59 protein-coding genes (2 of these 59 only partly in view) are annotated in these 55697 nt (G+C 63.6%); 34 read left to right on the top strand and 25 right to left on the bottom strand.

The genetic code is table 11. The features are described from left to right. Window positions 1–256: the 3' end of a trans-sulfuration enzyme family protein gene (locus I3253_RS07695; protein ID WP_197917078.1), read on the top strand. The gene continues 887 nt to the left of window position 1, outside the view; the window shows 256 of its 1143 coding nt (coding positions 888–1143); its start codon lies beyond the left edge, outside the window; the stop codon is at window positions 254–256. Window positions 257–594: 338 nt separating this feature from the next. Here the strand turns inward: I3253_RS07695 and I3253_RS07690 are convergent, their stop codons facing one another. Beyond that, window positions 595–1617, bottom strand: a complete 1023-nt coding sequence (locus tag I3253_RS07690; protein WP_197917077.1) for a hypothetical protein — start codon at window positions 1615–1617, stop codon at window positions 595–597. 29 nt (window positions 1618–1646) lie between these two features. Continuing rightward, on the bottom strand, window positions 1647–2117 hold the full coding sequence (greA, locus tag I3253_RS07685) for a transcription elongation factor GreA (protein WP_197917076.1): 471 nt from the start codon (window positions 2115–2117) through the stop codon (window positions 1647–1649). 254 nt (window positions 2118–2371) lie between these two features. Between greA and I3253_RS07680 the strand changes: the two genes are divergently transcribed. The 3 genes from I3253_RS07680 to I3253_RS07670 all read left to right on the top strand — a co-directional run bounded on the left by I3253_RS07680 (window position 2372) and on the right by I3253_RS07670 (window position 6691). Continuing rightward, window positions 2372–4021, top strand: a complete 1650-nt coding sequence (locus I3253_RS07680; protein ID WP_197917075.1) for an electron transfer flavoprotein-ubiquinone oxidoreductase — start codon at window positions 2372–2374, stop codon at window positions 4019–4021. A gap of 146 nt (window positions 4022–4167) precedes the next feature. Then, window positions 4168–5877, top strand: a complete 1710-nt coding sequence (locus I3253_RS07675; protein WP_197917074.1) for a tetratricopeptide repeat protein — start codon at window positions 4168–4170, stop codon at window positions 5875–5877. After that, window positions 5867–6691: a 4-(cytidine 5'-diphospho)-2-C-methyl-D-erythritol kinase gene (locus tag I3253_RS07670; protein WP_197917073.1), complete on the top strand. Its 825-nt coding sequence runs from the start codon at window positions 5867–5869 to the stop codon at window positions 6689–6691. Before I3253_RS07675 ends, I3253_RS07670 begins: the two co-directional genes overlap by 11 nt. Before the next feature lie 13 nt (window positions 6692–6704). Here I3253_RS07670 and I3253_RS07665 read toward each other — a convergent pair whose 3' ends face one another. Further along, window positions 6705–7706, bottom strand: a complete 1002-nt coding sequence (locus I3253_RS07665; RefSeq protein ID WP_197917072.1) for a polyprenyl synthetase family protein — start codon at window positions 7704–7706, stop codon at window positions 6705–6707. A 58-nt stretch (window positions 7707–7764) separates the two neighbouring features. Here I3253_RS07665 and I3253_RS07660 point away from each other — a divergent pair, with 58 nt between their 5' ends. The 3 genes from I3253_RS07660 to I3253_RS07650 all read left to right on the top strand — a co-directional run bounded on the left by I3253_RS07660 (window position 7765) and on the right by I3253_RS07650 (window position 9108). Continuing rightward, a complete protein-coding gene (locus I3253_RS07660; RefSeq protein WP_197917071.1) occupies window positions 7765–7986 on the top strand; it encodes a putative signal transducing protein in 222 nt (73 codons plus the stop codon). Continuing rightward, window positions 7983–8762, top strand: a complete 780-nt coding sequence (locus tag I3253_RS07655; protein ID WP_197917070.1) for a tRNA1(Val) (adenine(37)-N6)-methyltransferase — start codon at window positions 7983–7985, stop codon at window positions 8760–8762. The genes I3253_RS07660 and I3253_RS07655 overlap by 4 nt, the downstream gene beginning before the upstream one ends. Window positions 8763–8943: 181 nt before the next feature. Beyond that, entirely contained in the window at window positions 8944–9108 is a 165-nt protein-coding gene (locus I3253_RS07650; protein WP_197917069.1) for a YdcH family protein, read from the top strand. Here I3253_RS07650 and yddG read toward each other — a convergent pair whose 3' ends face one another. Both yddG and I3253_RS07640 read right to left on the bottom strand, forming a co-directional pair. After that, the gene (gene yddG, locus I3253_RS07645; protein ID WP_197917068.1) at window positions 9109–9975 is read right to left on the bottom strand and encodes an aromatic amino acid exporter YddG; all 867 of its coding nucleotides are present in this window, start codon (window positions 9973–9975) and stop codon (window positions 9109–9111) included. Continuing rightward, a complete protein-coding gene (locus I3253_RS07640) occupies window positions 9972–10919 on the bottom strand; it encodes a transcriptional regulator GcvA (RefSeq protein ID WP_197917067.1) in 948 nt (315 codons plus the stop codon). Before I3253_RS07640 ends, yddG begins: the two co-directional genes overlap by 4 nt. 109 nt (window positions 10920–11028) lie before the next feature. Here I3253_RS07640 and I3253_RS07635 point away from each other — a divergent pair, with 109 nt between their 5' ends. Continuing rightward, a complete protein-coding gene (locus I3253_RS07635) occupies window positions 11029–11187 on the top strand; it encodes a hypothetical protein (protein ID WP_197917066.1) in 159 nt (52 codons plus the stop codon). A 560-nt stretch (window positions 11188–11747) separates the two neighbouring features. Here I3253_RS07635 and phbB read toward each other — a convergent pair. From phbB to I3253_RS07620, 3 genes are all read right to left on the bottom strand, one after another. Then, window positions 11748–12473 carry an acetoacetyl-CoA reductase gene (phbB, locus tag I3253_RS07630; RefSeq protein ID WP_197917065.1) on the bottom strand — a complete coding sequence of 242 codons (726 nt, stop codon included), beginning with the start codon at window positions 12471–12473 and terminating at the stop codon, window positions 11748–11750. Window positions 12474–12672: 199 nt separating this feature from the next. Further along, window positions 12673–13848, bottom strand: a complete 1176-nt coding sequence (locus tag I3253_RS07625; RefSeq protein ID WP_197917064.1) for an acetyl-CoA C-acetyltransferase — start codon at window positions 13846–13848, stop codon at window positions 12673–12675. 148 nt (window positions 13849–13996) lie between these two features. Further along, window positions 13997–14845 (bottom strand): EAL domain-containing protein, encoded by an 849-nt coding sequence (locus I3253_RS07620; RefSeq protein WP_197917063.1) that lies wholly within the window; start codon window positions 14843–14845, stop codon window positions 13997–13999. A 113-nt stretch (window positions 14846–14958) separates the two neighbouring features. Here I3253_RS07620 and I3253_RS07615 point away from each other — a divergent pair, with 113 nt between their 5' ends. Continuing rightward, on the top strand, window positions 14959–15555 hold the full coding sequence (locus tag I3253_RS07615) for a DNA-3-methyladenine glycosylase I (RefSeq protein WP_197917062.1): 597 nt from the start codon (window positions 14959–14961) through the stop codon (window positions 15553–15555). A gap of 140 nt (window positions 15556–15695) precedes the next feature. On the opposite strand, the gene I3253_RS07610 is transcribed toward I3253_RS07615, so the two are convergent. The 4 genes from I3253_RS07610 to I3253_RS07595 all read right to left on the bottom strand — a co-directional run bounded on the left by I3253_RS07610 (window position 15696) and on the right by I3253_RS07595 (window position 18341). After that, window positions 15696–16622: a sterol desaturase family protein gene (locus I3253_RS07610; protein ID WP_197917061.1), complete on the bottom strand. Its 927-nt coding sequence runs from the start codon at window positions 16620–16622 to the stop codon at window positions 15696–15698. After that, on the bottom strand, window positions 16619–17008 hold the full coding sequence (locus tag I3253_RS07605) for a hypothetical protein (protein WP_197917060.1): 390 nt from the start codon (window positions 17006–17008) through the stop codon (window positions 16619–16621). Before I3253_RS07605 ends, I3253_RS07610 begins: the two co-directional genes overlap by 4 nt. Before the next feature lie 66 nt (window positions 17009–17074). Beyond that, window positions 17075–17701 carry a hypothetical protein gene (locus tag I3253_RS07600; protein WP_197917059.1) on the bottom strand — a complete coding sequence of 209 codons (627 nt, stop codon included), beginning with the start codon at window positions 17699–17701 and terminating at the stop codon, window positions 17075–17077. Between the two features lie 31 nt (window positions 17702–17732). After that, window positions 17733–18341 carry a TlpA family protein disulfide reductase gene (locus I3253_RS07595; protein WP_197917058.1) on the bottom strand — a complete coding sequence of 203 codons (609 nt, stop codon included), beginning with the start codon at window positions 18339–18341 and terminating at the stop codon, window positions 17733–17735. A gap of 21 nt (window positions 18342–18362) precedes the next feature. On the opposite strand from I3253_RS07595, the gene argH reads away from it, so the two are divergent. The 6 genes from argH to I3253_RS07565 all read left to right on the top strand — a co-directional run bounded on the left by argH (window position 18363) and on the right by I3253_RS07565 (window position 24498). After that, window positions 18363–19754 (top strand): argininosuccinate lyase, encoded by a 1392-nt coding sequence (gene argH / locus I3253_RS07590; protein ID WP_197917057.1) that lies wholly within the window; start codon window positions 18363–18365, stop codon window positions 19752–19754. Beyond that, a complete protein-coding gene (locus tag I3253_RS07585; RefSeq protein WP_197917056.1) occupies window positions 19751–19909 on the top strand; it encodes a hypothetical protein in 159 nt (52 codons plus the stop codon). Before argH ends, I3253_RS07585 begins: the two co-directional genes overlap by 4 nt. Before the next feature lie 44 nt (window positions 19910–19953). Continuing rightward, a complete protein-coding gene (locus tag I3253_RS07580; protein WP_197917055.1) occupies window positions 19954–20133 on the top strand; it encodes a hypothetical protein in 180 nt (59 codons plus the stop codon). A gap of 65 nt (window positions 20134–20198) precedes the next feature. Then, window positions 20199–20516 carry a DUF2834 domain-containing protein gene (locus I3253_RS07575; protein ID WP_197917054.1) on the top strand — a complete coding sequence of 106 codons (318 nt, stop codon included), beginning with the start codon at window positions 20199–20201 and terminating at the stop codon, window positions 20514–20516. A 136-nt stretch (window positions 20517–20652) separates the two neighbouring features. Continuing rightward, window positions 20653–21918: a diaminopimelate decarboxylase gene (lysA, locus tag I3253_RS07570; protein WP_197917053.1), complete on the top strand. Its 1266-nt coding sequence runs from the start codon at window positions 20653–20655 to the stop codon at window positions 21916–21918. 36 nt (window positions 21919–21954) lie between these two features. Continuing rightward, complete coding sequence (locus I3253_RS07565) at window positions 21955–24498, top strand: TIGR02302 family protein (protein WP_197917052.1); 2544 nt, start codon at window positions 21955–21957, stop codon at window positions 24496–24498. Between the two features lie 75 nt (window positions 24499–24573). On the opposite strand, the gene I3253_RS07560 is transcribed toward I3253_RS07565, so the two are convergent. Continuing rightward, complete coding sequence (locus I3253_RS07560) at window positions 24574–25602, bottom strand: zinc-ribbon domain-containing protein (RefSeq protein WP_197917051.1); 1029 nt, start codon at window positions 25600–25602, stop codon at window positions 24574–24576. Between the two features lie 146 nt (window positions 25603–25748). On the opposite strand from I3253_RS07560, the gene I3253_RS07555 reads away from it, so the two are divergent. From I3253_RS07555 to I3253_RS07540, 4 genes are read left to right on the top strand one after another with little or no spacing between them, the layout of a single operon-like run. Continuing rightward, the gene (locus I3253_RS07555; protein WP_197917050.1) at window positions 25749–26426 is read left to right on the top strand and encodes a cell division ATP-binding protein FtsE; all 678 of its coding nucleotides are present in this window, start codon (window positions 25749–25751) and stop codon (window positions 26424–26426) included. Further along, the gene (locus I3253_RS07550) at window positions 26423–27325 is read left to right on the top strand and encodes a cell division protein FtsX (protein WP_197917049.1); all 903 of its coding nucleotides are present in this window, start codon (window positions 26423–26425) and stop codon (window positions 27323–27325) included. The genes I3253_RS07555 and I3253_RS07550 overlap by 4 nt, the downstream gene beginning before the upstream one ends. After that, on the top strand, window positions 27325–28068 hold the full coding sequence (locus tag I3253_RS07545; RefSeq protein WP_197917048.1) for a lysophospholipid acyltransferase family protein: 744 nt from the start codon (window positions 27325–27327) through the stop codon (window positions 28066–28068). Before I3253_RS07550 ends, I3253_RS07545 begins: the two co-directional genes overlap by 1 nt. Continuing rightward, window positions 28052–28657 carry a pyridoxamine 5'-phosphate oxidase family protein gene (locus tag I3253_RS07540; RefSeq protein WP_197917047.1) on the top strand — a complete coding sequence of 202 codons (606 nt, stop codon included), beginning with the start codon at window positions 28052–28054 and terminating at the stop codon, window positions 28655–28657. Before I3253_RS07545 ends, I3253_RS07540 begins: the two co-directional genes overlap by 17 nt. 3 nt (window positions 28658–28660) lie before the next feature. Here the strand turns inward: I3253_RS07540 and I3253_RS07535 are convergent, their stop codons facing one another. From I3253_RS07535 to mdh, 10 genes are all read right to left on the bottom strand, one after another. Next, a complete protein-coding gene (locus I3253_RS07535; protein ID WP_197917046.1) occupies window positions 28661–29548 on the bottom strand; it encodes an NAD-dependent epimerase/dehydratase family protein in 888 nt (295 codons plus the stop codon). Between the two features lie 117 nt (window positions 29549–29665). Then, the gene (lpdA, locus tag I3253_RS07530) at window positions 29666–31063 is read right to left on the bottom strand and encodes a dihydrolipoyl dehydrogenase (RefSeq protein WP_197917045.1); all 1398 of its coding nucleotides are present in this window, start codon (window positions 31061–31063) and stop codon (window positions 29666–29668) included. Window positions 31064–31242: 179 nt separating this feature from the next. After that, on the bottom strand, window positions 31243–32754 hold the full coding sequence (gene odhB / locus I3253_RS07525) for a 2-oxoglutarate dehydrogenase complex dihydrolipoyllysine-residue succinyltransferase (RefSeq protein WP_197917044.1): 1512 nt from the start codon (window positions 32752–32754) through the stop codon (window positions 31243–31245). 3 nt (window positions 32755–32757) lie between these two features. After that, window positions 32758–35715 carry a 2-oxoglutarate dehydrogenase E1 component gene (locus tag I3253_RS07520; protein WP_197917043.1) on the bottom strand — a complete coding sequence of 986 codons (2958 nt, stop codon included), beginning with the start codon at window positions 35713–35715 and terminating at the stop codon, window positions 32758–32760. After that, a complete protein-coding gene (locus I3253_RS07515) occupies window positions 35712–36440 on the bottom strand; it encodes a hypothetical protein (protein WP_197917042.1) in 729 nt (242 codons plus the stop codon). The genes I3253_RS07520 and I3253_RS07515 overlap by 4 nt, the downstream gene beginning before the upstream one ends. A gap of 3 nt (window positions 36441–36443) precedes the next feature. Further along, entirely contained in the window at window positions 36444–37331 is an 888-nt protein-coding gene (gene sucD, locus I3253_RS07510) for a succinate--CoA ligase subunit alpha (RefSeq protein WP_197917041.1), read from the bottom strand. A gap of 190 nt (window positions 37332–37521) precedes the next feature. Next, window positions 37522–37656, bottom strand: a complete 135-nt coding sequence (locus I3253_RS20590) for a hypothetical protein (protein ID WP_269648360.1) — start codon at window positions 37654–37656, stop codon at window positions 37522–37524. A gap of 3 nt (window positions 37657–37659) precedes the next feature. Next, the gene (gene sucC, locus I3253_RS07505) at window positions 37660–38853 is read right to left on the bottom strand and encodes an ADP-forming succinate--CoA ligase subunit beta (protein ID WP_197917040.1); all 1194 of its coding nucleotides are present in this window, start codon (window positions 38851–38853) and stop codon (window positions 37660–37662) included. Between the two features lie 168 nt (window positions 38854–39021). Continuing rightward, on the bottom strand, window positions 39022–39852 hold the full coding sequence (locus I3253_RS07500; protein ID WP_232272123.1) for a hypothetical protein: 831 nt from the start codon (window positions 39850–39852) through the stop codon (window positions 39022–39024). Between the two features lie 133 nt (window positions 39853–39985). Beyond that, window positions 39986–40948 (bottom strand): malate dehydrogenase, encoded by a 963-nt coding sequence (gene mdh / locus I3253_RS07495; RefSeq protein WP_197917038.1) that lies wholly within the window; start codon window positions 40946–40948, stop codon window positions 39986–39988. A 188-nt stretch (window positions 40949–41136) separates the two neighbouring features. Here mdh and I3253_RS07490 point away from each other — a divergent pair, with 188 nt between their 5' ends. Then, window positions 41137–41346: a hypothetical protein gene (locus I3253_RS07490; protein WP_197917037.1), complete on the top strand. Its 210-nt coding sequence runs from the start codon at window positions 41137–41139 to the stop codon at window positions 41344–41346. A 118-nt stretch (window positions 41347–41464) separates the two neighbouring features. Here I3253_RS07490 and I3253_RS07485 read toward each other — a convergent pair whose 3' ends face one another. Then, a complete protein-coding gene (locus I3253_RS07485; RefSeq protein WP_408647798.1) occupies window positions 41465–41755 on the bottom strand; it encodes a hypothetical protein in 291 nt (96 codons plus the stop codon). A 278-nt stretch (window positions 41756–42033) separates the two neighbouring features. On the opposite strand from I3253_RS07485, the gene I3253_RS07480 reads away from it, so the two are divergent. The 14 genes from I3253_RS07480 (at window position 42034) to I3253_RS07415 (ending at window position 54307) form a co-directional block, all read left to right on the top strand. Then, the gene (locus tag I3253_RS07480; protein ID WP_197917036.1) at window positions 42034–42888 is read left to right on the top strand and encodes an HpcH/HpaI aldolase/citrate lyase family protein; all 855 of its coding nucleotides are present in this window, start codon (window positions 42034–42036) and stop codon (window positions 42886–42888) included. Window positions 42889–42921: 33 nt separating this feature from the next. Next, window positions 42922–43470 carry an NnrU family protein gene (locus I3253_RS07475; RefSeq protein ID WP_197917035.1) on the top strand — a complete coding sequence of 183 codons (549 nt, stop codon included), beginning with the start codon at window positions 42922–42924 and terminating at the stop codon, window positions 43468–43470. A 5-nt stretch (window positions 43471–43475) separates the two neighbouring features. Continuing rightward, window positions 43476–43679: a DUF1737 domain-containing protein gene (locus tag I3253_RS07470; RefSeq protein WP_197917034.1), complete on the top strand. Its 204-nt coding sequence runs from the start codon at window positions 43476–43478 to the stop codon at window positions 43677–43679. Then, a complete protein-coding gene (locus I3253_RS07465) occupies window positions 43680–44711 on the top strand; it encodes a MaoC family dehydratase (protein WP_197917033.1) in 1032 nt (343 codons plus the stop codon). A gap of 111 nt (window positions 44712–44822) precedes the next feature. Then, a complete protein-coding gene (locus tag I3253_RS07460) occupies window positions 44823–45488 on the top strand; it encodes a DUF1194 domain-containing protein (RefSeq protein ID WP_197917032.1) in 666 nt (221 codons plus the stop codon). 285 nt (window positions 45489–45773) lie between these two features. Next, window positions 45774–46157 (top strand): succinate dehydrogenase, cytochrome b556 subunit, encoded by a 384-nt coding sequence (gene sdhC, locus I3253_RS07455; RefSeq protein ID WP_197917031.1) that lies wholly within the window; start codon window positions 45774–45776, stop codon window positions 46155–46157. An 11-nt stretch (window positions 46158–46168) separates the two neighbouring features. Continuing rightward, window positions 46169–46540, top strand: coding sequence for a succinate dehydrogenase, hydrophobic membrane anchor protein (gene sdhD / locus I3253_RS07450; RefSeq protein ID WP_197917030.1), 372 nt, complete (start codon window positions 46169–46171; stop codon window positions 46538–46540). Between the two features lie 11 nt (window positions 46541–46551). Then, window positions 46552–48357, top strand: coding sequence for a succinate dehydrogenase flavoprotein subunit (sdhA, locus tag I3253_RS07445; RefSeq protein ID WP_197917029.1), 1806 nt, complete (start codon window positions 46552–46554; stop codon window positions 48355–48357). A 12-nt stretch (window positions 48358–48369) separates the two neighbouring features. Then, window positions 48370–49149, top strand: coding sequence for a succinate dehydrogenase iron-sulfur subunit (locus I3253_RS07440; protein WP_197917028.1), 780 nt, complete (start codon window positions 48370–48372; stop codon window positions 49147–49149). Window positions 49150–49261: 112 nt separating this feature from the next. Beyond that, the gene (locus tag I3253_RS07435; RefSeq protein WP_197917027.1) at window positions 49262–49981 is read left to right on the top strand and encodes a ZIP family metal transporter; all 720 of its coding nucleotides are present in this window, start codon (window positions 49262–49264) and stop codon (window positions 49979–49981) included. 122 nt (window positions 49982–50103) lie between these two features. Continuing rightward, window positions 50104–50265, top strand: a complete 162-nt coding sequence (locus I3253_RS07430; RefSeq protein WP_197917026.1) for a hypothetical protein — start codon at window positions 50104–50106, stop codon at window positions 50263–50265. A 101-nt stretch (window positions 50266–50366) separates the two neighbouring features. Further along, the gene (locus I3253_RS07425; protein ID WP_197917025.1) at window positions 50367–52010 is read left to right on the top strand and encodes an FAD-binding dehydrogenase; all 1644 of its coding nucleotides are present in this window, start codon (window positions 50367–50369) and stop codon (window positions 52008–52010) included. Window positions 52011–52219: 209 nt separating this feature from the next. Next, window positions 52220–53395 carry a type III PLP-dependent enzyme gene (locus I3253_RS07420; RefSeq protein ID WP_197917024.1) on the top strand — a complete coding sequence of 392 codons (1176 nt, stop codon included), beginning with the start codon at window positions 52220–52222 and terminating at the stop codon, window positions 53393–53395. 63 nt (window positions 53396–53458) lie between these two features. Further along, window positions 53459–54307 carry an urea carboxylase-associated family protein gene (locus tag I3253_RS07415; RefSeq protein ID WP_197917023.1) on the top strand — a complete coding sequence of 283 codons (849 nt, stop codon included), beginning with the start codon at window positions 53459–53461 and terminating at the stop codon, window positions 54305–54307. A 281-nt stretch (window positions 54308–54588) separates the two neighbouring features. Here I3253_RS07415 and I3253_RS07410 read toward each other — a convergent pair whose 3' ends face one another. Next, window positions 54589–55697 carry the 3' portion of a serine hydroxymethyltransferase gene (locus tag I3253_RS07410; protein ID WP_197917022.1) on the bottom strand. The gene runs 232 nt beyond the window's last position, so 1109 of the gene's 1341 nt are visible here — the last part of the coding sequence; the start codon falls outside the window, past its right edge; the stop codon is at window positions 54589–54591.

Here is a 55697-nt window from a genome sequence, read left to right as displayed (position 1 = left end):
GGAGCAGATGCCGGGCGGACAGGGGTTTCTGATGTCGTTCCTGCTGCGCGGCACGCGCGAGGAAGCCTTGCAAGTGGCTGGAAAGATGCAGGTTTTTCACCGAGCCACGTCTTTGGGTGGGGTTGAAAGCCTGGTAGAGCATCGCCACACGATCGAGCCGCATACCGGCATTCCCGAGAACCTGTTGCGCCTGTCGGTGGGGATTGAAAACAGCGCCGATCTGATCGCGGATCTGGGGCAGGCGCTGGGGCAATAAACACCGTCGGCAGCGCGTCGGCACGGCGTCGGTATCCCGTCGGTACTGCGGTGCGGAAACTGCGCAACGCCCGCTTAGGGTCAGGACCCATTAATCCTGCACCACTGGCGCCAAATCCACGAAATATCGGGGGTTTGGCGCGCGCCGGACATAGTGGCTCTATTTCCAAGCGTGCCAAGCCGCTGGGATGAAGTGGATTTGGCGTCCTACGGATTTGACGGATTTGCCGCCTGACGTCCTTTCAATGCCTTGAAATAGAACCACTATTCCTGCGGCATTGTACGTAGTCAGACAGCAAATCTGTTAAACCAGTGGTGCAGGATTAATGGGTCCTGACCCTAGTCGAAGATTCCCGCAACACGTCCGAGCAGCATGAAGGCGCGCGCGGTGCGGGTATCGGCCAGCGCCGCAATCTCGGCATCGGTGGCGGTTTCCTCGAACTCGACAAAGCTGTTGTCGAAGCGGCGCAGGAAATGGTGGGCCGCGTCCCGGAAGATCGGATCCTGCTTCATGCGCCCGGCGGCCAGCGCCAGCGACGAGCGGTCCCGGATCCCGCCGAGCGCGGCAATGGCGCGGCCACGCTCGCCGGTGGCAAAGCGGCGCCAGATTTCCGGGCGGGCCAGATCGGGACGCAGATCGTCCATGTAGATGCCGTCCTGGCTGAGCAGGGTCAGCACATCCTGTGCGGCCTGGATCAGCGCCGCGGATTGCCGGTCGCGCAGCGCCTTGCGCAGGGCGGCGAAACCTTCCTTGTCCTCGGCGGTTTCGGGAAAATTCAGCGCGCGGATGAAATCGGCGCGCGGCAGGGGCGGCGAAAGCGCTTCGGCCGGGGTGCCAAGCGCCAGCAGACCCTGATCGGCGCCATCTGCCGCCGGAGCGGCGGGCTCGGGCGGTTTGCGAATCGCATCGTCGTGCCCGCGCGTCGTCGAGAAGGTGGCCAGCGCGGTTTCCGTCTTGCGTGTGGCGGCGGCGATCTCGTCCAGTTTTCTGGCGACGGAAGGTTCCAGGGCACCCTTCTGGCCGCTGCCCTGGGCCTGCGCCACATAGGTGCGGCGCATGGCGTCGATCGCGGCTTGCAGGCGCGCGCTTTCCTCGCGCATGACACGCGACGACCGCGCCGCCGTGGCCGCGACCCAGATCATCGCCACCGGCATGAAGATCGCCAGCAGGGTCATGAGGAAGCGCAGGTTGTCGACATCCTGGCTGGTATCGGGTTTGAGCACGAGAAAGAAGATGACGGTGCCCGCCAGCCACACAAAGCTCAGCCCGACCGCGACCACCTCGATCCCGGTGACGCGGGGCTGTTGGGCCCTGTCATAGATGCCCAGCGGGGTGGGCTTGCTGTCGTTGTCGTCTGCCATGTGGTTCGAACCGGCCTGACCCAAAGATGTTACACGAAGGAGATGCTGAGCACCTCGTAGCTTTTTTCGCCGCCCGGTGTGCGTACTTCGACGCTGTCGCCTTCATCCTTGCCGATCAGCGCGCGGGCGATGGGCGATTTGATGTTCAGAAGCCCGGCTTCGACATTGGCCTCGTGCTCGCCCACGATCTGCCAGGTCTTTTCCTCGTCGGTGTCTTCGTCCACCAGCGTCACGGTGGCGCCGAACTTGATGGTCCCGGACAGCGAGGCCGGATCGATCACGTCGGCCAGCCCGATGATGCCTTCAAGTTCCTTGATGCGGCCCTCGATGAAGGACTGTTTTTCGCGCGCCGAATGATATTCGGCGTTTTCGGACAGGTCGCCATGTTCGCGGGCCTCGGCAATCGCGCGGATGATGGCCGGGCGTTCCACGGACTTGAGCTGTTTCAATTCTGCCTCAAGCGCCGCATAGCCGGCGCGGGTCATCGGTATCTTTTCCATGGGTTTTGCCCCGTTGGTCCTTGGCCGCCAGAGCGAAGTGGCGGCGGGTCGTATTTCAATTACTTGGGCAGAGTGCCCCGAGCCTTCTTCCAAAAGCAAGAGACAGGCCGCAATGCAAGCGCAAATATGCATGATGTCAGCGCCAACAGGGGGATTTGTCGGCAAATGTCGTGGGGTTCCGATTGACGTATTGTTCCGGAACGGGCTAGCAGATGCGAAACTTTATGTCGCCAGCCATGCGGGAAGGGAATCCAATGTCGGAAATCGAACGCGAAGCCATGGAATATGATGTGGTCATCGTAGGGGCCGGGCCTGCCGGCCTGAGCGCGGCGATCCGGCTCAAGCAGTTGGACGCGGATCTGAACGTGGTGGTGCTGGAGAAGGGATCGGAAGTGGGGGCGCATATCCTGTCGGGCGCGGTGCTGGATCCGTGCGGGCTTGATGCGCTGATCCCGGACTGGAAGGACAAGGGCGCGCCGCTGAACGTGCCGGTCAGGGAAGACAGGTTCTATATGCTGGGCGAAGCGGGCGAAATCCGCATTCCCAACCTGCCGATGCCGCCGCTGATGAGCAACCATGGCAACTATATCGTGTCGATGGGCAATGTCTGTCGTTGGATGGCCGAGCAGGCCGAGGCGCTGGGCGTGGAGATTTTCCCGGGCATGGCCTGTTCCGAGCTGGTTTACGGCGACAATGGCGAGGTGAAGGGGGTTGTGGCCGGTGTTTTCGGGCTGGAGCCGGACGGATCCTATGGCCCCAATACCGAGCCGGGGATGGAACTGCATGGCAAGTATGTGTTCCTGGGCGAAGGTGTGCGCGGGTCGCTGTCCAAGGAGGTGATCGCCAGATACGAGCTGCAAAAGGGCAAGGAGCCGCAGAAATTCGGCATCGGCATGAAGGAAATCTGGGAGATCGACCCGGACAAGCATCGCGAAGGCTCGGTCACGCACACGATGGGGTGGCCGCTGAACAGCAACGCGGGCGGCGGATCCTTTATCTATCACCTTGAGAACAATCAGGTTTACGTGGGTTTCGTGGTGCATCTGAACTACAGGAACCCGCATCTGTTCCCCTATATGGAATTCCAGCGGTTCAAGCATCACCCGATGGTGGCCGAGTTGTTGAAGGGCGGCAAGCGCGTGGCCTATGGCGCGCGCGCGATCAGCGAAGGCGGGTTTCAGTCGATGCCCGGGATGGTGGCGCCGGGCGTGGCGCTGTTGGGCTGTTCGGTGGGCATGGTCAACGTGCCGCGTATCAAGGGCAACCACAACGCCATGCTGAGCGGCAAGGCGGCCGCCGAAGCGGCGTTTGAGGCGATCCGGGCAGAGCGGTCTGGCGATGCGCTGACCGCCTATGAGGACGAAGTGCGCAACGGCGCGATCGGCAAAGACCTGAAGAAGGTGCGCAACGTCAAGCCGATGTGGTCGAAATGGGGGCTGACGGCATCCATGGTGCTGGGCGGGCTGGACATGTGGACCAACACGGCCGGCTTTTCGCTGTTCGGCACGCTGGGTCATGGCAAGAACGACGCCGACGCCACCGAAACGGCGGACAAGCACAAGCCGATCGATTATCCCAAGCCCGACGGCAAGCTGTCGTTTGACCGGTTGACCAACGTGTCCTTTTCAATGACCAACCACGAGGAAAGCCAGCCCTGCCACCTGCGGCTGGGCGACGAGAGCATCCCGGTGAAGGTGAATCTGCCCAGATACGCGGAACCGGCGCAGCGCTACTGTCCGGCCGGGGTGTACGAGATTGTCGAGGAAGAGGGCAAGGACGCGCGCTTTGTCATCAATTTCCAGAATTGTGTGCACTGCAAGACCTGCGACATCAAGGATCCCAGCCAGAACATCACCTGGGTCACGCCACAGGGCGGGGACGGGCCGAATTATCCCAACATGTGATCGCGCGGCAATTGCCCGCGCGTGCCCGCGCGACGGGCGCAACGGTCACATTTCATCACTTTCATGGGGCGGTCTGCGGGCCGCCCCATTGCGTGTCGGCGGGGGGCAGACTAGGTTTTCGCAATCGTCTATTGCGGGAGCCTTCTGTGGCCAGTCATCTTTTCCGTTCCATCACCTTGTCGGCGCTTCTGGCAACGGCATCCCTTCCGGGTCATGCCGAGGGGCTTTCCGGTTCGTATCTGGCGGCCCGCCAGGCCAGCTATGACAGCGATTTCGAGGCTGCCGCGCAATATTATACCCGGGCGCTGATCCGCGACTCGGGGAACCCGGTGTTGCTGGAGAATGCGGTGCTGGCCTTTCTGTCGCTGGGCAAGCTTGAGAATGCCTTGCCGATTGCGCGGCGGATGGACGACGGCGGGATGCAAAGCCAGCTGGCGAATATGGTGCTGGCAGCCGGGCTGGTGCATGACGGCGCCTTTGACGACCTGCTGGGCCGTCTGGGCGACGAGGGGTTTGTCGGACCGTTGGTGGACGGCTTGCTGACCGCCTGGAGCGAGATCGGGCGGGGCGATATGTCGGCGGGGCTGGCCGCGTTCGACGTGGTGGCCAAACAGCCCGGACTGGGCGGGTTCGCGGCCTTCCACAAGGCGCTGGCGCTGGCATCGGTCGGCGATTTCGAGGGGGCCGAGGCAATCTATGCGACCGGGGATCTGAACGGGGTACAGATGACGCGGCGCGGGATCATGGCACGATTGGAGATCATGAGCCAGCTGGACCGCAACAACGAGGCCCTTGCCATGCTGGATGACCTGTTCGGTGGCGATCTGGACCCCGCGCTTCGCCAGATGCGGGCCGCGCTGGACGCGGGCGAGGTGCTGCCATTCACCCATGTCACAAGTGCCGCCGACGGCGTGGCCGAAGTATTCTATTCACTGGCCAGCGCGCTGCGCAACGAGGCCAATGCCGACTATACGCTGCTGTATTCGCGGGTCGCCGAATTCCTGCGCCCGGGCCTGACCGACGCGCGGCTGCTGACCGCCGAATTGCTGGAAACGCTGGGCCGCTACGAATTGGCGACAGAGGCCTACAGGCAGATCCCGGCGGACAATCCGTCTTTCCATGCCGCCGAGCTTGGCCGGTCCGAGGCGCTGCGCCAGTCGGGCAAGACCGAGGCGGCCATCGAGGTGCTGGAACAACTGGCGCGTACCCATGGCGATCTGCCCGTGGTGCACACCGCGCTGGGCGATCTGTTGCGTCAGGAAAAGGATTTCGCGGGCGCGGTTGCGGCCTATGACCGGGCGTTGAATCTGTATGACGAGGCCGAGGAGCGCCAGTGGTTCATCTATTACGCGCGCGGCATATCGTATGAGCGGATGGGGGACTGGCCCAGGGCCGAGGCGGATTTCCGCGCCGCGCTGGAGCTGAGCCCGGAGCAGCCGCAGGTGTTGAACTATCTTGGCTACACGATGGTTGAGAAAAAGATCAAGCTGGACGAGGCGCTGGACATGATCGAGCGCGCCGTCGCGGCCCGGCCCGACAGCGGCTATATCGTAGATTCGCTGGGCTGGGTCCTGTTTCGGCTGGGGCGGTTCGAGGAAGCTGTGGAACCCATGGAACGGGCGACCGAGCTGATGCCGGTGGACCCGGTGGTGAACGATCATCTGGGCGATGTCTATTGGGCGGTGGGTCGCCAGCTTGAAGCTGAATTCCAGTGGCGGCGGGCGCTGAGCTTTGTCGACGAGGAAACGGCGGAAGAGGCCAAGCCCGACAGGATCCGGCGCAAGCTGGAAGTGGGGCTGGACGTGGTGCTGCAAGAGGAAGGCGCACCGCCGCTCCAGGTGGCCAATGACGGTTGAGGCATTTGCCCCGGCCAAGATCAACCTGACCCTGCATGTGACCGGCCAGCGCGCTGACGGGTATCATCTGTTGCAATCGCTGGTGGTGTTCGCCGATGTCGGGGATCGCGTGACCGCGCGCGCCGCGCGGGTCATGTCGTTGGACGTGCGCGGGCCGATGGCGCGGGGGGTGCCTGCGGACCAAAGCAACCTTGTATGGCGCGCGGCGGAGGCGCTGGGGGTGCAGGCGCATCTTACGTTGGAAAAACACCTGCCCGCCGCTGCCGGTATCGGCGGAGGGTCGTCGGATGCGGCGGCGGCGCTGCGGGCGCTGGTGGCGCTGGCGGGGCGGAATTTGCCCGTGGATCATGGGCTGTCGCTGGGGGCGGATGTGCCGGTGTGCCTGTTGGCACGCGCGGCGGTGATGGAAGGGATCGGCGAGGTCGTGTCGCCGGTTGAGGGCTTGCCCGAGCTTCCGGCGGTGCTGGTCAATCCCGGCGTGGAGGTATCCACGCCGTCGGTGTTCAAATCGCTGGCACGCAAGGACAATCCGCCGATGGCGCCGGTCCCGACGGCGATGTCGGTTGCGGATGTGGCGGGCTGGGCGACGCAACAGCGCAACGATCTGGAGCCACCGGCGATGGCGCAACAGCCGGTGATTGGCGCGGTTCTGGCGGCGCTGGCGGATTTGCCCGGGGCGCTGATGGTGCGCATGTCGGGATCGGGCGCGACCTGTTTCGCGCTGTTTGACACGCAGGACAGCGCCGAGGCTGGCGCGGCGGCGTTGCGCGCGGCCTGTCCGGCCTGGTGGGTACGGGCCTGCCGGTTGCGGTGAGGCGCGTCGCGGCTCAGGCCAGACGGGCGACCACGTAATCGGCGATGTCGCCCAGCAGGGTGCGGATCTCGTGTTCGGGCAGGGTGGCGATGGCGGTCTTGGCCTTGTCGGCCCAGGCCATGGCATCGGCCCGCGTGGCGCGCAGCGTGTCGTATTTGTCCATGATCGCCAGCGCCCGATCCAGATCGCCGTCGGCCTGTTTGCCCTTTTCGATGGTGCGCACCCAGAAGGCGCGCTCGTCCCCGGTGGCCTGTGCGACCGCCTTGATCACCGGCAGCGTCAGCTTGCGTTCGCGGAAATCGTCGCCCACGTTCTTGCCGGTGGTCTTGCTGTCTCCCTGGTAGTCCAGCAGATCGTCGGCAATCTGGAAGGCGATCCCCAGCGCGTCGCCGTAATCGAACAGTGCCTGCACATGCGCCGGATCGGCCCCGGCAATCACTCCGCCCACTTCGGTCGCGGCGGAAAACAGCGCCGCCGTCTTGCCGCGTACCACTTGCAGGTAGATGGATTCGTCGGTGCGCAGATCGGTGGCGGCGGTGAGTTGCAGCACTTCGCCCTCGGCAATCGTGGCCGAGGCATTGGACAGGATGCGCAGCACGTCGATATTGCCGGTTTCCGTCATCAGCTGGAAGCTGCGGGAAAACAGGTAGTCGCCCACCAGAACCGAGGATTTGTTGTCCCACAACAGGTTGGCCGTGGGGCGGCCCCGGCGCTGACGGCTTTCATCCACCACATCGTCATGCAGCAGGGTTGCGGTGTGGATGAATTCCACGGTGGCGGCCAGATGCACGTGATAGGGCCCGTCATAGCCACACAGCCGCGCGGCGGCCAGGGTCAGCATCGGGCGCAGGCGTTTGCCGCCGGCCCCCACAAGATGCGCGGTGACTTCGGGAATGCGGGGGGCGTGTTGCGAGGCCATGCGTTCCTGGATCAGGCCGTTCACCGCCGCCAGTTCCTGTTGCAGCAATCTGGCCAGTGCTTCGTGCGGTTTTGTGGCGGCGTCATCAAGACTCATGGTCAAGTTCCCGTAACAGGGGTCGACTCCGGGCCGTCCCTGATCTTACATCCCCAGTATGAACGAGCTTTTGCGCAGTAATGACCCGACGATCATCGCGTTTGCCTCAGCCCTGCTTCGGGGGGAGGGTATAGACTGCTTTGAAATGGACGTAAATATGAGCGTGCTGGAAGGGTCGATCGGCATTTTGCCGCGCCGCCTGATGGTGCGCAGCACGGAACTGGCCGCCGCCGAAGTGGTGATGCGGGACAATGGGATCGAGCTGGGACGCTCGATGTGAGCGCCACGATCACGGAAAACGGCTATCTTGACGGGCGGGTGCGCATTCGCCAGCCCGCGCGCGGCTATCGCGCGGGGGTGGATCCGGTGCTGCTGGCGGCCTCGGTTCCGGCGCGGGACGGGCAGCGGGTGCTGGAGCTGGGCTGTGGCGTGGGCACGGCGCTGTTTTGTCTGGGCGCGCGGGTGCCGGGGCTGGAGCTGACGGGGGTGGAGCTGCAAGCGGAGTATGCCGCGCTGGCGCAGGACAATGCCGCGGCGAACCGGCAGGCGGCGCGGATCGTGACGGCAGACCTGGCGCGGTTGCCGGGCGATTTGCGGCAGGCCCGGTTTGACCACGTTCTGGCCAATCCGCCCTATTTCGACCGGGGCAGCAGCACCATGGCCGAAGAGCCGGGCCGCGAGATGGCCATGGGCGAGGCGACGCCGCTGAAGAGCTGGGTGGATGTGGCCGCGCGCCGGCTGGCACCCGGAGGATATGCAAGTTTCATTCACCGCACCGAACGGCTGCCCGATCTGTTGGTGGCGATGCTGGGGCGGCTGGGATCTGTCGAGGTGCTGCCGCTGCAAGCGCGCACGGGCCGCGCGCCCGGGCTTGTTCTGGTGCGGGCGCGCAAGGGCGGGCGGGCCGCGTTTTGCCTGCACGCGCCGGTGGTGATGCACGCGGGTGCGGCGCATGACGGGGACCGGGAAAGCTATACAGCGCAGATTCGCGCCGTGCTGCGGGACGGTGCGGCGCTGGAATTTCCGGCGCGCGGGCGCGCGCGTCGCGCTGGCTGAGTGATTTTCTCGGGTTTTGCCGGGGCTTGCGGCGATCTGCCGGTCCTGCCGGGGAAAACGGGCTGCGCGGCAGGTCGGCAAAAATCCACTTCTGTCACAAGTTTGACGCACTCGGCGCGTGACAGTCTGCGGGATTTGTGCTGCACTGACGGTGTTGTCTTAACTTGAGAGGAGATAGAGAATGAGCGTGAGCGCGCACCTGGAAGAACTGAAACGCAAGCACGAAGCCCTCTCGGATCAAGTCGAACAGGAACAGCGATCGCCCGGCTCCAGCGATCTGGAAATCGCGGAGATGAAGAAACAGAAGCTGAAGCTCAAGGAAGAGATTGAGCGCCTGTCGGCGTGATCAGCCCCGCAAGCTGGCGCGCGCGGCAAGGATCGCGCCGCCGGTGATCAGAACGGTCGCAGCGGCCAGCAACCATGTTGGCTCTGCGACACCGACCCCCACAAGGATCAGTGTCGACAAGAGCGGAGCCGCATAGGATGCGGTGCCCAAAAGCTGGATGTCGCCCCTTTTGACCCCGATATCCCAGACATAGAAGGCCAGCCCCACCGGGCCGAGCCCAAGCGCCAGTGCCGACGCCCAGGCCAGCGGCGTGGCGGGCCAGATGGTTTCCTCCAGTACAAGATGCAGCCCGGCGGACAGGATCGCCGTAGCCACGCAGAACACGGCGACGGTGGCGGTGGGGGCCGCGCCCAGGTGGCGCGAGATGACGGAATAGCCCGCCCAGGTGAGCGCGCCGGCCAGCGCCAGCAGGTAGCCGGGCAGAGAGGTGATGTCGAAACCCGCACCGCTGCCCCCGGCGATGATCAGTGCGGCACCGGCAAATCCGCACAGCGCCCCGACAAGGTGGCCGCGCCGCAGCCGTTCGCCGGGCAGGAGGCCGGAAAACAGCACGATCAGCAGCGGCCAGAGATAGGCGATCAGCCCGGCCTCGGCAGCGGGCGCAAGGCGCAGGGCGCTGAAATAGAGCGCGTGATAGCCAAACAGGCCCAGCGTGCCAAAGGCGTAAATCTTCCAGCTGATGGCGCGCAGCCGTGCAAAACCGCCCGTGCGTGCAACCCAGATCATGCCGATCCCGCCGCCGATGGTAAAGCTGATCGCGTTGAGCAGAAGCGGCGGCGTGGGCGCCGTGCCCACGGTGAACAGCGCCAGCAAAGCCCAAAGCAGAACGGCGACAAAGCCGATGGCGGTGGCGCGGGACCGGGTCATGCGGGGGGCACCTCTTCGACCGGAATAATGTCCAGTGTGTCATGCACCGAGGCGGTTTTGTCCACCTCTCGCAGCATCCAGTCGCGGAAGGCGGCGATCTGGGGGCGGTTTTCGGTGCCGGGGCGGCAGAGGAAACGGAACCGCGCCTTGGATTCCAATGCCACCCGGTAGGGCGCGACCAGGCGGCCTTCGTGCAGGTCCTTGACCACCATGGCGCGCCGCCCCAGAACCACTCCGGCGCCCGACAACGCGGCATCCACCGCGTGATCGGCCTGAGAAAAATGCGGGCCGTGGGTGGGGGTGAATCGGATCCCGACGGCGCGGAACCACGTGGGCCAGTCGCAGGGCGGATCAAGAAAATCGATGGAATCGTCAAACATCAGCGGCGCGCGCGTCAGGCTTTGCGGCGTGGGATATTGCGCCGCAAGTTCGGGTGTCATGACCGGCGTCACCCATTCTTCGCGCAGGGGCAGCGACCAGAGCCCGTCATCCGGACCATAACCGAAGCGAATGGCGACATCGACCTCGTCACGATCGAAATCCAGCAGCCGCAGGGTGGCGGAAAAGCGCAGGTCGATCTCGGGGTGGTCACGGGCGAAATCGTAAAGCCGCGGGGCCAGCCATTTTGCGGTGAACGCCGGACCGGCGGTGACGTTGAGCGTGGTGTTGTCTTGCAGGCGGGTCGCGCTGCGCCAGGCATTGGTGAGTGTCTGAAAGGCCTCGTGCGTGCCGGGGGCCAGGGTGCGCCCGGCCTCTGTCAGCTGGACCGCCCGGTTGAGCCGCAGGAAAAGCGGGGTGCCAAGATGCGCTTCGAGCGACTTGATCTGGTAGGACAGCGCGGCGGGGGTAACGTGCAACTCGGCCGCGGCCTGGGCAAAGGACATGTGGCGGGCGGCGGCCTCGAAGGCGCGCAGGGCGGTGAGCGAGGGCAGGCGATCCGGCATCTCAGTTAAGTACAACTTAACTGAATGTTTGAAAAGTCTCGTTTGTGAAGGGGAACGGTTAAATCCATATTGAGTGCAAGACATATCGCACAGCCCCAAGGAGGCCACCATGTTTGAAGTTGCATCCAATGCCCGCACCGCCCGCGCCTATCGCGACGCACATGCCGCGCGGGGGCAGGCCCTTGTTTCTGTTTTCAAGTGGCTGTTTGCACGCAAGGACGTTCCGCTGGACCGCGCGGTTCTTACGGAACCTTCCCGCTGCGCCTGAGACTTGGGTCAGCACCCATTAATCCTGCACCACTGGCGCCAAATCCACGAAATATCGGGGGTTTGGCGCGCGCCGGATATAGTGGCTCTATTTCCAAGCGTGCCAAGCCGCTGAGATAAAATGGTTTTGGCGTCCTGCGGATTTGACGGATTTGCCGCCTGACGTCCTTTCAATGCCTTGAAATAGAACCACTATTCCTGCGGCATTGTACGTAGTCAGACAGCAAATCTGTCAAACCAGTGGCGCGGGATTAATGGGTCCTGACCCTAGGCACTTACGGGATGATGGGGACCGCCTGTGAAGGGCGGTCCTTTTCTTTTCGGGGGACGCGCGCCGGGGCCCGACCTCGGGTGGGCGCCTTTGCGGTCTCTGGGACGCGGTTTGTCTTGCAACGATCTGATCATAAAACAGGTTGATACATCGGTGCCAAAGCGCCCTCCCGGGGGGAGGTCGGGCGGCGGCGCGGCGGCCTGCGGCCTTGAAACCGCGCCAAATGTGCCTTGCAACAAGAAGGGCCGCCCCGGTTGGAGCGGCCCAATGTATTTTGCGTTCAGCGCGGCTTAGCTGAAGAACTGGGCGCCGTTGGCCGAGATCGTCGAGCCGTTGATGAAGCTGGCATCGTCCGACGCGAGGAAAGCCACGCAGCGCGCGATTTCCTCAGGCTCGCCCAGGCGGCCTGCGGGGATCTGCGGGATGATGTTCTTGTCCAGAACTTCCTGCGGGATGGCGCGCACCATTTCGGTGCCGATATAGCCGGGGCAGACCGCGTTGGCGGTGATGCCGGCGCGCGCACCTTCCTGGGCCAGCGAGCGCACGATGCCGATGTCTCCGGCCTTGGTGGCGGCATAGTTGACCTGACCGGCCTGACCCTTTTGGCCGTTCACGGACGAGATGACGATCACGCGGCCGAACTTGCGCTCGCGCATGCCGGGCCAGACCGGGCGCACGGTGTTGAACACGCCGGTCAGGTTGGTGTCGATCACCTTCTGCCACTGTTCAGGCTTCATCTTGTGGAAGAATCCGTCCCAGGTGATGCCGGCATTGGCGACAACCACGTCAATCGGGCCAAGATCGGCCTCGACCTGGGCAATTCCGGCCTCGGAAGCGTCATAGCTGGCCACGTCCCATTTGTAGGTCTTGATTCCGGTTTCGGCGGTAAAGGCGGCGGCGGCTTCGTCATTGCCGGCATAGGATGCGGCGACGTTGTAGCCTTCGGCTTTCAGGGCCTTGGAAATGGCCGCGCCGATCCCGCGCGATCCGCCGGTGACGAGTGCTGTTCGTGCCATGGGTGTCCTCCAATCTGGCGTTATGCGTTGGTAACTCTGTTACGCATTTAATTGTTGATGCGCAACAATGTTGCGCGAGAAAATTGCCGCAGTGCAGATTTTTGTTATTCGGCTGATGCGGGCGAACCTCCCGAAACGGGAAAAGGGGCGCTATTTGCGCGCCCCTTTCTGAAAAATTCAATCACGCGGGGGCGCGGATTTACGGACGTTCCAGGCACATTGCCACGCCCATACCGCCACCGATGCAAAGCGTGGCAAGGCCTTTCCTGGCGCCGCGCCGCTGCATTTCGAACAGCAAAGTGTTCAGGATACGTGCGCCCGAGGCGCCGATCGGGTGGCCAATGGCAATGGCCCCGCCGTTCACGTTCACAATTGCCGGATCCCAGCCCATCTCCTTGTTCACAGCGCAGGCCTGAGCGGCAAAGGCTTCGTTGGCCTCGACCAGATCAAGATCGTCAACCGACCAGCCCGCCTTGTCCAGCGCCTTGCGGCTGGCATAGATCGGGCCGACGCCCATGATCGACGGGTCCAGACCAGCGGTGGCGTAGGACGCAATGCGCGCCAGCGGCTCGATCCCGCGCTTTTCGGCCTCATCCGCGCTCATCAGCAGCGCGCCGGCGGCCCCGTCGTTCAGGCCCGAGGCGTTCGCCGCCGTGACAGACCCGTCCTTGGTGAAGGCGGGGCGCAGTTTCTGCATGGCTTCCATGGTGGCGCCGCGGCGGATGTATTCGTCGGCATCAACCACGATGTCGCCCTTGCGGGTTTTCACGGTGAAGGGGGTGATTTCATCCGCGAATTTGCCGGCCTTTTGCGCGGCTTCGGCCTTGTTCTGCGAGGCCACGGCGAATTCGTCCTGCTGGTCGCGGGAAATCTGCCATTTCTCGGCCACGTTCTCGGCGGTCTGGCCCATGTGATAGCCGTTGAAAGCATCCCACAACCCGTCGCGGATCATCGAATCGATATATTTGACATCGCCCATCTTGGTGCCCGCGCGCAGATACGCGACATGCGGGCTGAGCGTCATGTTTTCCTGGCCACCCGCAGCCACGATCGCGGCATCGCCCAACTGAATGTGCTGCGCGGCCAGTGCAACGGCACGCAATCCCGAGCCACAAACCTGGTTGATGCCCCAGGCCGCGGCTTCCTTTGGGAAACCGGCATTGATATGCGCCTGGCGGGCCGGATTCTGGCCTTGGCCACCGGTCAGCACCTGGCCGAGGATGGTTTCGGACACGTCCGACGCGTCAACCCCGGCGCGGTCGACCAGCGCCTTCAGCACCGTGGCGCCCAGGTCATGTGCCGGCGTATTGGCAAAAGAGCCGCTGAAGCTTCCGACAGCGGTCCGGGCTGCCGAGGCGATCACTACGTTCGTCATGTATTAGTTTCCTTTACCAAATGACTGGACGAAACCGGACCGTCCCCTCAGAGGGCAGGCACCGGCTTCGTTACCGCGGCGTCAATACCGTATTAGCCGCGTCGCGGCAACGGACAGGGTGTCTCATTGCGGTAAGGTATGCCCGTGTTCAGCCCTGCTTGGCGGTCTTTGGCCCAGTGTCCGCCCATGGCGGGGACACCGTGGGCGCGCCAAAGGCAAAGCCTTGCAGACAGTCAAATCCCAGTTCAGCCATGACACGGGCATCCCTTGGTGCCTCGACCCGGCTCGCGACCGAGACCATATCGAACTTTTGCGCGATCGCGGCCACGGCGCTGGCCAGAACCTGGTTGGCGCGATCGGTGCAGATGTCACGGCTGAAGCTGCCGTCCAGTTTGATGAAATCAAATGGAAATGTGCGAAACACCTGGAGCGATGTCATCCCGGCGCCGAAATCGTCCAGCGCGAAGCTGACATTCCTGGCGCGCATGTTGGTCATGAAATTCTGTACGATATCAGGCACCTGGTTGACCGATCCTTCCGAGATCTCGAGAATCAGACGTTCCCCCAGGGTTGAAACGCGGCCCACCGCGCGTTGCAGGATGTCTGCCCACGGGGCATAGCCGACGGACCGTGCGGACATGTTGATTGACAGGCGCAGCCCGGGTTGCGCCTGCAAGGTTTCCAACCCCAGTTCCAGCGCCAGGCAATCAAGCCGCCGCCCGGTTTCGGTGTTTTCGACGGCGCCCATGAAGTCCTTGGCCGGGATGATCCGGCCAGTATCGTCCAGCACCCGCAGCAATCCTTCGTAAAACGCAACCTGTCGGGTGTGCTGCGCGCTGACGATCGGCTGATAGGCCAGCATCACCTGTTTGTGGCGAATTGCTGCCTCGACCATGTCGAGCGTGGCCCGGTCGCGCGTGGCGACCGCGTAATCCAGCGGATTGCGCTGTTCACGCCCGCCCTCGGGCTTGTGCCCCTTCTTTTTCCTTTGACGCATCACGTCGGCCCCCGGCAAGTTATGAACAGACCACAGGCACAATGGCCTCAAACCCGTGAACGCCTGTTTAATGCTAAAATTCGAACGAACCGGCCGGGCCGGGCGGGGGAAATATGAGTGAAAGATGCGGCTGGGCCGGGCAGGATCAGATTTACCTGGACTACCACGACACCGAATGGGGCGTGCCGGAATACAATAGCCGCGCGCTGTGGGAAAAGCTGATCCTGGACGGATTCCAAGCCGGGCTGAGCTGGATCACCATATTGAAAAAGCGTGACAATTTCCGTCACGCTTTTCACGGCTTCGACCCGACGGTCATCGCCAGCTGGGGCGAAGCGGATGTGGCGCGTCTGCTGGACGATGCCGGGATCGTACGTCATCGCGGCAAGATCGAGGCCACGATCGCAAACGCCCGCGCCTGGTGCGAGATCGAGGCCCGCGACGGGTTCGACATGTTCCTGTGGCGCTATGTCGATTTCCACCCGGTTCAGAATCACTGGACAACCCAGGCCGATGTTCCCGCACAAACCGCGCTCTCCCGACAGATCTCGCGCGATCTGAAAAAGGCGGGCTTCAAGTTTTGCGGGCCAACAATCGTTTATGCGTTCATGCAGGCGGTCGGCATGGTCAATGACCACCTCCTCACCTGCCCGTCCCATGCGCCGGTGGCCGGCCTGCCGCCCAACCCGCTTTTCGCAACAGGGTCCTGACCTTCATTTTGCCACAAATACTCCGGGGAGTCGCGCTTGCGCGACGGGGCAGCGCCCCTCTCAGGCTCAGCTCTGCTGAGCCACGCCCAACCCCGGCCGGCGCAGCCTTGCTGCGTCGCGCCGGGGGCGGGAGCGCCGGTTCAGAAACCGGGCCCTCCGCGGTCTTCGGGATGGCGCTCCAGATGCGCCGCCTTGATCTGGTCCGAGGTCTGGCGGCTGCCGTCATGGCTCCAGCCCGGCGGCGCCACGGCATAAAGCAGGCGCTCGCGCCAGCTCAGCCCGTGCTGCGCGATGTCTCGAAACAGGCCGATCCATTCATGAAATGCCACCCGCAGCGGATTGAACGTGCCCAGATTGTGCACAAGGCCATAATCCACCTTTTCGCGGGCCTGTTCGGGCACGAATGTGCCGAAAAGCCTGTCCCAGACGATAAACACCCCGGCATAGTTGCAGTCCAGATAGCGCGCGTTGCGGCCGTGATGCACCCGGTGGTGCGACGGTGTGTTCATCACTGCCTCGAACCAGCGCGGCATCCGGCCGATGGCTTCGGTGTGGATCCAGAACTGGTAGATCAGGTTCAGCCCGCCGACAAACAGCACCATCGCCGGATGAAAGCCCAGCAGGATCAGCGGCGCGCGCACGATCATCATGAAGGTGAACGTGCCGGTCCATGTCTGGCGCAACGCGGTCGTCAGGTTGTAGTGCTGACTGGAATGGTGGTTCACGTGGCTGGCCCAGACCCAGCGAATGCGGTGGCCAAACCGGTGCACCCAGTAATAGCGCAGATCGTCCAGCACGAAGCACAGGACAACCACCCACCACGCGGTGCCAAGATCCAGCGGCGTGATCCGCCACAGCGCCATGAACACACCCCAGGCGACAAAACCCAGAACGATCCCCGAGGCGACATTCCCGGCCCCCATGATCAGCGATGTCAGCGCATCGCGGGTTTCATAGCGCCCGCCACGCCCTTTGATCACGATCCAGGCCAGCTCAACCAGGATCGCAACGATAAAGAACGGCACGGCCAGGGAAACCACGTCGGGATAGGTCAGTTGATCGCTCATGCAAATCTCACTTTGTTCTGCCAGGCGGCACGGTCGGGCGCGGACAGCGCAATGGTCAGGGGCGCCAGCGCGGGATCATGAAACAGTATGCGCAGCCCGGCTTCCGTGGCCCGCAGATCCGCCCCCGCCAGCGGGCGCGCAACCGTATCGGCGCCCAGGCACCAGGCCATGCCGGTGCCCCTGTCCGTGCACACAAGTGCCGCGCGCCGGTCGGAAGACAGGGTGATCCGGCCAGGTGTCTCATAGGGAAACTCGCGCAGCCAGGCCGCGCGCGCCGCGTCTTCATCGGCAAAGACCGCGCCGCGCGACAGGCCCAGAAGGTGCAGCAGCAGTGCGATGCCGGAGATGCCGGCGACGACAAAAATCAGCAAGATCTCAAGCGGCATGGCGCCCTCCCTTCCTGTGTTCAATGAAAACAAGGGCCATGACGGTTTGTCAAAGGTGGCGCGAGGTCAGCCGGCGCGATGCACGATCCGGCAGGTCTTGTTGCCCGGATTGCTGATCGCATCCTGCATATGATCCGGTGTGCGGCGCAGCAATTTGCGCACGGCCTTTTCACAGCGTTTCAGCGCCTCGCGTTCGGCCGTGAACTGCGAGGCTTCGGCCCAGGAATAGCCCACCGCGCCATTTTCGGACATCGCAAAGGCGCCAAAGCGGTCTTCGGCCTGAAGCCGGGTATATTCGCGGAACTCCTTGTTTCCCTTGCGCGACAGGGTCAGCCCCGTGCGTTCGGGATCATAGTCCTTGGGCAGAACGCGCGCCACCAGAACACAGCCCCAGGGATCGCGCGAATTGCTCTCGCAGGCGGCGCGCGCAACGGAATCGGCGGTTTCGATGTTGGACGCGTCCCAATAGGCGCCGGCCACCTGTTCGGCCGGATTGGCATAAAAGGCGCCATAATAGCGCGCCTTGCGCTTGAAGCGCCGGAACGCGCTGCGGGCATCGCCCTTGAGCGACACGGACGACAGTTCGTGCAGGCGCGAGCGTTTCTTGTCGGAACGCACATCCTGCGCCATCACGGGCGAAGCGGTAACAATCGCGGCAATCACAAGGAACGCCGCGCACTGGCGGAACGTCATGGCAGCACTTTCGCGGGGCGTGCAGATGCGCCTAGCGCGCCGCACTCTTTCCGATAACGGCCTTGATGATAGCACGCGCGTTTTCGCTCGACCAGTCCGCTTCCCCCTGAAGTCGGGCGATTTCATACCCTTGCATGTCGATCAGGATGGTTGTCGGCAGAGCGAAGACGGCCATTTCGCGCGCCACAAGCTGTTTGGGGTCGCGATGCAGGGGCAGGTTCGACACCCCGATATCGTCCAGGAACCGCTGCATCGCGGGCACCATGTTGCGCCCGGTGGCCAGGGTAACGACCGCAAAGCTGTCACCGCCGAGATCGGATTGCAATTGCGACAGCATCGGCATTTCCTTGCGGCAGGGCGCGCACCAGGTGGCCCAGAAATTGAGCAGGATCACCTTGCCCTGGTAATCCGACAGCCGCCCCTCGCCGCCCTCGCCGGTGATGAAGGGCGTGTCGGGCACCGGTTTCGGCGTGGCGTGGAAATTGAGCTTGAGCATGTCGCCTTCGCGCATCTGGGCGAACTGGGCGGTTTCAAGGCCGGCGCCGGCAGTGGCCGGGTTCCTGATCGCGACAAAGCCCACGGCTGCAATTGCGAATGCCGCCAGCCCCGTATAAACCAGCGCGGACCTTTTCATTTTCATCTTCCCTCCGAAGGGCACGTCATGACCAAAGATACCTCGAACCAGATGTGGGGCGGCCGTTTCGCCGCAGGGCCGGATGCGATCATGGAGGCGATCAATGCCTCGATCGGGTTCGACCAGCGGATGGCCGCGCAGGACATTGCCGGATCGCGGGCCCACGCGGCGATGCTCGCCAAGGCAGGCATTCTGACTGATAGCGATGCCGAGGCCATTCGGGAAGGGCTTCTCACGGTGTTGTCAGAGATTGACAGCGGCACGTTCCGGTTTTCCACCGCGCTGGAAGACATTCACATGAATGTCGAGGCGCGCCTGAAGGAGCTGATCGGCGCGCCGGCGGGGCGGCTGCATACGGGGCGCTCGCGCAATGACCAGGTGGCGACCGATTTCAAGCTGTGGGTGCGCGACCAGATCGACGCGGCGATGTCGGGGCTGGAGGCGCTGATCCGGGCGCTGCTGGTGCAGGCCGAGGCGGGGGCCGATTGGGTGATGCCCGGATTCACCCATCTGCAAACCGCCCAGCCGGTGACATGGGGGCATCACATGATGGCCTATGTCGAGATGTTCGGGCGGGACAAGTCGCGGTTCGAGGACGCGCGGCGGCGGATGAACGAATGCCCTCTGGGGGCGGCGGCGCTGGCCGGGACATCGTTTCCGATCGACCGGCACATGACGGCAGAGGCGCTGGGGTTTGACGGCCCCGCGGCCAATTCGCTGGACGCGGTGTCGGATCGCGATTTCGCGCTGGAATTCCTGGCCGCCGCGTCGATCTGTGCCATGCATCTGAGCCGTTTTGCCGAGGAACTGGTGATCTGGTCCTCGGCGCAGTTCCGGTTCGTGACCCTTTCGGACCGGTTCTCGACCGGGTCGAGCATCATGCCGCAAAAGAAGAACCCCGACGCCGCCGAGCTGATCCGGGCCAAGATCGGGCGGATATTCGGGGCCAATGTGGCGTTGATGACGGTGATGAAGGGGTTGCCGCTGGCCTATTCCAAGGACATGCAGGAAGACAAGGAGCAGGTGTTTGACGCCGCCGACAACCTGATGCTGGCGCTGGCGGCGATGGAAGGCATGGTTGGGGACATGAGCGCCAATCGCGACAGTCTGGAAGCGGCGGCGGGCAGCGGATTTTCCACCGCGACCGATCTGGCCGACTGGCTGGTGCGGGCGCTGAACATGCCGTTTCGCGAGGCGCATCACGTGACCGGCACGCTGGTGGCCATGGCCGAGGCGCGCGGATGCGATCTGCCGGATCTGACGCTGGACGATATGCAGGGGGTTCACGGGGCGATCACCAAGGAGGTGTTTGGCGTGCTTGGGGTGCATAATTCGGTTGCATCCCGCCTGTCCTATGGGGGCACGGCGCCGGAACGGGTACGCGAGCAGGTGACGCGCTGGCAGGAGAAGCTGGCGTGAGGGCCGCGCTGGCGGGGGCGGCGCTGGTGGTTCTGGCGGCCTGCGAGCCGCTTGCGCGCCAGGAGGCGGTGCCGCGCCAACAGCCGGCGGCCCAGCCCAAATCCGGGATCACGATTTCGGGCGATGCGCGGGTGGGCGTTGTTTACAAGGGGTGATGGCGGTAAGCTGTCGGTCTGTTGAAGCCGAGCGGGGGTGTGACATGCTGCGTGTCGTGATATTTTTGTCCGGGTTTGGTGTTCTTGCCGCCTGCGGTGTGGATGGCGAGCCGGTAACGCCGACGATGGGCGCCACGATCGGCGTTGGGTCCGGCGGCACGTATGGCGCGGGTCATGTCGGGGTGAGCAAGGGACCGTTCAGCGTGATTTTCGGAAGCGGCTAGTAGGGCACGTGGTTGGGCCGGGCGGTCCGGGCGTTTCCGCGGCAGGCAAGAATCGGGGAGGCGGCATGTCACCATTGCGTTGGATATTCCTGGGGTTGGCGATCTGGGGCGCGGTGCACCCGATGAGCTATTTCCTGCCCTGGTTGCTGGAGAATGGCGCCGATTTGCAAGGGCTTGTCGCGGCTTGGAAAGTGAGCCGGGCAACCACGGGGCTGTATTGGGATCTGGTGATCGCGGCGGTGGCGCTGACGGTTTGGATCCTGGCCGAGGTTTCGGTGCGGCGCAACTGGGTGGCCTTGGTGGCGATTCCGGCGACATTTCTGGTTGGGGTGAGTTTCGGGCTGCCGCTATATTTGTTCCTGCGCGCCCGGCCTGTCGCCTAGGGGCGGGGGCCAGCCCCCGCACCCCCGGAGTATTTTCGGCAAAATGAAGGGGCGGGGTTGTTTGATGGCGATCGCGATTGAATGACAATGCGGCTCTGTTAAAGAGAATTCCGACAGGCATCAGGAGGCGCCGGACATGGACCATTTTCTTTATCGCGACGGTGCGCTTTATGCCGAGGACGTGCCGGTGGCCGAGATCGCCGCGACCGTGGGCACGCCGTTTTATTGTTATTCCACCGCCACGCTGGAACGTCATTTCCGGCTGTTTGACGAGGCGTTGGACGGGGTGGCGCATCTGGTATGTTATGCCATGAAGGCGGCGAGCAACCAGGCCATTCTGAAGACGTTGGCCGCGTTGGGGGCGGGGATGGACGTGGTGTCGGGCGGGGAATATGCGCGCGCGGTGGCGGCGGGTGTGCCCGGCGAGCGGATCGTGTTTTCCGGGGTTGGCAAGACCCGCGACGAGATCGCCGCTGCGCTGAGCGGCGGTATTCGCCAGTTCAACGTGGAGAGCGAGCCGGAGATGGCCGAGATCAACGCGGTGGCGTTGGAACTGGGTGTGGTGGCGCCGATCACCGTGCGGGTGAACCCGGATGTGGATGCCCGCACCCATGCCAAGATCGCCACCGGGAAATCCGAGAACAAGTTTGGCATCCCGATCAGCCGGGCGCGCGAGGTCTATGCCCATGCCGCCGGGTTGGAGGGGCTGAAGGTTGTCGGAATCGATGTGCATATCGGCAGCCAGTTGACCGAGCTGGAGCCTTTTGAGCAGGCCTATCGCAAGGTGGCCGATCTGACGGCGCAGTTGCGCGCGGACGGGCACGAGATAACCCGGCTGGACCTGGGGGGGGGCTTGGGTATTCCTTATGAACGCTCCAACAGTGCGCCGCCCCTGCCGATGGAATATGGCGCCATGGTCAAGCGTGTCCTGGGGCATCTGGATGTCGAGATCGAGATCGAACCGGGGCGGCTGATTGCCGGGAATGCCGGGATCATGGTGAGCCGGGTGATCTATGTGAAGTCCGGCGAGGACCGGGCGTTCCTGATCGTGGACAGTGCGATGAATGACCTGATCCGCCCGGCGATGTATGAGGCGCATCACGATATCATACCGGTGATCGAGGCCGAACCGGGACTGGAGCCGGTGCGTTACGATATCGTGGGGCCGGTCTGCGAGAGTGGCGACACCTTTGCCAAGGGACGTGCCATGTCCCCGTTGGCGGCGGGTGATCTGATCGCGTTTCGCAGTGCGGGGGCTTATGGGGCGGTTATGGCGAGTGAGTACAACTCGCGCCCGCTGATCCCCGAAGTTCTGGTGCATGGGGATCAATTCGCGGTTATCCGCCGACGGCCGACCTATGAAGAGATGATAAACCGCGATAGCATCCCTACATGGATGTAGGGCATTCCTGCCCGACGCCTTGCGGATGGGAGCGCCGTGGCACACCGAAACGAGGCAGATAACGCGCTGAAACGCCTGGGCTGGGTGCTGGGCCTGACCCGGCTTGGGCTGATCGCCGAGCAGGTGACACAGGCGTTTTGGCCTTTGTGGTCCCTGGTGTTCACTGTATTGGCCGGTTTGATGCTGGGCGTGCAGGACGTGCTGCCGTTGGAAGCCGTCTGGGTTCTGGGCGTGATTGTGGTGGCGGGCGGGCTGGCGGCGCTGGTGACGGGGATGCGGAGATTTGCCCTGCCCGGGCGGAACGAGGCGTTGGCGCGGCTGGACGCGACGCTGCCGGGGCGACCCATCCAGGCGCTGATGGATTACCCGGTGATCGGGACAAATGACAGTGGCAGTCAGGCCTTGTGGCGGGCGCATCAGGCGCGCATGGCGGCGCGTACGCGCGCGGCGCGGCCAGTGGAGCCGGACTTGCGGATTTCGCGGCTGGACCCGTTCGGATTGCGGTATGTCGCTGTGCTGGCGTTGGCGGTGGCGCTGCTGTTCGGATCGTTCGCGCGGGTGGGCAGCGTGGCCGGGATGGCGCCGGGCAGCGGAGCCGCGCTTGCGGGGGGACCGACCTGGGAAGGCTGGATCGAGCCGCCGGCCTATACCGGGTTGCCGGCATTGTATCTGAACGATCAGACCGACAGGGCGATGAGCTTGCCCGAGGGGAGCCGGGTGCTGGTGCGGCTATATGGCGAGGTGGGTGCGCTGACATTGGCCGAGACCGTATCGGGGCGCATGGGCGAGGTGCCGAGCGCGACGGAGCCGGAGCAGGACTTTACCATCCGCCAGTCCGGCAAGCTGGAGATCGCCGGGCCCAACGGGCGGGCGTGGGAGATTGTCATGACGCCCGACCGGGCGCCGCAGGTGCGATTGACGGGCAGTGCCGACGTTTCGGCGCGCGGCGAGATGAGCCTGCCCTTCGCGGCCAGCGATGATTTTGGCGTGACCGGCGGGCAGGCGGTGATCTCGCTGGATCTGGAGGCGGTGGACCGGCGCTACGGGCTGGCCCGCGCGCCCGAACCGCGCCCGGATGTGAAGGTTGAACTGCCGCTGCCGATCACCGGCGACCGGGCTGATTTCGAAGAAACCCTGATCGAGGATTTTTCGAAACACCCATGGGCGCATCTGCCGGTGACAGTGTCGCTGACGGTGCAGGACGCGGCGGGGCTGACCGGCAGCGCGCCGGACGCGGCGATGGCGCTTCCGGCGCGGCGCTTCTTTGATCTGCTGGCGGCGGTGATCGTTGAATTGCGGCGCGATCTTTTGTGGTCCCGCGAGAACGCGGGGCGCGTGGCGCAGTTGATGCGGGCGGTGTCCTACCGGCCCGAAGAAGGCGTTTTCCAGAAGGAGACCGACTATTTGCGGCTGCGCACGATCCTGCGGCGGCTGGAAGCCTTTGACGCGCGTGGCCTGAGCGCCGGGAATCGCGACGAGATCGCCGAGGCGTTGTGGGATCTGGCGCTGAAGCTGGAGGAGGGCGATCTGGGCAACGCGCTTGAGCGGTTGCGACGCGCCCAGGAGCGGCTGTCGGAAGCGATGAAGAACGGGGCCAGCGATGCCGAGATTGCCCAACTGATGCAGGAGCTGCGCGAGGCGACCGAGGATTACATGCGCGAGCTTGCGCAGCGCAGCCCGCAAGAGGGCGAAGAGGGCGCGGACCAGCAGCTTTCGGAAAACACCATGCAGCTGAACCAGGACGATCTGCAACGCATGATGGACCGCATCCAGGAACTGATGGAGCAGGGCCGCATGGCCGAGGCCCAGCAGGCGCTGGATGAGCTGCGCCAGATGATGGAGAACATGCGGGTGACGCAGGGCCAGGGCCAGCCGAGCCCGGGCGAACAGGCGATGGAGGGGCTGGCCGAGACCCTGCGCGAGCAGCAGGGACTGTCGGACGAGGCGTTCCGGGAATTGCAGGAACAGTTCAACCCCGGTGCGCAAAGCGGGCAGTCCTCGGAGAACGAGGGCTATAGCGGGGGCGAAGGGCGCGGCGAGGCGCATGACGGAACCGGGCAGGGGCGCGGGCAGGGCGAAGAGGGCCAGCAGCCGGGCAAGGGCGCGTTGGAAGACCGCCAGCGGGCGCTGCGCGAAGAGCTCAACCGCCAGATGGGCAACCTGCCGGGGCAGGGTACGCCGGAAGGGGACGCGGCGCGCGAGGCGCTGGGGCAGGCGGATGAGGCCATGGAAGGGGCCGAAGACGCGCTGCGCGGCGATGACCTGGCCGAAGCGATCGACCGGCAGGCCGAGGCGATGGATGCGCTGCGCGAAGGCATGCGCAGCCTTGGCGAGGCCATGGCGCAACAGGAGCAGTCCGGCCAGCAGGGCACAGCGGAGAATCAGGGCAATGCGCAGGATCCGCTGGGGCGCAGCGCCGGCAATCGCGGACCTGCGGGCACCGAAGAGGGGCTGTTGCAGGGCGAGGACGTGTACCGCCAGGCCCGGCGGTTGCTGGACGAGATCCGCCGGCGCGCCGGGGAAATCGACCGGCCGGAACTGGAACGCAATTACCTGGAACGTCTGCTGGACAGGTTCTGAACGCTGCGCGCGCAGGGTGACTCGCAGGCGCGGCGCGCCTGACGACCCACCCGCCCGCGCCCCGGGGGGTGGACATCAGCTGCCAGAGGCAAAGGAGTTGAGCCGCAGGAACAGGTTTGTCACCTGCGAATCGAGCCAGACGCGGCCGCGGTTGGCCCCGTCGACATAGGCTGTGAGATAGGGTTCGGCCTGGGGATAGGAGGCGACGATGCGGTCATCGTTGCTGTAGGCCAGGATGGCGGCCAGCGCGATCAGCAGGGCCAGTCCGAAGCCAAGCCGAAAGCCGCGGCGGCGTTTGAGTTCGGTTGGCCCGGCTGCATCGGTCGCGCCGGAACCGGTGTCGGCAGTCCCGCGTCCCGAGCCGCGCCCGGAGCCGCGTAATGTGGAATTGATCTCTTCGATATCCGGGAGCAGGTCGCGCCGCGAACCGGGTGTGGCGGGTTCGTCGGGTGTAACGGTTTCGGAAGTCTCCTCGGGCAATCCCCGCAAGCGCCGCATCCGCGCCTTGGCCTGCAACAGGCGCCGGTCGGATTCGCTTTCCGGGGCGCTCAGGCCCAGTTCGGGCTGGGATTCCAGCGTGTCTGCCTCTCGGGCGCGGGCTTCGTGCTCGGCCTCCTGGCGCAGGACATCGGCGATTTCGGGGTCAAGCGACGGGCGCGGCGGCGCGGCGGGCGGCTCGTGGGAGGGGGCCTCTTCCTGGAAATCCGGCTCCGGCTCCGGCTCCAGGTCGTCGACGCCCTCGTCGTCCTCGTCGAGATCGTCATCCAGATTCCAATCGTCTTCGGCCTCGTCAAAGGCGCCATCGCCTTCTGCCTCGGCCGGGTCGGTGGTGGCGTCTTCATCGGCCAGCGAAATCTCGGGCGGTTCGATTTCTTCGAACTCGGCGGGCGGTTCTTCGGGGGACCGGGAGGTGCCTTGGTCTTCGGGGTCGGGCATGGCCGGCGCAGCGGTGTCTTCGGCGCTTGCCGAGTCGGTCTGGGTTGTCGGGTGAGGCTGAAACCAGGTGTCGCCGCAATTCGAGCATTGTACATCGCGGCCCGCGAGCGGGATCACATCGTCCGGTACTTCGTATTGCGCACCACAATTCGGGCAGGTCAGACGCATGATTGTTCCCCGATGTCCCCGCTGTTTATCGTTATTTGCCGATCCTATTGTGTAACAAGCGGTCGGGAAAGTGCAAAGCCCCGGCCTGATTGGATTGAATCCGGGCCGATGCTCGTGCACAACAAGCCCAGACAGGGGGCCGACGCGTGATCGAACTGGAAAACATTGCCTATAACTATGGCGGCGGCGAGCTGCTGAGCGAGATTTCCCTGAAGCTGGCGCCGGGATCGTTCCACTTTCTGACCGGGCCCTCCGGTTCGGGCAAGACGACATTTCTGAAGCTGTGCTATGGCGCGCTGACCCCGACCGCGGGCAGCGCGCGGTTGTTTGGGCAGGATGTACGGCAGATGGATCGCGACGGGCACGCGATGGCGCGGCGCCGGATCGGTGTGGTGCATCAGGATTGCCAGTTCCTGGATCATTTGCCGGTGGCCGACAATGTGGCATTGCCACTAACCGTGTCGGGGCGGGATTCGCTTGATCAGGTGTCCAACCTCAAGGAATTGCTGAACTGGGTGGGGCTGGGCAACCGGGCCAGCGCCTTGCCGCCGGAACTGTCGGGGGGTGAGCGACAGCGCGCGGCGCTGGCCCGCGCGGTGATCATGTCACCCGAGGTGGTGTTGGCGGATGAGCCGACGGGCAATGTGGACTGGGAAATGTCACAGCGGCTTTTGCAGCTTCTGGTCGAGTTGAACCGGATGGGCAAGACCATCCTGATCGCGACCCATGATCTGAACCTGATCCGCACGGCAAAACATCATGTCCAGGCCCGGGTGTTGCGGATTTCCAATCGCAAACTGCAACTGGCGGGGGCGGATCTGTGACCCTTCTCAACGCGCTTTCGACTGTCTTTATCGGGGATGCACAGGCGGACCGGGTGGTGCCGCCCACCGGGTTCACGGCGCGGCTGACATTGTTCGTGGCCGGGACGATGGCGTTTCTGGCGGTGTTTGCGCTGGCGTTGTCGCTGGCATCGGGGCGGCTGGCGAAACGCTGGGGCGACGAGCTGGCACAAAGCTCGACATTGCGGATATCGGCGCCGGCCGGGCAGATGGATGCGCAGACCGAAGCGGCGCTGGCGCTGTTGCAGGGCACGCCGGGCGTGGCCTCGGCGCGGGCGCTGAGCAACGAGGAGCAGCGCGCCTTGCTGGCGCCGTGGTTCGGGCCGGACCTGCCGGTGGATACGCTGCCGATTCCGCAACTGATCGAGATACTGGAGACCGACGACGGCTATGATGCGGCGGGGCTTCGGCTTCGGCTTCAGGCCGAGGTGCCGGGCGCGGTGCTGGATGATCACACGCGCTGGCGCAAGCCGCTGGAGCGCGCGGCGGGGCGGCTGCGGATGCTGGGCTGGGTGGCGATCCTGTTGATCGGGGCGACCACGGCGGCGATGATCACGCTGGCGGCGAATGCGGCGCTGGCGGCCAATGCGCAGGTGATCGCGGTGTTGCGGCTGATCGGAGCGCGGGACAGCTATATCGCGCGCGCCTTTGTGCGCCGCTTTACCCTGCGGGCGCTGATCGGGGCGGCGACCGGTACGGTGCTGGGGGTTGGCGCGGTGCTGCTGTTGCCCGCGGCCCAGCCCGAGGGTGGCTTTCTGACCGGGCTGGGCTTTGCCGGGGGCGGGTGGTTGCTGCCGTTGCTGGTGCCGCCGCTGGCGGCCATCGTGGCCTATGCGGCCACCGGCGCGGCGGCGCGGCGCACGCTGGCGGAGTTGGCCTGATGGGATATGCGATACAATGGGTCAGATCGCTGATCTTCAACGTGCAGATGTATGCGGCGATGCTGGTCATGGGGATCGTGTTCTTTCCCTGGGCGCTGGTCAGCCGCCGGGGCGCGTTGATGGCCTGTCAGACCTATTGCCGCTGGGTGTGCTGGACAGCCGGGTGGATGATCGGGTTGCGGACCGAGGTGAGGGGCACGGTGCCCACCGACGAGGTGATGATCGCGGCCAAGCACCAGTCATTCCTGGATATCCTGATGATCTATGGCTCGGTCCCGGCGGGCAAATTCATCATGAAACGCGAATTGATGTGGGCGCCGATCCTGGGGCAATACGCGCTGCGGATCGGCTGTGTGCCGGTCAATCGCGGCAAGCGGGGGGCGGCGATCAAGAGGATGATTGCCGATGTCGCCGCCGGCACCCAGATTGCCGGACAGCTGATCATCTATTCGCAGGGCACCCGCGTGGCGCCGGGGGCGCGCAAGCCTTACAAGGTGGGCACCTATGCGCTGTACAAACAGCTTGGGCAGCCCTGCGTTCCGGCGGCGACCAATGTGGGCGTGTTCTGGCCGCGCCACGGGATCTACCGCAAGCCGGGCACTGCCGTGGTGGAGTTTCTGGCGCCAATGGCCGCGGGGATGTCGCAGGCCGATTTCATGGCGCATTTGGAAACGGTTGTGGAAACGCGTTCGGACGATCTGATGCGCGAAGCGGGGTTTGAACCGGATGGAGTACATCACTGACATTGCCACTCTGGAGGCGGTTTATGGCGCGCCGGGCGCGGCCTCGACGCGCAAGGTGGCGCAGGCGCTGACCCCGGAATACCGGCGCTGGATCATGGCCTCGCGATTCTGCGTGGTCTCTACCGTGGGGCCACAGGGAACCGATGGCAGCCCGCGTGGCGATGATGGCCCGGTTGTGCGCGAACTGGATGCGCGAACGCTGGCATTGCCGGACTGGCGTGGCAACAACCGCATGGACACGATCCGCAACATCGTGGCGGATGGGCGGGTGTCGCTGTTGTTCATGGTGCCCGGTTCCAACACCGTGGTGCGGGTGAACGGGCTTGGGCGGGTCACGACGGACGACGCTTTGCGCGAGAGTTTTGCCGTCAAGGGCAAGTTGCCGCGTTCGGTGGCGGTGATCCGCATTGGCGAAGTCTATTTCCAATGTGCGCGGGCGCCGCTGCGGGCGCGGCTGTGGATCTCGGGGGATGAAAGCGCCGGGCTGCCCAGCGCGGGCGAGATGCTGGCGGCGATGACCGATGGCGAAGAGGGCGGTGCGCCCTATGATGAGGGATGGCTGGACCGCGCGCGCGAAACCTTGTGGTAAGGCTTAGCCCGGCAGGTAGTTGCGCCAGTTGTGGTTTTCGCGAAAGCCCAGCATCACGCGGATCTTGCGGTTTGAAAACAGCGCCTCGTGCGGATCGAGGGCGCGTTTCACCGGCACATCGGGATAGAAGCGGGCAATGATCCGGTCGTTGGGCAGATCAACGGAATTGGTATCGTTTCCGGCGTTGAAAACCTGAAACCCCAGCCCGTCGGTTTTCAGGCACCGATCGACGATCTGGCCCAGATCGCGCGCGTCGATATAGCAGAAGATATTGCGCAGGCGGGTTTCCGGGTTGGCAAAGAAACCGGGGAAGCGGCTGTATTCATCCGGTTCGATCACGTTGCCGATGCGCAGGCCGTAAATATCAAAGCCGGTGCGGCGCTGAAAGGCGCGGGCGGTTTTTTCATTGACCACCTTGCTGAGACCGTAGGAATCCATCGGGTTGGTGTCGTGCTCTTCATCCACCGGCAGGTAATCGGGGCGGACCTCGCCATCGGCAAAGCAGATGCCATAGGTGGTTTCCGAGGAGGCGAAGACGATCTTGCGGATGCCCAGTTTGGTCGCGGCCTCGATCACGTTGTAGGTGCCGATCGTGTTGATACGGAACGTGTCGTGATCGGGCCGGATCAGGATGCGCGGCACGGCGGCGAAATGCACCACCGCGTCAAAGGCGGGGGTGCCGGTGCCGGGGTCCAGCTCGGCGAAATTGGCATAGCTGGTCAGCACGTTGAACATCGCGCCCGAATCGGTGATGTCGGCGGTCAGGGTATCGATACCGGGTTCGTCCAGCGGCGTCAGATCGACACTGACGACATGGTGGCCCCGGTCGCGCAGGTAGCGACAGACATGGCGCCCGGCCTTGCCGGAGCCGCCGGTGAAGAGAATACGCATGGATGGTCTCCCGGGTTCGGTATACGCGCAGTGTTTCACAGCCGGGCAGCCGAGGGAATGGCAAAGCGAAAGGGCGGCCCGCAGACCGCCCTTTGTGGTGTGTTTCCAGAGGCTTGATCAGCTGTGGATGGCGCCGTCGCCACAGGCCAGCGCGGCTTCACGCACGGCTTCGGAATAGGTGGGGTGGGCGTGGCAGGTGAGGGCGATGTCCTGCGCCGAAGCGCCGAATTCCATCGCCACGCAGATCTCGTGGATCATGTCGCCCGCCGCCGGGCCGATGATCGCGGCGCCAAGAATGCGATCGGTTTCGGGATCCACGATCAGTTTCACGAAACCGTCGCCCTGGTGCACGGCCTTGGCGCGCGCGTTGCCCATGAACATGAACTTGCCGATCTTGGGCTTTTTGCCCTCGGCCTTGAGCGCGGCCTCGGTGGTGCCCACGGTGGCGACCTCGGGGGTGGTGTAGACCACGCCGGGGATCACGCCATAGTTCACGTGGCCATGTTTGCCCGCGATCACCTCGGCCACCGCCATGCCTTCGTCCTCGGCCTTGTGGGCCAGCATCGGGCCTTCGATCACATCGCCGATGGCGTAGATGCCGGGCACGTTGGTTTTCCACTGTGCGTCGGTGGCGATCTGGCCGCGTTCGGTGAGTTTCACGCCGGCCGCGTCGAGGCCAAGCCCGTCGGAATAGGGCTTGCGGCCGGTGGCGACGAGGACGACATCGGTGTCCAGCACCTGTTCGTCATCGGGCGATTTCCTGAGCGCGTATTTGACCTTGGCCTTGGTCTTGGTCGCGTCAACTCCCGAGACCGCAGCGCCCATGATGAAGTTAAGCCCTTGTTTTTCAAGGATACGTTTGAAGGTGCGCTGGACATCGGCATCCATGCCGGGGCAGACCGCGTCCATGTATTCGACAACGGTGACTTCGGCGCCCAGACGGGCATAGACCGAGCCGAGTTCCAGCCCGATGACACCGGCGCCGATCACGACCATCTTTTTGGGTACCTTGGGCAGGTCGAGCGCGCCGGTGCTGTCCACCACGATACCCTTGTCGTTGTTGACCTCGACACCGGGCAGCGAAGACGGCACGGAGCCGGAGGCGATCACGATGTTTTTGGTCTCATAGGTGGTGTCCCCGACCTTGACCTTGCCCGCAGCTTCGATGGAGCCATAGCCCTTGATCCAGTCTACCTTGTTCTTCTTGAACAGGAATTCGATGCCGCCGGTGTTCTGGCCCACAACGTCCGATTTGTAGGATTTCATCTGGTTCCAGTCGACGGACGGGCTTTTGCCCTTGAGGCCCATATCGGCGAAATTATGCTCGGCCTCGTGCAGCATGTGGGTGGCGTGCAGCAGCGCCTTTGAGGGGATGCAGCCGACATTCAGGCAGGTCCCGCCAAGGGTTTCGCGCCCCTCGACCACGGCGGTTTTCAGGCCCAGCTGGGCGCAGCGGATGGCCGACACATAGCCGCCGGGGCCTGCGCCGATGATGATGACGTCATATTGGGACATGGGTCATTTCCTTCAAAAAACGACGCCCGAAACAGGTTCGGTTTCACGTCGGTATTACGTCGGTATCGCGTCGGGGCGATCTGGGGTGGGGAGGGGGCGCTGCCCCGTCACAGCAGAGCTGTGACTCCCCGGAGTATTTTCGGCAAAATGAAGAGCGGACCCTTCATCTGGTTTCGGGTTTACAGATCCATCAGCAGGCGGCGCGGATCTTCGAGTGCTTCCTTGACGCGCACGAGGAAAGTTACAGCGCCCTTGCCGTCGACGATGCGGTGATCGTAGGACAGCGCAAGATACATCATCGGGCGGATCCTGATTTCGCCGTTGATGACCATGGGACGGTCCTGGATCTTGTGCATCCCGAGAATGCCCGATTGCGGCGGGTTCAGGATGGGCGAGGACATCAGCGAGCCATAGACACCACCGTTGGAGATGGTGAAGGTGCCGCCCTGCATTTCGGCCATGGACAGCTTGCCGTCGCGGGCGCGGCGGCCTTTTTCGGCGATGGCCTTTTCGATGGCGGCAAAGCTCATCTGGTCGGCGTCGCGGATCACCGGCACCACAAGCCCCTGCGGGGTGCCAGCGGCGACGCCCATATGCACGAAGTTCTTGTAGACGATATCGGTGCCGTCGATCTCGGCATTGACTTCGGGCACTTCCCTGAGCGCGTGTACGCAGGCCTTGGTGAAGAAGGACATGAAACCAAGGCGCACGCCGTGCTTCTTTTCGAACTGGTCCTTGTACTGGTTGCGCAGCGCCATGACCTCGGTCATGTCCACCTCGTTATAGGTGGTCAGGATCGCGGCGGTGTTCTGTGCGTCCTTGAGGCGGCGGGCGATGGTCTGGCGCAGGCGGGTCATCTTGACCCGTTCCTCGCGCGCGGCGTCCTCGGCGGCGACGGGCGCGCGCGGGGTGGCGGCGGGCGCGGCCTGGGCGGCGGCGGGCGCGGGGGCCGGGGCCAGCGCGGCCTTGAGCACGTCTTCCTTCATGATGCGCCCGTCACGGCCCGAGCCCTGCACATTGGCCGGATCGATGCCTTTTTCGGCCATCAGCTTGTTGGCGGAGGGGGCGTTTTCCACGTCCGAGCGGCCCGTGCCGGTGGCGGTGGCGGGGGCCTGGGCGGCAGCCGGGGCGGCAGGGGCGGCGGAGGCGGCTGCGCCCGCGCCGGAAATCACCGCGAGCCGGGCGCTGGCATCCACGGTGCTGCCTTCGGGGGCGGTGATCTCGGTCAGGACGCCGGCGGCGGGGGCGGGCACCTCGACCGAGACCTTGTCGGTCTCCAGTTCGCACAGCATCTCGTCCTGCGCGACGCTGTCGCCCACGGCCTTGAACCAGGTGCTGACGGTGGCCTCGGTCACGGATTCGCCCAGGGTGGGCACCATGACATCGACGCTGTCGCCACCCGGGGCGGGCGCGGCGGCGGCGCTGGCCGGGGCTGGCGCGGTGGCGGCCCCTTCGCCTGCGGCGATGGTGGCCAGCAGGGCATCGACACCCACGGTATCGCCTTCGGCGGCCACGATCTCGCCCAGCACGCCGGCGGCGGGGGCGGGCACTTCGACTGTTACCTTGTCGGTTTCCAGCTCGCAGAGCATTTCATCGACCGCCACGGCATCGCCGGGCTTCTTGAACCAGGTGGCCACGGTGGCCTCGGTGACGGATTCGCCAAGGGTGGGGACGCGAACTTCGGTCGTCATCGCTTAGTTTCCTTCCATGGAGAGCGCGGCATCGACCAGCGCTTCTTGTTGGGCTTTGTGTTGGCTTGCCAGACCGGTGGCAGGCGAGGCGGATGCCGGGCGGCCTGCATAGATCGGGCGGGTGTTTTTTGCGCCGATGCGGGTGAGCGTCCATTCGATATTGGGTTCGATGAAGGACCACGCGCCCTGGTTCTTGGGCTCTTCCTGGCACCAGACCATTTCGGCATTCTTGAAGCGTTCCAGTTCCTTGACCAGCGACATGGCCGGGAAGGGGTAGAACTGTTCGATCCGCATCAGGTAGACATCATCAATGCCCCGTGCGTCACGCTCTTCCAGCAGGTCGTAATAGACCTTGCCCGCGCACATGACGACGCGCTTGATCTTGTCGTCCTTGACCAGGGTGGTATCGGAGTTGCCCTTTTCGGCATCGTCCCACAACACGCGGTGGAAACTGCTGCCGTCGGTGAAGTCGGCGGCTTCGGAGATGCAGAGCTTGTGGCGCAGAAGCGATTTCGGCGTCATCAGGATCAGCGGCTTGCGGAATGTGCGGTGCAGCTGGCGGCGCAGGATGTGGAAATAGTTGGCCGGGGTCGAGCAGTTGGCCACGATCCAGTTGTCACCGCCACACATTTGCAGGAAGCGTTCCAGACGCGCCGAAGAGTGTTCCGGGCCCTGACCTTCGAAGCCGTGGGGCAGCAGCACGGTAAGGCCTGACATGCGCAGCCATTTTGATTCGCCCGACGAAATGAATTGATCGAACATGATCTGCGCGCCGTTGGCGAAATCGCCGAACTGCGCCTCCCACAGGGTCAGGGCATTGGGTTCGGCCAGAGAGAAGCCATATTCAAAGCCCAGCACGGCATATTCCGACAGGGCAGAATCGATCACTTCGTATTGTGATTGCCCGGCGCGGATGTTGTTGAGCGGATAGTAGCGTTCTTCGCTGTCCTGATCGATGATACCGGAATGGCGTTGAGAGAAGGTGCCGCGGGTAGCATCCTGTCCCGACAGGCGAACCGGGTAGCCTTCGGTCAGCAGCGAGCCAAAGGCCAGCGCCTCGGCAGTGGCCCAGTCAAAGCCCTTGCCTTCGGCGAACATCTTGCCGCGTGATTCCAGAAGGCGCCCGACGGTTTTATGCACCGGGAAGCCTTCGGGCAGGGTGGTCAGCGCCGTGCCGATCTCTTTGAGCGTGTCTGCGCCGATCGACGTTTGGCCGCGCTGGTAATCCTCTTTCTGCTTGTCCAGATGCGACCAGCGCCCGTCCAGCCAGTCGGCCTTGTTGGGTTTGTATTCCTTGCCCGCCTCGAATTCTTCGTTGAGTTGGGCCTGGAAAGCGGCCTTCATGTCCTCGATCTCGCCCTCGGGGATCAGACCGTCCTTGACCAGCCGTTCTGTATAGAGCGTGAGCGTGGTCTTGTGCTTCTTGATGCGTTTGTACATCACCGGGTTGGTGAACATGGGCTCGTCGCCCTCGTTGTGACCAAAGCGGCGGTAGCAGAACATGTCGATCACCACGTCCTTGCCGAATTTCTGGCGGAATTCGGTGGCGACCTTGGCGGCGTGCACGACGGCTTCGGGATCGTCGCCGTTGACGTGGAAGATCGGCGCCTCGACCACCAGCGCGTTGTCGGTGGGGTAGGGGGAGGAGCGCGAGAAGTGCGGCGCGGTGGTGAAACCGATCTGGTTGTTCACCACGATATGCATGGTGCCGCCCGTACGGTGGCCGCGCAGGCCCGACAGGGCGAAACATTCGGCCACGACCCCCTGGCCGGCAAAGGCCGCGTCGCCGTGCAGCAGCACGGGCATGACCTGGGTGCGGGTGCTGTCGCCCAGCTGGTCCTGTTTGGCGCGGACCTTGCCCAGCACAACCGGGTTGACCGCCTCAAGGTGCGAGGGATTGGCGGTGAGCGAGAGGTGGACGGAATTGCCGTCAAATTCCCGGTCCGAAGAGGCGCCGAGGTGATATTTCACGTCGCCCGACCCGTCGACATCCTCGGGTTTGAAGCTGCCGCCCTGAAATTCGTTGAAGATCGCCTTGTAGGGTTTGGCCATCACGTTGGCGAGTACCGACAGACGCCCGCGGTGGGGCATCCCGATGACGATTTCCTTCAGGCCGAGGCTGCCGCCGCGTTTGATGACCTGTTCCATGGCCGGGATCAGAGCCTCGCCGCCATCCAGGCCGAACCGCTTGGTGCCCATGTATTTGACATGCAGGAATTTCTCAAAGCCCTCGGCCTCGACCAGCTTGTTGAGGATGGCCTTGCGGCCCTCGCGGGTAAAGCGGATTTCCTTGTCGTACCCTTCGATCCGCTCTTTCAGCCAGCCGGCCTGTTCGGGATCGGAAATATGCATGTATTGCAGCGCGAAGGTGCCGCAATAGGTGCGGCGCACGATGTCCATGATCTGGCGCATCGTGGCAATTTCCAGCCCCAGCACCTTGTCGATGAAGATCGGGCGATCCATGTCGCCATCGGCAAAACCGTAGGATTTCGGATCCAGTTCGGGATGCGGGGTCTGGTCGCGCATGCCCAGCGGGTCGACATCGGCGATCAGGTGGCCCCGGATACGGTAGGCGCGGATGATCATCAGGGCGCGGATCGAATCCAGCACGGCGCGCTTGATCATGTCGTCGCTGACTTCGACGCCCTTTTCGGCGGCCTTCTTCTTGATCTTGTCGCCCGCGCCCTTGACCTCGGGTTCGGCCCATTCGCCGGTGAGCGAGGCGGTCAGGTCGTCATTGGGCATCGGCGGCCAGTCGGTACGCGCCCAGGAGGGGCCGGTGGCCTCGGCCTTTACATCCAGCTCGGCATCGCCCAACTGGCGGAAGAAATCCTGCCAGGCCTCGTCAACGGCGTTTGGGTCGTTGGCATAGCGGGCATACATCTGTTCGAGATATACCGCGTTGTGCCCCTGCATGAAGGAGGAGGCATGAAAGATGTCATTGGGGCTTTGGTCGGTCATTGGAAAACCTCCAGGTTGTAGCGCATCTGAACGCCCATGATGTAGTGAGGGGGGATCGCTTTGGGCAGCTTTGCCCGGATCGCGGCACGATCCAGCTGAAACCTTTCGGACACGATGTCCAGGCCGGGAATTGCGGTTTCAACAGGCGTTGTGGAAAAGTCTCCAAAGCGACCACTTGTCGGTGGTGCAAAGACCCCGTCGTCAAGGAACAGGGCGCCTGAACACTTCATTGAGACATTGCCGTTTTCATCCAGCGACCAGCGCAGGATCGCCACCGCCCGGTCCGATTGGACCACCCGGATCGCGGCGCGCGCGGTTGGCGCGATGTCCGGCAGTGCCAGAGCGTTCCTGTGCGCCCTTGACATGATGGTATCGAGGGATTCACCGCCGCTGTCCCCGACAAGATACGGTTCCGCGAGAATCCATTGCAGACGGTCGGCTGTTTGCGCCGACAGGTCCGCGTTTGTCGCCACTACGTCATAGCCTTCGGCAACGGCTTGTTCGAGCAGGCCATCCGCGCTGGCGACGGGGGTGGAACATGGCGGGACGGTCAGCTCTGGTTGCGCAACCGATTGGGTGGCGAGAACGACTGCGACCAGAGAGGCCGCCACCGCCCGGCGGCAATGCCGTGCCGCGCCCGGCCCGGTCATGGCGCGACGCGCATTTTGCGCGCCCGCCACCGGACGGGGCGTGGCCCTTTGTGCAAATGCCGGGCGGTGCGTCATCGCTCAGCCCAGCTCGATGGCTTTGAGCACGGCCTCACCCAGCGTGGCGGGGCTGTCTGCTACAACGATACCGGCTTCGCGCATTGCGGCGATCTTGTCGTCCGCGCCGCCCTTGCCACCGGCAACGATCGCACCGGCATGGCCCATGCGGCGGCCCGGAGGCGCCGTGCGGCCCGCGATAAAGCCTGCGGTCGGCTTCCAGCGGCCTTTCTTGCGCTCGTTGGCGAGGAATTCAGCCGCTTCTTCTTCGGCAGAACCACCGATCTCACCGATCATGATGATCGACTGGGTTTCGTCGTCCGACAGGAACATGTCCAGCACGTCGATATGCTCGGTGCCCTTGATGGGGTCACCACCGATGCCGACGGCGGTGGATTGGCCCAGACCGATGTCAGCAGTCTGTTTCACCGCTTCATAGGTCAGCGTGCCCGAGCGCGACACAACGCCGACCGAGCCGCGCTTGTGGATGTGGCCGGGCATGATGCCGATCTTGCAGGCATCCGGGGTGATCACACCGGGGCAGTTCGGGCCGATCAGGCGGCTGGCAGAGCCTTCGAGCGCGCGTTTCACCTTCATCATGTCCAGAACCGGGATGCCTTCGGTGATGCACACGATCAGTTCCATCTCGGCGTCGATCGCCTCAAGGATCGAATCGGCCGCAAAGGGCGGGGGGACGTAGATCACCGAGGCGTTGGCCTCGGTCTTGGCCTTGGCGTCATGCACCGAGTCAAAGACCGGCAGGCCCAGATGCTCCATGCCACCTTTGCCGGGGGTGACGCCGCCGACCATCTTGGTGCCATAGGCGATGGCCTGTTCAGAGTGGAAGGTCCCCTGCGAGCCGGTGAAACCCTGACAGATTACCTTGGTATTTTCGTTTACGAGAATGGCCATTTGGCTTCTCCTGTTTCCAAATTACGGTTGTCGCGATTCATCCGAATAAGCGCTGTTGCAAATCGCGTAGTGTCCAATCCCTGCTGCTCCCTGCCGCCCGGTCATGGCGTGCGGCCTGCTCCGGCATTGCCGGTATGGGCCTTGGGACTCTGTCCTGTCGCCTGATCGGTGGGGCCGGGGCCCCGCCGCGTCAGTTGATGGTCGACGGCGGGCTGGTCGGGGCTTCGGCCTGGGGTCCGGTACGGACCTCGTAATTGCCGGAACCGCAAGCGGCCAATGCAAGAAGGGCTGCTCCGATGGTGGTCACTACAATCGATTTGCGCATGGCTTATCCTTTCACGGCTTTCACGATTTTCTCTGCGCCGTCGCTGAGGTTGTCAGCGGCGATCACGTTCAGGCCGGACGTGTTGATGATCTCTTTGCCCTGTTCCACGTTGGTGCCTTCCAGGCGAACAACCAGCGGCACCTGAAGACCCACTTCCTTGACGGCCGCCACAACGCCCTCGGCGATCACGTCACACCGCATGATGCCACCGAAGATGTTGACCAGGATGCCTTTGACATTCGGGTCCGAGGTGATGATCTTGAACGCTTCGGTGACTTTCTCCTTGGTCGCGCCGCCGCCCACATCCAGGAAGTTGGCCGGCTCGGCACCGTAGAGCTTGATGATGTCCATGGTCGCCATGGCAAGGCCCGCGCCATTCACCATACAGCCGATTTCACCGTCCAGAGCGATATAGTTCAGGTCGTATTTCGACGCTTCCAGCTCTTTGGGGTCTTCCTCGGTGGTGTCGCGCAGTTCGGCGATGTCGGGGTGGCGGTAAACCGCGTTGCCGTCAAATCCGACCTTGGCGTCCAGAACCTTGAGGTCGCCTTTGTCGGTGACGATCAGCGGGTTGATCTCCAGCATCTCCATGTCTTTTTCGGTAAAGGCCTTGTAGAGCTGGCCCATCAGCTGGACGCATTGTTTGATCTGCGGGCCCTTCAGACCCAGCGAAAAGGCGATGCGGCGGCCATGATAGGGCATATAGCCGGTGGCCGGATCAACCGAGAAGGACAGGATCTTTTCCGGGGTCGAGGCGGCAACCTCTTCGATGTCCATGCCGCCTTCGGTCGAGCACACGAAAGAGATGCGCGAGGTGACGCGATCCACCAGCAGGGCAAGATAAAGTTCGGTCTCGATGCCAGAACCGGCCTCGATATAGATGCGGTTGACCTGTTTGCCGGCGGGGCCGGTCTGGTGGGTCACAAGGGTGCGGCCCAGCATTTTCTTGGCTTCTTCGGAGGCTTCTTCCACCGATTTGGTGAGGCGCACGCCGCCTTTTTCACCGGCGTCGGCTTCCTTGAAGGCGCCTTTGCCGCGGCCCCCGGCGTGGATCTGGGCCTTGACCACCCAGAGCGGGCCGTCGAGTTCGCCTGCGGCGGTCTTGGCTTCGTCGGCCTTGAGCACGACACGGCCGTCGGAAACCGGCGCGCCGTAGGATTTCAGAAGGGCCTTCGCCTGATATTCGTGGATGTTCATGGAACTGTCCCATCTTGCTGCGATTGGAGCGCTTTTGGCATAAAGATGCCTTGCAGCTAAGCGTTTTCTGCGAAGATGGTGGATTTTTTCAAATATGTGATCACACTTGGAAATGGTGTGATCACAAAACTTGTCAGGTGGCGCTAACGGAACGTCAGGCGCGCCTTGTCAGCGCGGAAAAAGCTGAATCAGAGGTGAATCGGCCAGCCGCTCCAGCACAAAATCTCGGTCCTTGTCCGCAAGCTGATTCCAGCCCGCCTGGGCGGCCCGGGCGCGGTAATCCCTGGCGGGTTGCGCGGAGCGGCGCAACTGCCACCAGCGGCGGCGGGGCTGAATGAAGGGGCGTGCGTCCGGCGCGGGGCGGTCGCTGGAAAAGGGCGCGCGCGGGGTCAGGCCCAGTGTGGCCAATGTGGATTGCGGATCCTGTGCGAGATCCTCGTATCGCAGGACGGCGCTGTTCTCATGGCGAATTGTCAACCGGTCATAGGCCAGTGCCTTGGCGGCCAGCATGTCGATGATCGTGTCATATTGGCGAGGCCCCAGACCGTCGCGCGGCAGGGTCAGCCAGGGCTGGCGGATAAAGCGCGAGAAATCGTCGGGAATATGCACCAGCCGGTGAAACGGATTACGGTGCATCGACGCCAGCCAACTGGCGGGGTGGCGGATCAGGATCAGCACCGCCGGGTCGCGGGGCAGGATGAATTCGCGGTAGAACCGTTCGTCCGGCGCCGCGTGTTTCCAGCCGCCGCTTTCGGGCAGTTGCACATAGTGCAGATGGTCGCCCACCGCCTCGCGCGCGGCCTTTCCGGCGATGCCTTCGGGGATATGGCCCCCGGGCGCGGTCGGGATCAGCTTGCCGCCCACGATAGGCGTGTTGGGGTAAAGGTGCAGATCGTAATGGTCGCGCAAAAGGGTTTCGAGAAAATTGGTTCCCGAATTGCGCTCGCCCAGCAGCTTGAGGCCGTTGGCGGCGGAAATCTTGCGGTTCAGGCCCTTCATGTACCCTGTCATGTGCCTCGTGCCGGATCGAATGACATGCCGCGCAGCTTTGCCATTCTGGCCCGCCGTGCAAGTCCAAAACGCAGGAAAGCCCGCCGATGGGGCGGGCTTTCGCAATGGAATGGCGTGGGGATCAGGCCAGCGAGTCGTCGATGCCCTTGCAGGCGTCAACAAGGCCCTGAACGGCCTTGACCGAAGTGTCGAACATTTCCTGCTCTTCCTTGTTGAGCTTGATGTTGACGATTTTTTCGATACCGCCGGCGCCGATCACGGTGGGGACGCCGACATACATGTCCTTTACACCCAGATCGCCGTCACAATATGCGGCGCAGGGCAGAACGCGCTTCTGGTCTTTCAGATAGGCTTCGGCCATTTCGATCGCCGAGGCGGCGGGCGCATAGAAGGCGGAGCCGGTTTTCAGCAGGCCCACGATCTCGGCGCCGCCATCGCGGGTGCGCTGGACCATGGCGTCCAGCTTTTCCTGTGTGGTCCAGCCCATTTCGATCAGGTCGGGCAGCGGGATGCCGGCAACGGTGGAATAGCGCACCGAGGGCACCATCGTGTCGCCATGACCACCCAGAACAAACGCCGTCACATCGCGCATGGACACGTTGAACTCTTCGGCCAGGAAGTGGCGGAAGCGGGCCGAATCAAGCACGCCGGCCATGCCGCAGACCTTGTTCGCGGGCAGGCCCGAGAATTTCTGAAGCGCCCACACCATCGCATCAAGCGGGTTGGTGATGCAGATCACGAACGCATCGGGGGCATGTTCCCGGATGCCCTCGCCCACGGATTTCATGACCTTGAGGTTGATGCCCAGCAGGTCGTCGCGGCTCATGCCGGGCTTGCGGGCGACACCGGCGGTGACGATGCAGACATCCGCGCCGGCGATGTCGGCATAATCGCTGGTGCCGGACATGGCGGCGTCGATTTTTTCGACGGGGCCGGATTCTGCGATGTCGAGCGCCTTGCCCTGGGGCAGGCCATCCGCGATGTCAAAGAGGACGACATCGCCCAGTTCCTTGAGTGCTGCGAGATGGGCGAGCGTGCCGCCGATGTTGCCTGCGCCGATGAGGGCAATCTTGGGTCTGGCCATTGGAAGGATCTCCGGTCCGATTGAAATATCGCGGTCGGCTTAGGGCGAAATTGGCGTTGACGCAAGTGTTCGCGGGCGCGGCGAAGCGATGCAGGAGGGTCGCGCGACGGGCATCTCACCTGTTGCCGCACCGTGCGGACGCGGCTACAACTTGCGTGACAGTTTCAATATTTCAGGAAGTAGAGACAATGAAACCTGCTCTCAAGGCGCTGATCGCGCTGACTTTGGTGGCCTTTACCGTGTCGGCCTGTGGCAATGGTGGAAACACGACCAACAACGTGACAACCACCACGCTGGGCCAGGAACTGGCGGACCTGGACAAGGCCTATGCGGCCGGGCTTTTGAACGAAAAGGAATACAAGGAACAGCGTGAAGCCTTGCTCAAGCAAAAGCGCTGAGGGCGTGATCCGGGGGTGAACCCCGATTGATTCTGTAGCCGTTCCCGCGCAGGGCGCGGCGGCGGGCGCGGAATTTTTGAATAATTCCGGCCCGGCAAGATCGGATTTTTCCGGCGCGTCAGGCGCCGTCGCCCCGGGGTGGCAAGGCCTCGGCCAGTGCCTCGAAGGCCTGGCCGCTTGCCACGAGGCAGGTTGACCCGTTTGGGAAAGTCACCGTGATTGTCCAGCTGCCCGAGCTGTCAGAGGCAAACAGCTCGACCACTGCGCCCTGCGCGCCAAGCCCGATGGCCCGCCGCGATTCGCCAAAACCTTCGGCGAGGCGCTGAACGACCATGTCGCGCGGGCCGCAATTGCGTGCGGTCTGCGCCTCGACAAGCTGTGCTGCCGACACCAGCAGGCCGAAGCCCATCGTCATGGTCAGGAGTTTCTGTTTCAATGTCATCGGTTCGTTCCTTTGGCTTGGGGCCTGATTGCGGGGCCGCATATGGGATGTGGTTCGAACGGCCCAAGGGGGCATGTCCGGCCGTACGCGATACGCAAATCCTGCCTGTCGATGCGCCAAAACAGGGTTAACGCGGCGCGCGGGGGGGCGCCGCCGGGCCGATATTCTGCGCTGCGGCAAATTCGGCCTTGAACTTTTGCGCAAAGAATGCCCATGTTTCGCGCAACAAAATTACGGAGAGATTCATGGACCCTCGTGCACGCCCCTATCGTTCTGTTCTGTATATCCCCGGCTCCAGGGAGCGGGCGCTGGACAAGGCCCGCAATCTGCCCGTGGATGCGATCATCTTTGACCTGGAAGACGCGGTGGCGGTCGAGGAAAAGGAAAAGGCGCGCGACACATTGAGCGCGGCGCTGGCGCAGGGGGGCTATGGCGACCGGGTTCGGATCGTGCGGATCAACGGGCTGGACACGGCATGGGGCGCGGCGGATGCCAGGGCGGCGGCCGCGATGGATTGTGATGCGGTGCTGCTGCCAAAGGTCGAAAGCGCCGCGCAGCTGGACGCGCTGGCCGCGCTGGTGGGGGACACGCCGCTTTGGGCGATGATGGAAACCCCGCGCGGCATGTTGAACGCGGCCGAGATCGCGGCGCATCCGCAGCTCAGGGGCATGGTGATGGGCACCAATGATCTGGCCAAGGAATTGCAGACCCGGTTCCGCCCGGACCGTTTGCCGATGATGGCGGGGCTGGGCCTGTGTCTGCTGGCGGCCAAGGCCGAAGGTGTGATTATCGTGGATGGTGTTTTCAACGCCTTCAAGGACGAGGACGGCCACCGCGCCGAATGTGATCAGGGCCGCGACATGGGATTTGATGGCAAGACCATCATTCATCCGGCCCAGATCGGGGTGGCCAACACGGCCTTTGCCCCCAGCGAGGCCGAGATCGACCTGGCGCGTCGTCAGATCGCCGCGTTTCAGGAGGTAGAGGCCAGCGGACAGGGCGTGGCCGTGGTGGATGGCAAGATCGTCGAGAACCTGCATGTCGTGACGGCGCGTGAAATTTTGGCAAAGGCGGATGCAATCGCCGCGCTTTCGGCATAAGGCTTTTCCCTGAAGCAAACAGGGGAGTTTGACATGACACTTTTGATCTTGGGTGTTCTGCTGTGGGTTGCGGGACATATGTGGAAACGGGCCTTGCCCGATATGCGTGCCCGCATGGGCAATGGCGGCAAGGGGGTATCGGCGCTGATCATCCTGGCGAGCGTGGTGGCGATGATCTATGGCTATCGCATGGCGCCGGTGGTGGACCTGTGGTATCCGCCGACATGGACCGTGCATGTCAACAACCTGCTGGTGCTGATCGCGATATTCCTGATGAGCCCGGCGCCGCGCAAGGGCAAGCTTTTCAACAACATGCGTCATCCGCAACTGGCGGGATTCCGGGCCTGGGCCTTTGCGCATCTGTTGGTGAACGGCGATCTGGCCTCGGTCATCTTGTTTGGCGGGCTGTTCGTGTGGGCGGTGGGCGAAGTGGCCGTGATCAACCGGGCCGAGCCGGACTGGACCCCGACCCAGACGGGCACGATTGCCAAGGATGGCATGTTCCTTGTGGCCTCGGTGGTGTTGTTGGCGGCGATCGGCTGGATCCACGCCTGGCTGGGCCCGTGGCCGTTTCCGGGGTGAGCGCGATGAAGCTGTACCGGTTCCTGTCCGAAGAGGACACATCGGCCTTTTGTCACAAGGTGACGGAGGCATTGAACAAGGGGTGGGCGCTTTATGGTTCGCCCACACAGACCTTCTGTCACAAGACCGGCGTGATGCGGTGCGGGCAGGCGGTGATCAAGGAGGTCGAGGGCAGCTATTCCCCCGACACGAAGCTGGGAGAGCATTAGATGGCCAAGACCAATCCGGGCCGGTTTTTCGAAGATTACAGGATGGGGCAGGTGATCGACCATGCCGTGCCCCGCACCGTGGGGCAGGGGGAGCGGGCGCTGTATCACGCGTTGTATCCCGCGCGCCATTCACTGTATTCTTCGGATGCATTTGCGCAGGCCTGCGGGCTGCCCGGATCGCCGCTGGATGATCTTGTGGCGTTTCATGTGGTGTTTGGCAAGACCGTGCCGGATGTGTCGCTGAATGCGGTGGCGAATCTGGGGTATGGCGAAGGCCGCTGGCTGAAGCCGGTCTATGCGGGCGATACGCTGCGGGCCACCTCCGAGGTGATCGGGCTGAAGCAGAATTCCAACGGCAGGACCGGGGTTGTGTATGTGCGCACGCGCGGCATGAATCAGCGCGGCGACGCGGTGATGGAATATGTGCGTTGGGTGATGGTGCGCAAGCGCGACGTGGATGCGCCCGCGCCGGACACCGTGGTGCCGGAGCTGTCGAGGGTGATCGATCCGTCCGATCTGGTGGTTCCCGAGGGGCTGGACTTCGGCAACTACGATTTCGCGCAGGCCGGCGAGCCACATGTTCTGGGCGATTACGAGGTTGGCGAGACCATCGACCATGTCGATGGCGTGACGCTGGAAGAGGCCGAGCACATGATGGCGACGCGGCTTTGGCAGAATACCGCCAAGGTGCATTTTGATGCCACTTTCCGCCCGGACGGGCAGCGGCTGATCTATGGCGGGCATATCATCTCGCTGGCCCGCGCGCTGAGTTTCAACGGGCTGGCCAATGCGCAGATGATCGTGGGGCTGAATGGTGGCGCCCATGCCAATCCGGCGTTTTCGGGGCTGACCGTCAAGGCGTGGTCCGAGGTTCTGGACAAGGCCGAAACGAAGGTGCCCGGTGTGGGCGCGATCCGCCTGCGGCTGGTGGCGACCAGGGGCGGCGCGCCGTTCGCGTTGCGTGGTGAAGATGGGAAGTACCTGCCCGATGTGCTGCTGGACCTTGATTACTGGGCATTGATGCCGGTCTGAGCAGATTGAGTATTTTGGGAACAATGAAAGGGCGGGCGCCGGTCCGCCTTTTTGTGTGCGGGGATGCGGGAATGTAGGGAAAATCCGTGCCATGTGGGGTAGTATCGGTGCATGTTGCGCCGATTTGCCTTGATCTGGGGGCTTTTGTGGCCCGTTGCCGCGCCTGCCTGCGACGTGGCGCTGGTGTTGGCTGTGGATGTATCGGGCAGTATCGACCCCTTGGAATTCAAGGTGCAGCAGACCGGGCTTGCGGCGGCGTTGCGCGATGGGGCGGTGGTGGACGCGCTGGTTACGGGCGAGGCTGCCGTTGCGATGCTGCAATGGACCGGAGAAGGCCGTCAGGCGTTAAGTGTGCCGTGGATGCGGGTGCGCAGCGGGGCCGAGGCCGAGCAGTTGGCACGGGCGGTTGAAGTGGCGCCGCGACGATGGGACATGTATTCCACCGCAATCGGCGACGCGATGGTGGCATCGCGCCAATTGTTCCGGGACGCGCCGGACTGTCGTCGCAGGATCGTTGATATTTCCAGCGACGGGATTTCCAACGAAGGCGGTGCCCCATCCGGAGCCAGGGCGATCCTGGCCGGGGCGGGAATCACCGTTAATGCGCTTGTGATCGAAACGGACGAGATCGACCTCACGGCGTATTTCCGGAAGAATGTGATCACAGGTGCGGGGGCTTTTGTCGTGACGGCGAACGGATTCGAGGACTACCCGGGGCGCATCCGGCAAAAACTGATCCGGGAATTGGCGGTGCAGGTTTCCGGGTTGGGGCCATGACATCGGGAAAGGCATGGATTTTCAGCCTATTCGCCTGTGAGCGCAAACATTCCGGGGCCGGGGTGATTCACCTGCCGGGCGCGGACCAGGGGCGCTTGCCAGCTGGATTCGGGCGAGTCGGCCTGGAAACGCGGGAGATGTGATCACGAATAAATTTCTGTGATCACAAAAGCGAAAAAATCTCTGCCATTGCGCCAAATAACCGCGCCTTTTAGGCTGCGCTCAAGGTGACAGACACGAAAAAAGCGTTAGTAAAGACGCAAGGGAAACCTGAAAGGATTCAGTATGGCTGATGCGAAACGGGTCGTGCGCCCACTTTCTCCTCACCTGACGATCTATCGCCCGCAGCTGACCTCGATCAGCTCGATCCTGACGCGGATCACCGGCAATGCGATGGTTGTCTCGGCAATGTTGATTGTCTGGTGGCTGGCCGCCGCCGCCAGCGGGCCGGAGTATTTCGAGGCCGTGAACGGCTTTGCCACGTCGTTTGCCGGGGATGTGCTGTTCAGCCTGTCGCTGTTGGGCATTTGGTATCACTACCTCGCCGGGCTGCGGCACCTGATCTTTGACGCCGGGCGCGGGCTGGACATTCCGACCGCCGAAAAGCTTGGCTGGGCCTGCGTCATCGGATCGGTCGTGCTGACCGTTCTGACCATGATCATCGTGTAGGGGGCAAGACAATGCGTTATCTGACCGACCGCAAGCGCGCCGAAGGGCGCGGCGCCGCCCATGCAGGAACCGAGCATCACTGGTACATGCAGGTCAGCGCCGTTGGCCTGGCCCTGATCATCCCGGTATTCCTTTACGTCTTTGGCCGCGCCCTGGGCAGCGGCTATGACGAGGTGATTGCGACCTTCAGCCGCCCGTTCCCGGCGATCCTGACGGCGTTGGTTCTGGTTTTCGGAATGCAGCATTTCGCGAAGGGTGCGCAGATGATGATCGAGGACTATTTCCGGAAATCGACCAAGAAAATCCTGATCATGTCGGTGATCATCCTGGGCTACGGCATAACCGCCGTAGGCTTGTTCGCGCTGGCAAAAATCGCGCTGTGAGGACCTGAGACATGGCTGAGTACGAATACGAAACGCATGAATATGATGTTGTGGTTGTGGGGGCCGGTGGCGCCGGGCTGCGCGCGACGCTGGGCATGGCCGAACAGGGGTTGCGCACCGCCTGCGTGACCAAGGTGTTCCCGACCCGGTCGCACACCGTGGCGGCGCAGGGCGGCATCGCCGCGTCGCTGGGCAACATGGGCCCGGACAGCTGGCAATGGCACATGTATGACACCGTCAAGGGCTCGGACTGGCTGGGCGACACGGATGCGATGGAATATCTCGCCCGTGAGGCACCCAAGGCCGTGTATGAGCTTGAACATTACGGCGTGCCGTTTTCGCGCACCGAGGAGGGCAAGATCTATCAGCGCCCGTTCGGTGGCCACACGACCGAATTCGGCGAAGGCCCGCCGGTACAGCGCACCTGTGCCGCCGCCGACCGGACCGGCCACGCGATCCTGCACACGCTGTATGGTCAGAGTCTGAAGCAGAAGGCCGAATTCTATGTCGAGTATTTCGCCATTGACCTGATCATGTCCGAGGACGGGCAATGCCAGGGCGTGGTGTGCTGGAAGCTGGACGACGGCACGATGCATGTGTTCAACGCCAAGATGGTGGTGCTGGCGACGGGCGGTTATGGCCGCGCCTATTTCAGCGCCACCTCGGCCCATACCTGTACTGGTGACGGCGGCGGCATGGTGGCCCGTGCGGGGCTGGCGCTTCAGGATATGGAATTCGTGCAGTTCCACCCGACCGGGATATACGGCTCGGGCTGTCTGATCACCGAAGGCGCGCGGGGAGAAGGCGGTTATCTGACCAATTCCGAGGGCGAACGGTTCATGGAGCGCTATGCGCCCAACTACAAGGATCTGGCGCCGCGCGACTATGTTTCGCGTTCGATGACCATGGAAATCCGCGAAGGCCGCGGTGTGGGCGAACATGGCGATCACATTCACCTGAACCTGAACCATCTGCCTGCCGAAGCCCTGGCCGAGCGCCTGCCGGGTATCTCGGAAAGCGCCAAGATTTTCGCCGGTGTGGACGTAACCAAAGAGCCGATCCCGGTTCTGCCGACGGTGCATTACAACATGGGCGGCATCCCGACCAATTATTGGGGCGAGGTGCTGAACCCGACAAAGGACGATCCGACCGCCGTGGTGCCGGGCCTGATGGCCGTGGGCGAGGCGGGCTGTGCAAGCGTGCATGGCGCCAACCGGCTTGGTTCGAACTCGTTGATCGACCTTGTGGTGTTTGGCCGCGCGGCGGCGATCCGCGCGGGCAAGGTGGTGAACCCCGAGGCCGCGAACCCGGTATTGAACCCTGCTTCGGTGGACAAGGCGTTTGACCGGTTCGACGGGTTGCGCCACGCCAGCGGCGGCGTGCCCACGGCGGATCTGCGCGATGAAATGCAGCGCACGATGCAATCGGACGCCGCCGTGTTCCGCACCGACAAGACGTTGAAGGAAGGCGTCGAGAAAATGACTGCGATCGCGGCCAAGCTGGACGATCTGCATGTCACCGACACGTCTCTGGTGTGGAACAGCGACTTGATGGAAACGCTGGAACTGACCAACCTGATGCCCAATGCGCTGGCCACGATCTATGGCGCAGAGGCGCGCAAGGAAAGCCGTGGCGCCCATGCGCACGAGGACTATGCCACGCGCGACGACGAAAAATGGCGGGTGCACACGGTTAGCCGGGTAGATGGCAACAAGGTCGAGCTGAGTTATCGTCCGGTTGTCACCGATCCGCTGACGACCGAGGATGAAGGCGGCATCAGCCTCAAGAAAATCGCGCCCAAGGCGCGGACGTTCTAAGGAGAAAGAGACATGGCTGAATTCAGACTCCCGAAGAACTCGCGCATCACCACGGGCAAGACATGGCCCAACCCCGAGGGCGCGACCAATGTGCGCAAGTTCCAGATCTATCGCTGGAACCCGGATGACGGCAAGAACCCGAGGGTGGACACGTATTTTGTCGATATGGACAAGTGCGGCCCGATGGTTCTGGACGCGCTGATCAAGATCAAGAACGAGATCGACCCGACGTTGACCTTCCGCCGGTCCTGCCGCGAGGGGATCTGTGGCTCTTGCGCGATGAATATCGACGGGATCAACACGCTGGCCTGTATCTATGGGCTGGACGAGATCAAGGGCGACGTTAAGATCTATCCGCTGCCCCACATGCCGGTGGTGAAAGACCTTATCCCGGACCTGAACCATTTTTATGCGCAACACGCCAGCATCATGCCGTGGCTGGAGACCAAGACCAACCGTCCCGCCAAGGAGTGGAAACAATCGATCGAGGACCGCAAGAAGCTGGACGGCCTGTATGAATGCGTGATGTGCGCAAGCTGCTCGACATCCTGCCCCAGCTACTGGTGGAATTCGGATCGCTATCTTGGGCCGGCGGCGCTGTTGCATGCCTATCGCTGGATCATCGACAGCCGTGACGAAGCCACGGGAGAGCGCCTGGACGATCTGGAAGACCCGTTCAAGCTGTATCGTTGCCACACGATCATGAACTGCGCCAAGACCTGTCCCAAGGGGCTGAACCCGGCCAAGGCGATTGCGGAGATCAAGAAGATGATGGTTGAACGCCACGTTTGATCGTTGGCGTGATGGATCTTACGGAGAGGCCCGCCCGGATCGGCGGGCCTTTTTGGGTTTGACCTGAGAGGTATTGAAAAATGCTGCAAGGTATCTCGGTTGGGAGGCGGAAATGACAGGCTCGGAAGACTTTTTCGCGGCGATGGTGCTGGCAACTCTGGCGGGACTGTCCGTGCCTGCCGGTGCCGCCCTGACTTGGGGTGTGCGCTGGTTGCCGGCGGATGAGGACCAGAGCCTGCGCCACTTTGTGACAGCCTTCGGGGGCGGGGCGCTGATGTCGGCCATTGCGCTGGTGCTGGTGCCCGAGGGCATCGACCGGCTGGCGCCCGGCTGGGCGCTGGCCTTGTTCGGTCTGGGGGGGCTTGCCTTTATGATCGTGGATCGCGCCCTGGCCAACCGGGGCACGCATCTGGCACAGTTTCTGGCGATGATGCTGGACTACCTGCCCGAGGCGATGGCGCTGGGCGCGCTGCTGGCGGCGGATCGGGGCGTGGCGGTGTTGATGGCGGCGATGATTGCCTTGCAGAACCTGCCCGAGGGGTTCAACGCCTTTCGCGAAATGCGCGACAACGGCATGGCCGCGCGCCGGGTGATTGTGCTGTTTCTGTTGATGGTGCCGGTAGGGCCGTTGGCAGCGGGGTTCGGCATGGTGGTGTTGAGCGGGCAACAGGCGGCTCTGGGCGCCGTGATGATGTTTTCGTCTGGCGGCATTCTGTACCTGCTGTTTCAGGACGTCGCCCCGCAAGTGCCCCTGGCGCGCCACTGGTCGCCGCCCTTTGGCGCGGTGGCCGGGTTCATGCTGGGGCTGGCCGGGCATCTGGCGACGATGTGACGCTGCGGAAATCTGCAATTATTGCATGGCGTTATTGCAATATTGACGGGTGAAACCGGCGACTGCCCCGCCTATGTTCGCAGCAGGGAGGAGGTCTGACACCGACAAACGGAGAGCATCTCATGTCGACCTCACAGAATGCCGCGCCCGAAAATGTTGCCGAGCGTGCGCTGGAACTGTTGGAACAGGCCTATGCCTATTACACACCGCCGCTGAAGGCCGTTGCCAGGGGGCAGGCCGCGCCGGCGAGCGAGACCTATTACGAATACGTCAAGGCCGCGTAAGGCAGAGCGCCCCGTTTTCCGGGGCGCCTTTGACATTACGCAAGGTTGTTCTTGGTCCTTGCCCAGCGTCTGGGTAGCCTCTTCTCAAGGGAGGTGTGCTCATGTCGGATGTGATCATTATCGGGGCCGGTCTGGCCGGGCTGGTGGCGGCGGCCGAGGCGGTGTCGCGCGGACGCAGCGTGCTGCTTCTGGATCAGGAAGGCGAACAATCGCTTGGCGGGCAGGCGTTCTGGTCGCTGGGTGGGCTGTTCATGGTGGACACGCCAGAGCAGCGCCGCATGGGCATTCGCGACAGCCATGATCTGGCGCTGTCCGACTGGATGGGATCGGCACAGTTCGACCGTCCCGAGGACGAGAACCCGCGCAAGGTGGCGCAGGCCTATGTGGCGTTTGCCGCCGAAGAAATGCGCCCCTGGCTGGCGGAACGCGGGTTACGCTGGTTTCCCGTGGTCGGCTGGGCCGAGCGGGGGGGCGCATTGGCCCACGGGCACGGCAATTCCGTGCCCCGGTTTCACATCACATGGGGCACCGGGCCGGGGGTTGTGGCGCCGTTTGAACGGCTGGTGCGCCAGGCGGCGGAGGCGGGCAAGCTGCGTTTTGCATTTCGCCACCGTGTTACCGGGCTGATTACGGAAAATGGCGCGGTTTCAGGTATTTATGGCAAAGTTCTGGCACCGGATGCGGCAGAACGCGGACGCCCGACCAACCGCGACGAGGTGGGCGATTTCGAATATCACGCAGGGGCGGTGATTGTCACAACCGGTGGCATTGGCGGGGATCACGACATGGTGCGCCGTTATTGGCCCGAGGACCGGCTGGGCAAGGCCCCGGCGCGGATGGTGGCGGGGGTGCCCGATTATGTGGACGGCCAGATGCAGCGCGTGGCCGAAGACGCCGGCGCGGCGGTGATCAATGGCGACCGGATGTGGCACTATACCGAGGGGCTGGCCAACTGGGATCCGATCTGGCCCAATCACGGGATACGTATCCTGCCCGGCCCGTCCTCGATGTGGTTCGACGCGCTGGGCGAGCGGATGGAGGCGCCGTATCTGCCGGGGTTTGACAGCCTGGGCACGCTGAAACGCATCCTGTCCACGGGGCACGAGCACAGCTGGTTCATCCTGACGCAAAAGATCATCGAAAAGGAATTCGCGCTGAGCGGATCCGAGCAGAACCCGGATCTGACCAGCGGTCAGTGGGCGCAGGTGTTGAAGGCGCGGATAGTGGGCAAGGGTGCCCCGGCCCCGGTGGAGGCATTCAAGCGGGAAGGCGCGGATTTTGTGGTGGCTGACAACCTGCCCGAGCTTGTGTCCGGAATGAACGCGCTGACACCGGAGACCCCTATGGAGTTTGACCGGCTCCTGGCGCAGATCAGGGCGCGCGACGCCCAGATCGACAATCCGTTCTCCAAGGATGCCCAGATCACCGCGATCCGGGGGGCACGGAGTTATCGTGGTGACAGGTTGATCCGGACGGCGAAACCGCACCGCATTCTGGACCCGGCCAATGGCCCGCTGATCGCGGTGCGCCTGAACATCCTGACCCGAAAATCGCTGGGCGGGCTGCATACGGATCCGGGCGGACAGGTGCTGCGCGCCGATGGCAGCGCCTTTGAGGGATTGTTCGCGGCCGGCGAAGTCGCCGGGTTCGGCGGCGGCGGCTATCACGGCTATAACGCGCTGGAAGGCACGTTCCTGGGTGGCTGCATCTTTTCGGGCCGCGCCGCGGGGCGATCTGTTTCCTGAGTGTAACCTTTTGAAAAATATGGAGAACACAAGTTTTTTGGGCGGCGGCGAAAAAAAGGCTTGATTGGAATCGGTTTCCGCCCGATATGGCGGGACAAGACGCCAACGCACGCGCCTCTGTCGTAAGGGACGCCCCCAAGTTACGCAGCGACGGTAACGTCTCCCTTTGAATTTTGACCGGTGACGGTCAGGTCTTTTGGAGATGACCAATGTACGCTTACGCAACCGGGGCATTTGCGCCCGAAATCGGCTCCCGTTCCCTCTCGCGCGCCGAAACCTTCATCCTGGAAAACCGGTTTGAGCGGCCAACCCTGGTCATGGATACGTATGCCGTGGCCCGCCAATACGGCGCGCTCAAGGCCGGTCTGGGCCGGGCGGCAATCCACTATGCGGTCAAGGCCAACCCGGCGCCGGGCATCCTGAAGACGCTGGTGAAACTGGGCAGTCGTTTTGACGCTGCCAGCCGCGCCGAGATCGAGATGTGCCTCGCCGCCGGGGCGGCGCCCGCGCATATTTCCTTTGGCAACACTGTGAAAAAGCCCGCCGACATCGCCTTTGCCTATGGCGCCGGGGTGGAACTGTTCGCGGTGGACGCCGAGGAAGAACTGGAAAAGCTTGCCACCCATGCGCCCGGTGCCAAGGTTTATGTCCGCCTGATCGTCGAGGCGACCGAAGCCGATTGGCCGCTGACCCGCAAATTCGGCTGTGCGCCGTGCAAGGCCGTGTCGCTGATGGACCATGCCGCTTCGCTGGGCCTGCGGCCTGTCGGTGTCTCGTTTCATGTTGGGTCTCAGACCCGGCGTGCCGCGATGTGGGCACCGATCCTGGATCAGGTGGCAGACGTTTGGGCCAGGGCAAAGGCGGCCGGGCATGATCTGTCGGTGCTGAATATCGGCGGTGGGTTCCCGGCGTTTTATGGCGAGGCTGTTCAGGGCGCAACGTCGTATGCCGCTGAGGTCATGGGGCAAATCGGTGCGCGTTTTGGCGAGGTCGCGCATGTGATGGCCGAACCGGGGCGCGGCCTGGTGGCCGAATGCGGCGCGATTTCGGCCGAGGTTCTTCTGGTCAGCCGAAAGTCTGACAACGACCTGCACCGCTGGGTCTACCTGGATATCGGGAAATTCTCCGGGCTGGCCGAGACCATGGACGAGGCGATCCGCTATCAGTTCCTGACCGAGCGGGACGATGAAGGCACCGGTGCCTGTATCCTTGCCGGGCCGTCTTGCGACAGCGTGGACGTGCTCTACGAGAAACAGCCGGTTCAGCTGCCGCTGGGCCTGAAGGCGGGCGATCGGATCGTGATCCGAAATTGCGGCGCCTATACCTCGACCTACGCCACGATCGGCTTCAACGGCTTTCCGCCGCTGGATGTGATCGTCATCTAACGCTTGCCATCCTCGGGGGGGACGGGTTCATTCGGGGGACTTCTGCAAAAAGGGAGCTCCCGAATGGCCCACATTCCGGACGACGCCGCAAAACGCCGCGCCATCAAGCCGGTGATCTGTTATCCCAACAATACCCTGCCCGCGCCGCCCATGGCCCTGTACCGCGCGGCCCGCGACAGCGCGCGCAAGGTCGACGAGGCGATTGTGCCCGCGCGCGACGCCCGGTGTTTCCCGGTCCCGGCAGGCCATTTCTTTCGCATCACCTCGATCGAAGGCCCCCAGGTGGGGGACCTGAACCTGTGGCACGCCGCAAACCTGAACGAGCGGTTCTATTCGGGCAAGACGCGCGCGCTGCATGGCACCCATCTGACAACGGGGATGCGCCTGTGGTCATCCTTTCCCTATCTCAGGCCGATGGCGACGATTCTGGAGGATACGCTGGAATGGTATGGAAAAGATGAATGGGGCGGGGCGGTGCATGATGTGATCGGGACACGCTGCGATCCCTATACCGGCAACCTGCTGTCAGGCAGCCAGTATCACCATTGCTGCCATTCCAACCTGACCCGCGCCCTGGTCGATCATACCGGGCTGCAACCGGACCAGGCCGAGCGGCAGGTGCACGATGTGCTGAACGTATTCATGTGCACGGGATTCACCCGTGACACAGGCCAGTATTTCATGAAGGCCAGCCCGGTGCGCCCCGGCGACTACCTTGAATTCTTTGCTGAAATCGATCTCCTGGGGAGCCTGAGCGCCTGCCCGGGCGGGGATTGCTCCTCTGAACACAGCTCGGATACGGCGGCGTGCTTTCCCTTGTTGGTGGAAATATTCCAACCGGCAGCCGGGGTCTTGAAGGGCTGGACGCCGCCGCCGCTCAACGGATATGACGGCAGCCACGGGATCGCGTGATCGCCGCTTGCGCCCCCCTTCCGGCGGGTTCGGCGATAATCAGCCGAATCAGGGGCAATCGCCTTGGTTGATTGGCCATTTGACGATCGGCACCACGTCGGTACTGCGTCGGTAATCCGTCAGTATCGGACAGCGCACAGCGCGCAGTTAATCCACCGCACGTCCTCTCTTCATTTTGCCAAAAATACTCGGATAAGGCGCGCCGCGCGCGCCGTCGCCCCGGGTCTGCTTGCAGGCCCGGGGCCTGGCCCAACCGATGGCGGGGCAGCTTGCTGGCCCGGTCAGCGGGCGGGAGCACCTGCCTCGCGGACAAAATGCAACCGGTCGAAGGTGGCGCGCCACGCCGCGGTGTCGCCGGCCAGGCTTTCGGGGGCGTCGCTGCGCAGCGCGCCCGCAATGCGCGCCGCCAGCTCGGGCGCATGATCCGCACGCATACCCCAGCGGACCAACTCGGGTGTGCCGATACGCAACCCGTTCATGTCGCCCTCAACCGGATCAACCGGCAGGCCGATGCCGCAAGCCAGAAAACCCGCCCTGCGCAGGGTCCTGGACGCCGCCTGTCCGCCGCCATAGGGTGCCGCCAGCACCGCGAACTGGTGTGACCGGGTGGGACCGGCATGGGTTGTGAACACCGGAAGACCCTCGGCTTGCAATGCCATGGCAAGGGTCATGCTCAGGTCGATCATCGCTTTTGCATAGGCGGCGCCACAATCGCGCCAGTCCAGCATGGTCATGGCCAGCGCCGCCGATTTGGCGGCGTCGAAATTGGCTGTCATGCCGGGAAAGGCAATGGCGTCCAGCCGTTGCGCAATGTCGGCCTCGTTCGTGACGATCAGGCCCGAGGGCGGTCCGCCCAGCGACTTATAGGTGCTCATCGTCATCAGATGCGCGCCCTCGGCCAGCGGGTTCTTCCACGCCTTGCCCGCGATCATGCCGCATTGATGGGCCGCGTCAAACAGCACATGCGCCCCCACCTTGTCGGCAATCGCGCGGATTTCGGCCACGGGATGTTCCAGCAGGTTCAGCGAACCGCCGATGGTGATCAGCTTCGGCTTCACTTTCTGGGCCAGCGCGGCAAGCCCGTCGAGATCGACGGTATAACCATCGGCATTCACCGGGGCCGGATGGCTGACCAGCCCGAAAAGCCCGGCACAGCCTGCCGCATGATGGGTGACATGGCCCCCCACCTCTGCCGGCGGTGCGATGATCGCATCGCCCGGTCTGCACAGCGCCATGAAGCCGTACAAATTGGCGATTGCGCCCGAAGGCACACGGATTTCGGCATATTTCGCGTCAAAGACCTCGGCGCAAAGCTGGGCGGCGATGACCTCGATTTCCTCGATCGCCTCCAGCCCCATTTCGTATTTGTCGCCGGGATAGCCCAACGAGG

This window comes from Thiosulfatihalobacter marinus (assembly GCF_016019955.1).
Classification (GTDB): domain Bacteria; phylum Pseudomonadota; class Alphaproteobacteria; order Rhodobacterales; family Rhodobacteraceae; genus Shimia; species Shimia marinus_A.
Note: the sequence above shows the minus strand (reverse complement) of the source record. Positions and strands in the feature narration are given on the sequence as shown.

Coding starts and splice junctions, on each gene's coding strand:
- I3253_RS07690 (WP_197917077.1), bottom strand. CDS start 1,617: ATGGCAGACGACAACGACAGCAAGCCCACCCCGCTGGGCATCTATGAC.
- greA (WP_197917076.1), bottom strand. CDS start 2,117: ATGGAAAAGATACCGATGACCCGCGCCGGCTATGCGGCGCTTGAGGCA.
- I3253_RS07680 (WP_197917075.1), top strand. CDS start 2,372: ATGTCGGAAATCGAACGCGAAGCCATGGAATATGATGTGGTCATCGTA.
- I3253_RS07670 (WP_197917073.1), top strand. CDS start 5,867: ATGACGGTTGAGGCATTTGCCCCGGCCAAGATCAACCTGACCCTGCAT.
- I3253_RS07665 (WP_197917072.1), bottom strand. CDS start 7,706: ATGAGTCTTGATGACGCCGCCACAAAACCGCACGAAGCACTGGCCAGA.
- I3253_RS07660 (WP_197917071.1), top strand. CDS start 7,765: ATGAACGAGCTTTTGCGCAGTAATGACCCGACGATCATCGCGTTTGCC.
- I3253_RS07650 (WP_197917069.1), top strand. CDS start 8,944: ATGAGCGTGAGCGCGCACCTGGAAGAACTGAAACGCAAGCACGAAGCC.
- yddG (WP_197917068.1), bottom strand. CDS start 9,975: ATGACCCGGTCCCGCGCCACCGCCATCGGCTTTGTCGCCGTTCTGCTT.
- I3253_RS07640 (WP_197917067.1), bottom strand. CDS start 10,919: ATGCCGGATCGCCTGCCCTCGCTCACCGCCCTGCGCGCCTTCGAGGCC.
- I3253_RS07635 (WP_197917066.1), top strand. CDS start 11,029: ATGTTTGAAGTTGCATCCAATGCCCGCACCGCCCGCGCCTATCGCGAC.
- phbB (WP_197917065.1), bottom strand. CDS start 12,473: ATGGCACGAACAGCACTCGTCACCGGCGGATCGCGCGGGATCGGCGCG.
- I3253_RS07625 (WP_197917064.1), bottom strand. CDS start 13,848: ATGACGAACGTAGTGATCGCCTCGGCAGCCCGGACCGCTGTCGGAAGC.
- I3253_RS07620 (WP_197917063.1), bottom strand. CDS start 14,845: ATGCGTCAAAGGAAAAAGAAGGGGCACAAGCCCGAGGGCGGGCGTGAA.
- I3253_RS07615 (WP_197917062.1), top strand. CDS start 14,959: ATGAGTGAAAGATGCGGCTGGGCCGGGCAGGATCAGATTTACCTGGAC.
- I3253_RS07610 (WP_197917061.1), bottom strand. CDS start 16,622: ATGAGCGATCAACTGACCTATCCCGACGTGGTTTCCCTGGCCGTGCCG.
- I3253_RS07605 (WP_197917060.1), bottom strand. CDS start 17,008: ATGCCGCTTGAGATCTTGCTGATTTTTGTCGTCGCCGGCATCTCCGGC.
- I3253_RS07600 (WP_197917059.1), bottom strand. CDS start 17,701: ATGACGTTCCGCCAGTGCGCGGCGTTCCTTGTGATTGCCGCGATTGTT.
- I3253_RS07595 (WP_197917058.1), bottom strand. CDS start 18,341: ATGAAAATGAAAAGGTCCGCGCTGGTTTATACGGGGCTGGCGGCATTC.
- argH (WP_197917057.1), top strand. CDS start 18,363: ATGACCAAAGATACCTCGAACCAGATGTGGGGCGGCCGTTTCGCCGCA.
- I3253_RS07580 (WP_197917055.1), top strand. CDS start 19,954: ATGCTGCGTGTCGTGATATTTTTGTCCGGGTTTGGTGTTCTTGCCGCC.
- I3253_RS07575 (WP_197917054.1), top strand. CDS start 20,199: ATGTCACCATTGCGTTGGATATTCCTGGGGTTGGCGATCTGGGGCGCG.
- lysA (WP_197917053.1), top strand. CDS start 20,653: ATGGACCATTTTCTTTATCGCGACGGTGCGCTTTATGCCGAGGACGTG.
- I3253_RS07560 (WP_197917051.1), bottom strand. CDS start 25,602: ATGCGTCTGACCTGCCCGAATTGTGGTGCGCAATACGAAGTACCGGAC.
- I3253_RS07545 (WP_197917048.1), top strand. CDS start 27,325: ATGGGATATGCGATACAATGGGTCAGATCGCTGATCTTCAACGTGCAG.
- I3253_RS07540 (WP_197917047.1), top strand. CDS start 28,052: ATGGAGTACATCACTGACATTGCCACTCTGGAGGCGGTTTATGGCGCG.
- I3253_RS07535 (WP_197917046.1), bottom strand. CDS start 29,548: ATGCGTATTCTCTTCACCGGCGGCTCCGGCAAGGCCGGGCGCCATGTC.
- lpdA (WP_197917045.1), bottom strand. CDS start 31,063: ATGTCCCAATATGACGTCATCATCATCGGCGCAGGCCCCGGCGGCTAT.
- odhB (WP_197917044.1), bottom strand. CDS start 32,754: ATGACGACCGAAGTTCGCGTCCCCACCCTTGGCGAATCCGTCACCGAG.
- I3253_RS07520 (WP_197917043.1), bottom strand. CDS start 35,715: ATGACCGACCAAAGCCCCAATGACATCTTTCATGCCTCCTCCTTCATG.
- I3253_RS07515 (WP_197917042.1), bottom strand. CDS start 36,440: ATGACGCACCGCCCGGCATTTGCACAAAGGGCCACGCCCCGTCCGGTG.
- sucD (WP_197917041.1), bottom strand. CDS start 37,331: ATGGCCATTCTCGTAAACGAAAATACCAAGGTAATCTGTCAGGGTTTC.
- I3253_RS20590 (WP_269648360.1), bottom strand. CDS start 37,656: ATGCGCAAATCGATTGTAGTGACCACCATCGGAGCAGCCCTTCTTGCA.
- sucC (WP_197917040.1), bottom strand. CDS start 38,853: ATGAACATCCACGAATATCAGGCGAAGGCCCTTCTGAAATCCTACGGC.
- I3253_RS07500 (WP_232272123.1), bottom strand. CDS start 39,852: ATGAAGGGCCTGAACCGCAAGATTTCCGCCGCCAACGGCCTCAAGCTG.
- mdh (WP_197917038.1), bottom strand. CDS start 40,948: ATGGCCAGACCCAAGATTGCCCTCATCGGCGCAGGCAACATCGGCGGC.
- I3253_RS07490 (WP_197917037.1), top strand. CDS start 41,137: ATGAAACCTGCTCTCAAGGCGCTGATCGCGCTGACTTTGGTGGCCTTT.
- I3253_RS07485 (WP_408647798.1), bottom strand. CDS start 41,755: ATGGGCTTCGGCCTGCTGGTGTCGGCAGCACAGCTTGTCGAGGCGCAG.
- I3253_RS07480 (WP_197917036.1), top strand. CDS start 42,034: ATGGACCCTCGTGCACGCCCCTATCGTTCTGTTCTGTATATCCCCGGC.
- I3253_RS07475 (WP_197917035.1), top strand. CDS start 42,922: ATGACACTTTTGATCTTGGGTGTTCTGCTGTGGGTTGCGGGACATATG.
- I3253_RS07470 (WP_197917034.1), top strand. CDS start 43,476: ATGAAGCTGTACCGGTTCCTGTCCGAAGAGGACACATCGGCCTTTTGT.
- I3253_RS07465 (WP_197917033.1), top strand. CDS start 43,680: ATGGCCAAGACCAATCCGGGCCGGTTTTTCGAAGATTACAGGATGGGG.
- I3253_RS07460 (WP_197917032.1), top strand. CDS start 44,823: ATGTTGCGCCGATTTGCCTTGATCTGGGGGCTTTTGTGGCCCGTTGCC.
- sdhC (WP_197917031.1), top strand. CDS start 45,774: ATGGCTGATGCGAAACGGGTCGTGCGCCCACTTTCTCCTCACCTGACG.
- sdhD (WP_197917030.1), top strand. CDS start 46,169: ATGCGTTATCTGACCGACCGCAAGCGCGCCGAAGGGCGCGGCGCCGCC.
- sdhA (WP_197917029.1), top strand. CDS start 46,552: ATGGCTGAGTACGAATACGAAACGCATGAATATGATGTTGTGGTTGTG.
- I3253_RS07440 (WP_197917028.1), top strand. CDS start 48,370: ATGGCTGAATTCAGACTCCCGAAGAACTCGCGCATCACCACGGGCAAG.
- I3253_RS07435 (WP_197917027.1), top strand. CDS start 49,262: ATGACAGGCTCGGAAGACTTTTTCGCGGCGATGGTGCTGGCAACTCTG.
- I3253_RS07430 (WP_197917026.1), top strand. CDS start 50,104: ATGTCGACCTCACAGAATGCCGCGCCCGAAAATGTTGCCGAGCGTGCG.
- I3253_RS07425 (WP_197917025.1), top strand. CDS start 50,367: ATGTCGGATGTGATCATTATCGGGGCCGGTCTGGCCGGGCTGGTGGCG.
- I3253_RS07420 (WP_197917024.1), top strand. CDS start 52,220: ATGTACGCTTACGCAACCGGGGCATTTGCGCCCGAAATCGGCTCCCGT.
- I3253_RS07415 (WP_197917023.1), top strand. CDS start 53,459: ATGGCCCACATTCCGGACGACGCCGCAAAACGCCGCGCCATCAAGCCG.